Below are 57,671 nucleotides of genomic sequence, written 5' to 3'. Positions count from 1 at the left end.
TTATGGAAATAGATAAGCTTTGGTTTAAGGATTGGTTTAATTCTCCTTACTATCATTTGTTGTACAACAACCGCGATGATCGGGAAGCAGCAGCTTTCATCGATAAATTGCTGGCTTACCTGCAACCGGCTCCAGACGCTGAAATGCTGGATGTAGCCTGTGGCAGGGGACGACATGCCAAATACCTGGCAGATAAAGGATATTATGCTACCGGAATTGATCTTTCCATTGAAAGTATTAATGCTGCCAAAAAACTGGAAAACGATCACCTGAGCTTTTTCCAACACGATATGCGCTTACCGTTTTGGGTAAATTATTTCGATGTAGTATTCAATTTCTTCACCAGCTTTGGTTACTTCGAATCACAACGGGATAACGATAATGCGTTACGTACCCTGGCCAATGCCCTGAAACCCGGTGGCAAACTGGTGCTGGATTATCTCAATAGTAATTATGTAGCCGCTCACCTGGTACAAGATGAAGTGAAAGAAAAGGAGCAGGTGGTATTTGATATCCGCCGGGAACTGAATGATCATAAATTCAGAAAGCAAATCAGTATTCTCGATAAAGAAAAAATGCGTCGCGCTACCTATACAGAAAGCGTAAATGCCTTCACCAGGGAAGATTTTGAGAAGATGTTTGCCAAACAGGGACTTAAAATAATAGAAATATTCGGCGACTATCACTTTAACAGTTATGATGAGCAGCGTTCGCCACGACTGATCCTCATAGCTACAAAATCATAGCCATGCTTGAATCAATACTTAAGGAAGATCTCAGGTTATTTCTTCATATAAACGGCCAATGGCATAATGCGGTTCTTGATGTGGTACTGCCTTTTATGCGGGAACCTTTCGTGTGGGCGCCTTTATACCTGTTTCTTGGCCTGTTTGTTACCATTAACTACGGCTGGAAAGGATTGTTCTGGATCCTTTTTTTCCTGTTATGTTTTGGGGTGGCAGACCAAAGCAGCCTGTTTCTGAAAAGCGCTATCGGAAGGGTACGGCCCTGCCGGGATCCGATCGTATCGCACTACGCCCGTGTGTTGGTGGTATACTGTCCCATGAGTGGTAGCTTTACTTCCAACCATGCCGCCAATCATTTTGCGCTGGCTACTTTTTGTTTCATAACTTTAAAATCAGCATTTCGCCGGTATACCTGGTTATTCTTTGCATGGGCCGCAATTATTGGCTATGCACAGATATACGTAGGGGTACACTATCCGCTGGACGTACTCGGAGGTGCGTTGATCGGTATGTTAATCGGCCTGCTCAGCGGTAGTTTCTTTCAACGCCGCATAAGGCTGGAGCCTGAACTCACAACATGAACTGGAACTATCTGATATTAATACTGGCAGCTACTATTGTTGGTGGGATCATCCCTATGACAGTAAAGCGTATTCATGCCAATTTCTCTATTTATCTGCTGGCCTTTACCGGGGCCTTCCTGTTTGGGGTGATTATTATGCACCTCCTGCCGGAAGTATACCATGAGCTGGGGCATCAGGCAGGTGTGTACATTGTAGCCGGATTTTTTCTGCAGGTATTCCTGCAGCAGCTGTCGCATGGCATGGAACATGGGCATACGCATGTTGCGCAGGAACAACACCATCATCATATTGCGGTAGCACCGCTGCTGCTGGGACTTTCCATCCATGCTTTTATGGAGGGTATTCCTTTGGGCTTCAAATATGACGATCAATCCGCACTGCCTTCGCTGATGGCGGGGGTGGCAGCACATAAAATACCGGAAGCATTAACACTGATGACCGTGATGATGCATGCAAATAAAAAACGGTCGCAACTCTGGCAGATATTGGTGGCTTTTGCACTGGTAACGCCATTGGCCGCTATCCTGGCAGGATGGCTGGGCAGCCGTTTTGAGATTGTACAACATTACCTGTTATATGTGGTGGCGCTGGTAGTAGGGGCATTTTTGCACATTTCCACTACTATTTTTTATGAAAGTGGTACCAAACATCATGAACTCAGCAGGAAAAAGGTGATGGCAATCGCCGTAGGACTGCTTTTGGCATTTCTTACCCTGATATTTGAATAATTTTTTATTTTTAGGCTTTATATATGGAAGTCGTCATTATCCTCATCCTTATTTTATTGAATGGCCTGTTCTCGATGTCCGAGATTGCAATGGTCTCGGCCCGGAAGATCCGTTTGGAAAACCAGGCCAATAAAGGGGATGAAAAAGCAAAAGCCGCTTTAAAGCTGGCTAATAATCCGGACACCTTTCTTTCTACCGTGCAAATCGGTATTACCCTGATCGGTATTTTAACGGGTATCTATTCAGGCGAGAACATCAAAACTGATGTGATGGCCTGGCTCAATACATTTCCCGTTATACAACCCTATAGCAGCATTGTGGCTACTGCCATCATTGTGGTAACCATTACCTACTTCTCTATGGTACTGGGTGAACTGGTGCCTAAACGCATTGGACTGGCCAAACCGGAAGCGATTGCCAAAATCATGGCAAAACCTATGCAGGTGCTTTCCTGGCTTACCTTTCCTTTCATCTGGTTGCTGTCGGCTTCCACAACGGTACTGGTAAAATTATTTAACCTGAAGTCCGGTGAGTCGCACGTTACAGAAGAAGAAATTAAAGCCATTATCAACGAAGGCACCAATTCCGGTGCCATCGAGGAAACAGAGCAGGAGATCATCGAAAGGGTATTCCACCTCGGCGACCGTAATATCACCTCGCTGATGACCTACCGCAATGATATTACCTGGCTGGATATTAATGAAGTAACCGGTGGATATCACCAGAAGATTCACGAGAGCCTGCATTCAGTATATCCTGTTTGCGATGGACAAATAGATAGCATCAAAGGCGTTATTACCATCAAAGACCTGTATTCAGTAGCCGGTAAATCAGTGCCGCTGGCGGATATTATCCGTAAACCACTGTTCGTTCCGGAGAATAATACCGCTTACCAGGTACTTGAGAAGTTTAAGGAAACCCATTTTCATGCGGCTTTCATTGTGGATGAGTATGGTACTTTTCTGGGAATGATTACCCTGAACGACATCCTGGAAGCCATTGTGGGCGATATGCCGGAAACTGCCGAAAGTGATGATTATGAAATGGTGCTGAGAGAAGACGGTACCTGGCTGGTAGATGCACAGATTCCATTTTATGATTTCCTGGAAGAATTTGATAAAGAAGACTGGATGACCGAGTTTGAGCAGGATTTTGATACCCTGGCCGGTTTCATTCTTCATCACCTGGAACATATTCCTCAAACCGGCGAAAAGTTCATCTGGCGAGACTTTACATTTGAAATAGTGGACATGGATGCACATCGTATAGATAAAGTACTGGTTACACCGCCAACATCACAGGAAGAAGAATAAAGCGAAGTCCCCCAAAAGAAAAACCGTAATGACCGCATGCGTAATTACCCGTAATTCGTGCAGGAACGTTGTTATTTATTTGGATAAATCTAGCTTTATGCTAATTTTGAGCACTTTTTTACATATACAAATAATTTAATTTAAGATAAAATGGTTGCAATAGGAAGTAAGGCACTGTCGCTGGATGAAGTGAACAGGGTTCTTTTGGGCGGAGAAGAGCTGACATTGGAAACAGCCGCGCTGCAGCAAGTGGAAGCTAGTTTTCTATTCCTTGAGAAATTTTCAGCAAAAAAACTGATCTACGGCATCAACACCGGTTTTGGTCCGATGGCCCAGTATCGCATCAGTGATGAAGATACCTTCCAGTTACAATTTAACCTGATCCGCAGCCATAGCTCCGGTACCGGTAAATGTATGTCACCCCTGCACACCAAGGCGCTCATGATTGCCCGGTTGAGCAGTTTTATGCAGGCTCATTCCGGTATCCATCCGGAAGTAGTGCATCTCCTGAAAGACCTGATTAATAAAAACGTATATCCCTGTGTGTTTGAACATGGTGGCGTAGGCGCCAGCGGCGACCTCGTACAGCTGGCCCACCTGGCGCTGGTATTGATTGGTGAAGGAGAAGTATGGTATGAAGATAAATTTCAGCCTACGGCAGAAGTATTTGCCAGACTGAATCTGAAGCCGATCGGTATTCATGTGAGAGAAGGACTGGCCATTATCAATGGTACTTCTGCTATGACAGGGGTAGGATTGGTAAACCTGATTGAAGCAAAGAAGCTCCTGGGTTGGTCAGTAGTATTGTCTGCCATGATCAATGAAATAGTAGAAGCTTTTGATGACCATCTCTCTGCAGAACTTAATGCTGTAAAGAAGCATGAAGGTCAGCAGCAAATTGCGGCTAAAATGAGAGAAATCCTGGTAGGCAGCAAAATGGTGCGCCATCGTCCGGACCATCTCTATAAAGAACTGGAAGAAGAGATTTTTAAAGATAAAGTACAGGAATACTATTCCCTGCGCTGTGTGCCACAGATCCTGGGCCCCGTATACGATACATTGGCACAGGCAGAAAAACTGGTGGTGCAGGAATTGAATTCTGTGAGCGATAACCCGGTAGTAGATCACCACCTGGAAAATGTTTTCCACGGCGGTAACTTCCATGGCGATTATGTCTCACTGGAAATGGACAAAATAAAAATTGCCATTACCAAATTATCTATGCTCGCAGAAAGACAATTGAACTACCTGTTAAATGATAAATTGAATCATAAGTTTCCACCGTTTATGAATCTGGGAAAACTTGGCTTCAATTTTGGAATGCAGGGCGTTCAGTTTACGGCTACGTCAACAGTGGCAGAGAATCAGACATTGTCGTTCCCGATGTACGTGCATAGCATTCCGAATAACAATGACAACCAGGATATTGTGAGCATGGGCTGTAATGCTGCTATCATGACCAGCAAGGTGATAGAAAATACTTTCCAGGTATTGGCGATACAGGTAATGACGATGTTACAGGCAGTAGACTACCTGAATTGTCAGGACCGTCTGGCGGGCTTCTCACATAAAGTATACCAGGAAGTAAGGGCAATATTTCCTAAATTTATTGAAGACAGCCCTCGTTATAAAGACCTGCAGAAAATCAAAGAATACCTGCTGAATAACGTGCCAGTAGAGTTTTAATAGCGATAACGCGTAATTCGTAATTTGTAATTCGTAATTCATGAAATGTGCATTAGTAACAGGAGGGTCCAGGGGAATAGGCAGGGCAGTTTGTATAAAAATGGCCGAAGCAGGTTATCATATACTTATCAACTACAAAGGCAATGAAGCGGCTGCATTGGAAACCCTGGAAGCGGTAAAAGCTAAAGGCAGTACCGGTGAACTGTTACCATTTAATGTGGGAGATGCCGCAGAAGTACAACAGGTACTGGGCGGATGGGTAGAAAATAATAAAGATCAGCAGATAGAAGTCCTGGTAAATAATGCAGGTATTCGCGAAGATTCCCTGATGTTCTGGATGAATGAAGCGCAGTGGGGAAATGTATTGAACATCAGTTTGAATGGCTTCTTTAATGTTACCAAGCAGGTATTGAATAGCATGTTATTAAAGCGTTACGGACGTATTATTAACATGGTGTCCCTGTCTGGTATTAAAGGCTTGCCGGGTCAAACCAATTATTCCGCTGCCAAAGCGGGTGTAATTGGTGCTACCAAAGCCCTGGCACAGGAAGTAGCTAAAAGGGGCGTCACCGTTAATGCGATTGCGCCGGGATTTATTAAAACAGATATGACGGCAGAACTCAATGAAAAGGAACTGGCCGCGCAGGTACCCATGAATCGTTTTGGTACACCGGAAGAAGTAGCGGAAGCAGTAGCTTTCCTGGCTTCCCGGTCGGCAGGTTATATTACAGGAGAGGTGCTGAATATCAATGGAGGGTTGCACACGTAATTGCGTCAATATACAGAGCTAACGGCTAAACGCTAAAAGCTACAAGCTTATGAATAGAGTAGTGATCACTGGAATGGGAATCTACTCTTGCATTGGAAAAGATATGCAGGAAGTCAGAGATTCATTGTATCAGGGCAAATCTGGTATTGTGCTGGATCCCGAGAGAAAAACTTTTGGTTACCGGTCAGGATTAACAGGGTATATAGAAAGACCAGAGCTGAAAGGATTAGTTGACCGCCGGGCCAGGCTTATGATGCCTGAGCAGGCGGAATTTGCCTATATGGCTACCCGTGAAGCCCTCGCGCAATCGGGCATTACACAAGAATACATTGACTCCACACCTATAGGCCTTTTATATGGCAACGATAGCTCCGCAAAACCAGTGGTGGAAGCCAATGATATTATGCGGGCGAAGAAAGATACCATGCTGGTAGGTTCTGGTTCGGTTTTCCAGACCATGAACTCCACCGTGAATATGAACCTGGCCACCATTTTCAAGCTCCGGGGTGTTAACTTTTCCGTGAGCGCGGCCTGTGCCAGTGGTTCCCATGCTATTGGTATGGGATATATGTTTATCCGCAACGGGATGCAGGATGCCGTGATTTGCGGTGGCGCCCAGGAGGTAAACGTATATGCCATGGGCAACTTTGACGCCATTGCGGCATTTTCTGTCCGCGAAAGTGATCCTACAAAGGCATCTAGGCCATTTGACCGCGACCGCGACGGGCTGGTGCCCAGCGGCGGCGCCGCTACCGTAATCCTGGAAAGCCTGGAATCGGCCCAGCGCAGGGGGGCTACTATTTTGGGAGAAGTACTGGGTTATGGTTTCTCCTCCAACGGAGCACATATCTCCAACCCAACCGTAGATGGTCCGGTACGTTCCCTGGAAATAGCCCTGAAAGATGCCGGCCTTCAACCCGGCGACATTGAATATATCAATGCACACGCCACCTCCACCCTGGCAGGGGATGCCAGCGAAGCCAAAGCCATTCATGAGGTATTTGGTGCGTCCAGACCCTACGTGAGCTCTACCAAATCTATGACAGGGCATGAGTGCTGGATGGCAGGCGCCAGCGAAATTGTTTATTCCATGCTCATGATGAGGGACGGATTCATTGCCCCCAACATCAACCTGGAAAACCCCGACGACGATGCGGCCAGATTGAATATTGTAACCAGTACAATTAATAAAAATTTTAATATATTTTTGTCAAACTCTTTCGGTTTTGGAGGAACAAACTCCTCTCTTATCGTAAAGGGGTGGAACGGATAGTAAATATTCTTAACTTTGGCACCTGGATCAGGATCGTTAGACCAACTAAGATGTAATAACCAAATTTTAAAACGACCTATATCTGATTTCGCACTTTATGGACATTAAAAAGATAATAACTGTTACGAATACGTTTCTGGTAGAGGAGTTTGAAGCAAACCCCGAATTAATTAAGCCTGAAGCAAATATGAAATCCACACTGGATCTTGACAGTCTGGATTATATTGATATGGTGGTAGTGATAGAAGATAACTTCGGATTTAAAGTGAATCCGGAAGACTTCCAGGCGATCATTACTTTCCAGGATTTCTACGACTATGTAGCCACTCGTGTACAACAAAAAGAATTGGTGTAATGCCTTCCTGGCAAGGAAAGTCAAAAGGAAGCAAGTTTGGATATAGTTGTTTTGTTTTCCTGCTGCAGCATGGAGGAGTAATGCCAGCTTATCTGTTGCTAAGGTTCGTGGCTTTCTATTTCTTTGCATTTTCCTGGAGCTCCTCAAAACCTCTCTACAATTATTTCCGTACAAAAATTGGATACGGCCGGTGGCGCACCTGGTTGAGCCTTTACCGTAATTATCATGTATTCGGTCAAACACTGATCGATAAGGTAGTGGTAATGGCGGGTATACGCAATAAGTTCACCTTTGAATTTGAGGGGGAGCACTACCTGCGTGAAATGATTGCCGGCGGTAAAGGCGGCATCTTACTGAGTGCTCACCTGGGCAACTGGGAAGTAGCCGGACACCTGTTTAAACGCCTCCAAACCCGGATTAATATTGTCATGTTTGACGGTGAACACCAGCGGATTAAAGATTACCTGTCTGGCGTTACCGGCGACCGTAATATGAATATTATTGTCATTAAAGACGACCTGTCACATATCTACGCCATTAATGAAGCGCTGAGTAACCAGGAAATGGTGTGCATGCATGCCGACCGTTTTCTGCCAGGCAATAAAACCCTCACCACTTCCTTTTTGGGGCAGGATGCCCGTTTCCCCCTGGGTCCCTTTTTGCTGGCCGCTACCTTCCGGGTACCGGTTTCCGTAGTATTTGCCTTCAAAGAATCCGCTACCCATTACCATTTCTATGCTACCGAACCCCGCCAGTATCACGGCCGCCGCAATCAGGGCGTGGAAACTTCACTCCGGGATTTTGTGGACCGGGTAGAAGAAAAAGTACAGCGCTACCCGGTACAATGGTTTAATTATTACGATTTTTGGGAATAATGCGTGTTTTTACTGTTAATAATTTCGTATAATTCTTTTTATTTCGTGTTTCATATTTAATAATAACTTGTGCAGATGTTTATTCATACCGATGATATAACCGCATACATACCACAGCGTACACCTATAGTAATGATTAGTGGTATCCTGGAGGTCAATGGCCCGCTAACCCGCACAGGGCTCCATATTGCACCCGATAATATTTTTGTGGAGAATGGAGTACTCACGGCCCCCGGCCTGATGGAAAACATCGCCCAAACTGCCGCCGCCCGCATTGGTTATATCGCCAAACAAGAGAATAGCCCCGTGCCACTGGGATTTATTGGCGCTGTGAAAGACCTGGAAATCCTGGAACTCCCGCCAGCAGGACAAATGATTGAAACTACCACAGAAATAGGCGGAGAAGTATTTAATGCTACCATGGTAACTGGTAAAGTGATGTTTGAGGGACGTGTCATGGCGCAATGCGAAATGAAAATCTTTATCAATCCCATAATATAACATTCATATGAACTGTAGAAAATTTATCGCCCTTCCCCTGATGGTTTTAGGCATGTTCGCAACGGACGCCCATGCTCAGAAATTGAAAAACTTCCTGGAAAATAAAGACTCTTCCTTCACCTACCTGGGAGCAGACTTTACCCAAACCAGACTGATTGGTGACGCCGGTGCTAAAACAAAAGACATCGTGGATCGTGATCTGACTAACCTCAATCAGACCCTCGTAAATGAACAAAAGAAATACGATATCCCCGGCGCGTTTCATCGTGATAAATATAATACCAGTATCACGGTAGTGAATAAACGTAATGAAGCCATCAACCCGGATGCTTTTAAGTCAGATGAATCCGCTGATTTCGAAAGACTGAAACCAGAAGATATTACCAAACTGGTAAAAGGATACGATTTGTCCGGTAAACACGGCGTTGGCTTCTTAATCGTGGTAGAAGCACTGAATAAAACCACCAAAAGCGCTGCCATGTGGGTAACCCTGATCGACATGGATCGTAAAAACGTACTGATGACAGAACGTTATGTAGGTAAAGGCAACAAAATTTCTTTCGGATGGAAGAATTACTGGCTGGCTACCTTTAAAGATGTTCTCGACGACGTAAACGATGATTATAGCAAACTGAAAACTAAATATGCAGATGCTAAAGACGCAGAAGAAGAGAAACCAGTAGAAGCTAAAAAAGAAGCTAAAACCGGCGTGGCTACTAAAGAAACAAAGAAATCAGCTAAGAAGAAAGGATAAATCATGACACTCACTGCATGCACCAACATACTGATCAGATTTAATGAGGCAGATCCGCTGGGAATAGTATGGCACGGGCATTATGTGCGGTATTTCGAAGATGGTAGAGAAGCTTTCGGTGAAAAATACGGACTCCGCTACCTGGATATTTTTGAAAAAGGTTACACCGTGCCGGTCGTAAATGTACAATGTGACTACAAACGCTCTTTGCGATATGGCGATAGAGTAGTAGTAGAAACCAGGTATATAGATGATATGGCCGCCAAAATAAAATTTGAGTATATTCTTACCAATCCGGCAACAGGTGAAATAGTGGCAAAAGGTTCTTCTGTACAGGTATTCCTGGATAAAGAAACTTCTTCACTGCAACTGATCACCCCTTCTTTTTTCACGGAATGGAAAAAAGCACACGGACTGGTATTATGAAGGGTAATATGCAACAGGTATATGTAGTAGCGGATAATATTGTGGGGCCTTTAGGCAGTACTACCCGGGAAAATTTTGACCAGGTGTTACAAGGCAACAGTGGCATAAGACTGCACGACCAGGCAGCTTATGCCGCTGCTCCGTTTTATGGCGCCATGATGGCGCCAGGTCAGCTGGATACCTATACCGCTGCGTATAACATTGCCGGATACACCACTTTTGAAAAACTGTTGGTAGCGTCTGTACAGGATGCCCTGCAACAAACCGGTATCTCTTTAACAGACCATCGTACCGGGCTGCTGGTATCTACTACCAAAGGAAATATTGCCTTGCTGGAACAACAGCCGGCAGGAGCGCCACTGCCATTGGCGGATATGCAGTTATATACAACTGCTGCCAAAGTAGCCGCTCATTTCAATGCCGCTAACCAGCCCATGGTGATCAGCAGTGCCTGTATCTCCGGATTGGTAGCTATTTTAACCGGTAAACGGCTCATTGAATCCGGGCGCTACGATCACGTTGTAGTAACCGGGGCAGATGTACTCACCCGCTTTGTATTGTCCGGGTTTCAGTCGTTCCAGGCAGTAAGTCCCCAACCCTGCAAACCCTTCGATGCCAAGCGCAGCGGGGTGACGTTGGGCGAAGGCGCTGCTACCGTTGTTCTGAGCAGGAACAGCCACAACGCAGCCTTTTCATTGGGCGCCGGCGCCATCAGCAACGACGCCAATCATATTTCAGGACCTTCCCGTACCGGTGAAGAACTGGCTGCCGTGATGCAGCTGGCGGTAAAAGGAAGCGGGCTAACCAACGCCGATATCGGATTTGTATCCGCCCACGGCACCGCCACCCTGTATAACGATGAAATGGAAGCAAAAGCATTACATCATGCCGGTTTACAAGACGTGCCGGTGAATAGCCTCAAGGGATACTACGGCCACACCCTCGGTGCTGCCGGTCTTATTGAAGCCATCATCAGCATGCAGGCCATGAAAGCCGGTGTAGTATTGCCAACAAAAGGATATGAAAACGCCGGCGTAAGTATGCCGGTTAATGTGAATAATACCCTGCTGCATACACCATCAGCGCACTTCCTGAAAACAGTGTCAGGTTTTGGTGGATGTAATGCAGCCATGGTTTTTAATCTTAACAGCTAAACAAGTTATTGTCGTGTTTAATAAAGAAACTAAAACAGCACTGGAAGCAAAAGAAGCCGCATTACGTCTGGCATTTGCTCCTGTTGCTTTCCAGGCTACCAGGGCATTGCGTGATATGGGCATTTTAACCGCAGTGAGCAACAGCCGTTCTGCAGGTATCACCATTGAGGAAATCATGGAGCAAACCAAGATGTCGCGCTATGCAGTAAGAGTATTGCTGGAAGCAGGTTTAGGGATGGAACTGGTGATCGTAAACGACAAACGGTATACCCTCACAAAAACCGGCTACTTTATTTTACACGACCAGCTGACCCGTATTAATATGGACTTTTCCCAGGACATCTGCTATAAAGGCATGAATCACCTGCAGGAAAGCCTGATAGAAGGAAAGCCCGCCGGTTTGCGTGAACTCGGTCCCTGGGACACTATCTATCCCGGACTGTCACTGCTGCCACCTGAAGTAGGTAAAAGCTGGTTCGACTTCGACCACTACTACTCTGATCTGGCTACGCCTGCCGCCCTGGATATTGTTTTCGAAAAACATCCGAAACGCCTGCTCGATATTGGTGGCAACACCGGTAAATGGGCGCTGGCCTGCACGGCCAAAGATCCGGATGTAGAAGTAACGATTTTCGATTTACCCGGTCAGGCTGGCCTGGCACAACAAAAAATGAAAGATGCCGGTGTAGAAAACCGCGTACATTTTCATATTGCCAACATCCTGCATGAGGAATTGCCTTTCCCACAAGGCTTTGACGCCATCTGGATGAGCCAGTTCCTGGATTGCTTCTCTGAAGCGGAAATAGTATCTATCCTGAAACGTTGCCGCGAAGCGCTCAACGAAGATGGCATTGTATACATCCTGGAACCATTCTGGAACCGCCAGCAGTTTAAATCTGCGGCTTTCTGCCTGCAGCAGACATCCCTGTATTTTACAGCGATGGCCAATGGTAACAGCCAGATGTATCATACCGATGATTTCTTCCAATGTATTGAAGACGCCGGGTTACAGATCATCGAAGAAAATGATCAGATGGGGATGAACTATACGTTGCTGAAATGTAAAAAGAAGTAAACCTTTAATCATATAATCTACAACTCCCAAAATCGATCTTTTATGAAAACTGAGCAAGTTGATGTATTGGTAATAGGAGCAGGTCCGGCAGGAACAGTGGCTGCTTCTATTATTCATCAGGCAGGATACAAAGTTAAAGTGGTGGAAAAGCAAAAGTTTCCCCGTTTTGTAATAGGCGAAAGCTTATTACCCCGCAGTATGGAAGCATTGCAGGAAGCAGGTTTCATTGATGCCATCAAAGCAAAAGGTTTTCAGCAGAAGTTCGGCGCCAAGTTCGTGAAAAATGAGGCGGTGTGTGATTTCACTTTTGAGGAGCAATATACTCCCGGTTGGACCTGGACCTGGCAGGTAACCCGCGCTGATTTTGATAAAACACTGGCCGATACTGTAGAAAGCATGGGTGTTCCGGTAGCGTATGAAACAACGGTAACGGACATACGTTTTAATGGATCAGATTCAGTCACAACAGTAGAAGATAAAGACGGTCATCAATCCCAGATTGAAGCCCGGTTTATAGTGGATGGCAGCGGTTATGGCAGGGTGATTCCCAAACTGTTTAACCTGGAGAAAAACTCTAACCTGCAGCCACGTAAAGCGTTGTTTGCCCATACAGTAGACGTACGCCGCTCCATGGCAGATGAACCTAACCGTATCACGGCAGTAGTACATAAAAAAGGAGTGTGGATCTGGATCATTCCTTTTGCTACAGGAGTTACCTCCCTGGGCTTTGTAGGAGATCCGGAATTTTTTGAACAATATCCCGGCACCGATGAAGAAAAATATCGCGCCTTGCTGGAAGCAGAACCCTATACCAGGGAGCGTTTCCGCGATGTGGAACTGGTATTTGAACCAAGGGTATTACAATCCTGGTCTGCTACCACCGATAAGTTTTATGGAGATGGATTTGTGCTGACCGGCAACGTAACAGAATTTCTGGACCCGATTTTCTCTTCTGGCGTAACTTTGGCCTGTGTTTCTGCACAAACAGCGGCCAAACTGGTGATCAGAAAACTGAAAGGGGAAGCGGTAGACTGGGAGAAAGAATACATGGAACCTACCATGCAGGGCGTAAATACATTCCGTTCTTATGTAATGGCCTGGTACGAAGGTACCCTGGATACCATTTTCTTTAAGAAAGATGCAGATCCGTTGATCAAAGGACAGATTTGTTCCGTTTTGGCGGGCTATGTATGGGATATGGATAATCCTTTTGTGAAAAATCATGATACCGCGTTGAAACGCCTGGCCAGAACCATTGAATTAACAGACAAATTAAAAAGTAGCTCAGCCATTGAATAGTGAGTCGGCATACATTACGGGTAGTTGTATCATTCGTCATCACCAGGTATACCTGAACGGCGAATGCATATGGGAGGCAGAACAGGGGCTGGAGTTACCTGATTTTCTGCGGGCAGGATACGATCGTTTTTCCGGTCAGTATCCTAAATTTCATAAAATGGATGCCCTCAGCAAATTAGGTTGGCTGGCAGCAGAAGTATTACTGAAAGATGGCGCGGTACGAAATTTATCACCGGAGCAGGTGGGCATGGTATTGTCTAACCGGAGCAGCAGCCTGGATACAGATCTGCGCTATTATGCCACGGTGAAGGATTTTGCGAGCCCCGCACTTTTCGTATACACCCTGCCTAACATTGTGATGGGTGAAATATCGATACGGCACGGTTTTAAAGGAGAGAATACTTTTTTTGTATCAGACACCTTTGACACGGCGTTGATGAGTACTTACCCGGCGCAACTGTTAGCCGCTACACCTTTACAGGCTTGCATTTGTGGTTGGGTAGAAGTAATGGAACAACAATACGAGGTAGCATTATTCCTCGTGGAAAATACACCGCATGACAAAGCACAGCCCTTAACAGCTGCTGCTTTGCAGGCGTTATACCAACAGAAAAACAGTTAATAACTTTAATCAAATTACAGTGGAAAAGTTGATGGCGGATCTGAAAGCGCAGATCATTGAACAATTGAACTTGCAGGAAGTAACCCCGGAAAGTATCGGCGACGATCAGATGCTGTTTTCTAAAGACGGCCTGGGGCTGGATTCTATTGATGCGCTGGAACTCATTGTATTGCTGCAACAGCATTATAATATCCGCATTGCCAATCCTGAAGAAGGACCAAAAATCTTCCATTCTGTTCGTACCATGGCAGAATACATTACTGCACAGCAAACCGTAAAGGCATGAGTGAAAAGGTGTGGATAGCAGGTGGTGGGGTGATCAGCGGTATAGGCCTGGATCTGAAGGCCTGTTTGCGGTCGTTCCGGGATATGCAACCTGGAATGGCGGCTATGCAATACCTGTCGTCTGCTCATCGTGCTACCTTTCCTGTGGCGGAAGTGAAGGCAGATAATGCCACGCTGGCCGACATGGCGCGTATGCCCGAACATATCAGTCGTACCGCCCTGCTCAGCATGATTGCTGCCCGCGAGGCGTGGCAGTCCAGCGGATTGGGCGATATCTCGCACTATCGGGTGGGATTTGTTTCCGGCAACACCGTTGGCGGTATGGATAAAACGGAAGATTTCTTCCCGGAGTTTCTCGCCAACCCGCGCGGTGGGCGTCTCCACCAGGTAGTACACCACGAATGCGGCAGTATCACAGAACTGGTGGCCGATATGCTGGGTATCCGGCATCACGTGTCTACCATCAGTACCGCCTGCTCTTCCGGCGCAAATGCACTGATGTACGGCTCCCGCCTCATCCGCAACAACATGGTGGATGTGGTGATTGCCGGCGGTACAGATGCACTCACCCGCTTTACACTGAATGGATTTAATACGCTGATGATCCTGGACCAGCAGCCCTGTCGCCCTTTCGATGATACCCGTACCGGGTTGAACCTGGGAGAAGGCGCCGGCTACGTGGTGCTGGTATCTGATAGCCTGGCTGCACAGTTGCAGCCCTGGTGCCGTTTTAGTGGCTTTGCCAACGCCAACGATGCTTACCATCAAACGGCTTCCTCTCCGGATGGCACAGGTAACTACCTGGCCATGAAAGGGGCGCTGGATATGAGTGGGCTGCAGCCACAACAAATTGGTTATATCAATTTGCACGGCACGGGTACACAGAATAATGACGTATCTGAAGGCATTGCCATCAATCGGCTCTTTGCGCCACATTTTCCGGCCATGAGCTCCACCAAATCGTTCACCGGCCATACGCTGGGTGCCAGCGGTGGAATAGAAGCTGTTTTCTCTGCCCTTGCAGTAAAAGAAGGCATCATTTATCCTAATGCACGCTTTGAACACCAAATGAAAGAATTACCATTTGCACCCGCCACCAGTTATTCTACCGGACACGACCTGCAACATGTAATGTCTAACTCCTTTGGTTTCGGAGGCAACTGCTCCAGTTTGATTTTTTCGAGAGCTTAAAGCAGGATTGCCGGAACATAAATACTAACAGCTAACCGCTAAAAGCAAATAGCTACATGAATATCTACATAAATGGCACTGGTTGTATATCTCCGCAGGAAACTGCGCAGGGAGGCCCTTTGCTGGCTACTCCCCGGGAATACGAGCAGGTACGCCTGTCTACCGTAGATCCGGATTACAAACAATGGATTGATGTGAAACAGATTCGCCGCATGAGCCGTGTGGTGAAAATGGGAGTGGGTGCTGCTAACCTGAGCCTGGAAGCTGCCGGCATCACCGCACCGGATGCCATCATTACCGGCACAGCCTATGGCTGCCTGGATGATACCGGCGTGTTTTTAACAAAGATGGTGAACCAGCAGGAAGAAATGCTGACACCTACTGCTTTTATACAAAGTACCCACAATACAGTAGCCGGACAAATAGCCCTGCTGCTGGGTTGCAACGGTTATAACAATACATTCGTGCATCGCGGTTTTTCTTTCGAAAATGCGTTGCAGGATGCCCGCATGATTTTGAAAGAAGGCTCCGCCAAACATATCCTGGCGGGCGGTGTAGATGAAATTACCAACTACAGCCATCAGTTGTTATCGCGCTTTGGCATCTATAAAAAGGCGCCCGTGAAAACGATGGAAGTGCTCAACAGCCCTACTACTGGTACCATTGCCGGTGAAGGTGCTGCCTTTTTTATGCTGGGCATCACTAAAGAACCGGGAACCGTAGCGGAACTCAGCGGTGTCAGCACCCTGTATAAACCGCTCTGGGAAGGAGAAGTGATCGGCCATATCATGAAATTCCTGGAAGAGAATAATTGTACCCCGGCAGATATTGACCTGATTGTTACCGGCAGAAACGGAGATATAGACCAGGACGAAATATATGAAGAAGTAGCTGCTGCGTTGTTCCCGGACCATGCAGAAGCCTGTTTCAAACACCTCTGTGGAGAATACCCTACCGCCGCCGGTTTTGGCGTATGGATGGCCAACGGCATTATTGCAAAACAAACCGTGCCTGAAGCCGCCGTATTTTATGGAAAGGCGCCGGAAAAAATAAAGAAAGTATTAGTGTATAATCATCACCTGGGAACACACCACTCCCTGGTATTGCTCACGGCATGTTAAATAATAAAGTCGTAAATATCGCCGCTTTTTGTAGTCTCCTGGTACTCCTGTTCCTGGACAAGTACCTGGCGTACCAGGTGCCTTTCTGGGTATATGGATTGCCGTTGCTTATTTTCCTGCCACCCACTATTCACGGCGCTATTAACATAGAAGCCGGGTTTTTTATGAAGGTGCTGTGTAAGGCAGATACCACCGAAAAAGTAGTGGCCCTTTCTTTTGACGACGGACCCGATGGAACTTACACACCGCAAATACTGGATATCCTGCAACAGCAGGAAGTACCGGCGGCTTTTTTTTGTATCGGGAAGAATATCCGTGGCAAGGAGGACTTACTGAAACGCATATACGCAGATGGTCATGTAATCGGTAACCATACTTATTCCCATGATTTCTGGTTCGATATGAAGCTATCAGGCAATATGCTCGAGGATATGCAACAGATGGATGCCGTGACGGTACACGCTACCGGCCTTACCCCGCGCCTCTTTCGCCCACCCTATGGGGTGACGAATCCAAACCTGGCAAGGGCGGTAAAAGCAGGTAACTATCTGCCGGTAGGCTGGAACATCCGCTCCCTGGACACTGTGGCCAAAGATGAAACAGCCTTGCTGAACCGTATACTGGAACAGCTGAAACCAGGTGCTGTTATTTTATTACATGATACCTGTAAGATAACAGCCGATATATTACCTCAACTGATCCACGGTATCCGTCAACAGGGATATCAATTGGAAAGAATCGATAAAATGTTAAAAGTGCGCGCATATGTGTAAATGGATAATAGTTTTTATGTGTGCCGTTATAAGCCTGCAAACACAGGCCCAAACCGGTTTTAAGCAAGTGGCAGACCTTTCGCCGCTGAAACAACAGTTTGCAAAAGCCGCGCAAAACACGCAAAGCATCCAATGCGATTTTGTGCAGGAGAAAAACCTGAGTATGCTGTCGGATAAAATAGTATCCAAAGGAAAATTCTGGTTTAAGAAAGAAAATAAAGTAAGAATGGAATACCTCCAGCCTTCCTACTACCTGCTGGTCATCAACGGAAAAGATATCCGTATAAAAGATGCACAGAAAGAAAATAAAGTGTCGGGGAAAAGCAATAAGCTGTTTGAGCAGATCAATAAAATTACGGTCGACTGCGTACGCGGTACGGTGCTGGATAACGCGGACTTTACCACCAAAGCCACCGAAAACGCACAATACTACCGTTTGGAGCTGGAGCCGGTGAATAAAGTGATGAAGGAATATTTTAAGTCGATCGTATTGCTGGTAGATAAACAGGATTATTCTGTATCGAAAATTACGATGGCAGAATCTTCCGGTGATGATACCACCATCAACTTTTTACATAAACAATTGAATACAAACATCCCGGATGCGGTATTTTCTGCTAAGTAGCCTGTTAGGTATCGCCTTGTTCTCCAATGGATGCAGGTCGGTGTATAAAGGACTGAAGCCGGTGGCGGGCGATGTGAATTGTATCCGTCAGTTCAGCCCGCAGTTTAATGCCACCCTTTACAGCACACAGGTGGATATTTTAAAGCATCACCTGAGCGGACTACTGTTTTTTAAGCAAATGCCGGATAGCAGTACCCGCGTAGTGTTTGCCAACGAAATGGGATTTAAGTTCTTTGATTTTGAATTTGATAAACAGGGCAATTTTACCAAACACTACCTGCTGGCCAAAATGGACAAGAAAGCAGTGGTGAAAACCCTGAAACAGGATTTTGCTTTGGTATTGCTGCACCCCGATTTACAGGCGGCGCATGTAGCAGCAGATAGTCGTTACCGTTATGTGGTAGTACCCACTGACAAAGGGAATAACTATTACGTGACGGATACGGCTTGCACCCAACTGGTGCGAATAGAGAAATCCTCTAAACGTAAACCCGCTGTAACCGTATGGATGCAGCATTACAACAATGGCGTGCCGGATACCATTAATATTCGTCACGAACATTTCAAATTCAACATCTCTTTGCAGAAAGTCGAGAAATAACATACAAATCAATATAATCGCAGCACATGTTAGCAGGTAATTTTTATACAGTAACAGCACACAACGAAGAACCCGGACAGGTAACCGTTACCATAGAACTGAATGCGGCTCATCCTATTTTTCAGGGACATTTTCCTGAACAACCGGTAGTACCAGGCGTATGCATGATGCAAACCATTACAGAAGTGCTGGAAGGTGCCGTGAAACAAAAAGTGATGCTGAAGAAAGCCACTCAAATGAAATTTCTTCAGATGATAGACCCAACAAAACAACCACTGGTAGACGTTACCGTTAGTTATAAAGCGGAAGAAACCGGCTGGAAAGTGAACGCTACCTTAAAGCGGGAAGACACAACATTTATGAAGTTCCAGGGTATATTTAATTAAGTGACTACAGCTCCTACACATAACGCACACTTTGAACGTCACCGCGCAGCGGTGTTAATCCCTACGTATAATAATGCCGGCACACTCGGCACGGTATTAAGGGACGCGCTCACTTACACGGATCATGTCATTGTTGTAAATGACGGCGCTACAGATGAAACCCTCGCCGTGCTGGAACAGTTTCCTTCCCTGCAGTTAGTATCGTATAGTCCTAACCGTGGTAAGGGCATTGCCCTCCGCCGCGGATTTGCATACGCCATGCAGCAAGGGTATGACTACGTGATCACGATGGATGCAGATGGACAGCATTTTGCCACCGATTTGCCGAACATGCTGCAACAGATCGAGGAACGCCCCGGCGCACTCGTTATAGGTGCCCGTAACCTGCACCAGGAAAACATGCCGGGGAAAAGTACATCTGCCAATAAAGTCTCTAATTTCTGGTTCCAGGTAACCACTGGTTTAAAAGGACCAGATACACAATCAGGCTACAGACTGTATCCCCTGCGCCGCATGGGCAACATGCACTATTTCTGTACTAAATACGAATTTGAAATAGAAGTGCTGGTGCGCAGCGCCTGGAAAGGTATCACGGTCGACTGGACACCGGTAAAAGTATATTATCCGCCGCCGGAAGAACGGGTATCACATTTCCGCCCGGTGCGGGATGTTACGCGTATTACCATCCTGAATACGTTCCTGGTACTGACCACGTTCCTCTATATCAAGCCCCGCGATTTTGTTCGCTTTCTGTTGAAGAAAGAGAACTGGAAAAAGATGTGGAAAGAAGAAGTGCTGAAATCGGATGAGTCCAATATGCGCAAAGCCGTTGCTATCGGATTTGGGGTGTTTATGGGTATTGTACCCATCTGGGGTTTCCAGCTGCTGGTAGCCATCTTGGTATCTATCAAGCTGAAATTGAATAAGGCGCTGGTATTGCTGTCGGCACATATCAGCACACCACCGCTAACCCCATTTGTGCTCTTTGCCAGTTTCCTGGTGGGCAAAATATGGGTAGGGCAATCCGCCAGCGACCTCCTGTTTAAAGACGGGTTTAATTTCGATACGATTAAAGAAAATATGCTGCAATATGTGTTTGGCGCTATCACCCTGGCGGTGGCAGCCGGACTATTAGTGTGGGCAGTGAGTTTGGGGATGTTGACAATATTTAGAAAAGAGAAAAAAAATGGGTAGCTTTTTTGTAGCGATATATAACTTTTTTGAGAAGCATAAAGGCTGGCTGTGGACTTGTACCATTGCCAGCTTTCTGCTGGTAGGATACTTCGCCGCACAAATAAAGCTGGAAGAAGACATCACAAAAATTTTACCACAGGACAAGAAACTGGACAAACTGCAACAGGTATTCCAGGACTCGCGTTTTGCGGACAAACTGATTGTGACCATCTCCCAAAAAGACACTACAAAAGAAGCACAGCCGGATAGTTTAACCGCCTATGCCGCGGATCTGGCTTCCACCGCCGGTGCGCAACTGGCCCCCTGGATCCGGGGTGTTCAATCCCAGGCGGAAGACTCCATGGTCATGGGATTGATGCAGGTGATACAACAACATTTACCCATCTTCCTGGAAGAAAAAGATTACACGAAAGTAGATAGCCTGCTGGAAACTGCCCAGCTGCAAAAGTCATTACAATACGATTATAATACTCTGATATCGCCTGCCGGACTGGTACTGAAGAAAATGATACAGGCTGATCCTGTTGGTATTTCCTGGATAGGCGTGAAGAAATTGCAGCACCTGCAATATGATGACCAGTTTGAATTGTACGATAACTATGTGATCACCAAAGATCACAAGCATGTGTTGATTTTCATTACCCCTGCCAATCCGCCGGGTGCAACAAAAATCAATGCGCAATTCCTGAAAGGACTGGATAAACTCAAAGACAGTATCGATCAGCATTACCCTGGTGTTACCGCTTCCTACTTCGGCGGTACCGCCGTATCAGTGGGCAATGCCACGCAATTAAGACAAGATACCTTCCTGACACAAGGCATCACCGTTGTATTACTGATAGTATTGATTGCCCTGTTTTTCAGGAAAAAACGTTCTCCTGTATTGGTGATGCTGCCCGTAGTATTCGGTGGTCTTTTTTCACTGGCATGGATATACGTAATAAAAGGACATATTTCTGTGATGGCTATGGGCGCCGGTGCAGTGGTATTGGGTATTGCGGTGAATTATTCGCTGCATGTGTTCAATCACTTCCGCCACTCACAGGACATACGCGAGGTGATTGATGACCTGGCGATGCCAATGACCCTCGGCAGTTTTACTACTGTTGGTGGTTTCCTGTGCCTGCAGTTTGTACATTCTCCCATGCTCAAGGATGTAGGCTTGTTTGCTGCATTGAGCCTGGTGGGCGCCGCTTTGTTTTCCCTGGTGTTTTTACCGCATTGGATCGTGATTGGGCATAAACCGCATAAAACACATACCCATAAGGAAAACTGGCTCGACAAATTATCTGATTACAGACCTGAAAAGAACAAGTACCTGGTAGGAGCCATTTTTATCCTGACCATCGTATTCTTTTATACAGCCGGCAACGTATCCTTTGAAAGCGATATGATGCGGATGAACTATATGACGCCGCAGTTGAAGGCCGCGGAAGCGCAACTCAACGCCGTGAATTCCTATATTGCCCAGTCTGTGTACGTAGTGTCCGATGGGCAAAACCTGGAAGGCGCGCTGGAAAGAGGAGAGCAGCTCCTGCCAGTGATAGAAGACTTGCAGGCGAAAGGTATCGTGAAAAAATATGCCGGCGTACAGGCGTTGCTGTTATCCAACAAAGAACAGCAAATACGGATTGATCGCTGGAATAAATACTGGACAGCAGAAAAAAAACAACAGCTGTTACAATACCTGCGTAAGGAAGGAAGTGGTCTTGGCTTTAGCAATGCCGCCTTTAATCCTTTCGAAGGTATGCTGAATAAGGGCTTTGAACCTTTGTCGCCGGACGCACTGAAAGTGTTGCGTAGCGGTAACCTGGGTGACTTTATCATTCAGAAAAACAATACTACCTCACTGGTCACCCTGTTGAAGGTGGATCCGGCGCATAAACAGGCGGTATACAATGCCCTGGAAAATTTACCCGGTACTACCGTGCTGGATAAGCAATACGCCGCTAACAGGCTGGTAGAAGTAATCAAAGATGAATTCAATAGCATTGCCTGGATGACCTCCCTGCTCGTATTTGCGGCCCTGTTGTTGTCTTACGGCCGTATTGAGCTGGCCCTCATCACCTTTATCCCGATGGCAGTCAGCTGGGTCTGGATACTGGGAATTATGGGGCTGTTTGGCATTAAATTCAATATTGTAAACATCATCCTGTCGACCTTTATTTTTGGTTTGGGAGATGACTACAGCATTTTTATGATGGACGGGCTGTTGCAAGAATACAAAACCGGCAAGAAAACCCTTTCATCTTTTAAGTCGTCTATTTTCCTATCTGCCATTACCACTATGCTGGGATTGGGCGTGCTGATTTTTGCACAGCACCCTTCGCTGAAGTCGATCGCATTGATTTCCATTATCGGCATTGGCACCGTAGTATTGATTTCGCAGGTATTGATTCCATTCCTCTTTAACTGGTTAATCACCAACCGTGTGCGCAAGAGCTACGCGCCATGGACTTTTAAGGGCTGGACACTTTCTGTATTTTCTTTTACCTACTTCACGGTAGGTTGTTTACTGCTGACAGTGATCGGCACCATACTGATCCGCCTCAATCCATTTAATAAAGAAAAAGGAAAGGTATTATATCACCGCATTCTTTCTGCCTATACCCATAGTGTACTCTATATTATGGGCAATGTGAAGAAGCGCATTATTAATCCAACGAACGAGCAACTGGCAAAGCCGGCGGTGATAGTGAGTAATCACCAGTCTTTCCTGGATATCCTCGTTTCTACCATGCTGCATCCCAAAGTAATTTTGCTGACCAACCAATGGGTATGGCGTTCACCGGTATTTGGTGCCGTGGTACGTCTGGCGGACTATTACCCGGTAGCAGATGGGGCAGAAGGAGCGATTGAAAAATTGCGCGAACGTGTAAAACAGGGATATTCCATTGTAGTATATCCTGAAGGCACCCGTTCTCCGGACCCGGCCATCAAGCGTTTCCATAAAGGAGCTTTTTATATTGCAGAGCAACTGGGCCTGGATGTATTGCCGCTCGTTATTCACGGTACCGCCTATACGATGAGTAAAGGCGATTTCCTCTTGAAAGATGGTACTGTAACCGTGAAGTACCTGCCACGTATTACCCAGGCAGATACCAGCTGGGGTGATAACTACAGCGCACGTACGAAATCCATCAGTCGTTATTTCAAACAACAATATGAATTGCTGCGGGCAGAAATAGAAGTACCTAAATATTTCCAGGAGCAGTTGAAATACAACTTCATTTACAAAGGACCGGTACTGGAATGGTACATGCGCATTAAAACCCGCATGGAAGGCAGCTATGAGTTGTTTCATCAGCTATTGCCCAAGGAAGGACGCATACTGGACATTGGCTGTGGATATGGCTTTATGGACTATATGCTCACCTGGACAGCCCCCGGCAGGCAAATCACCGGTATTGACTATGATGAAGATAAAATAGCTACTGCTAACTACTGTTACAATAAGCCGGAGCAATTGCAATTTATGCACGGCGATATTGCCAACACGCCTTTTGAGCGGTACGACGCTTTCATTTTAAGCGATATGCTGCATTATTTGTCGCCTGAAGAACAGGAAACACTGCTGCAGCAGTGTATTGATAAACTGACGCCTGAAGGCGTTATTATTGTGCGCGACGGCGATAGTGATATGTCTAAAAGGCACGACGGGACTAAGTTTACAGAGTTTATGTCTACTAAAGTAATTGGGTTTAATAAAACGAAGAATAAGCAATTGTCGTTTTTCTCAGCTGCACATGTACGTAGCCTGGTTAACAAATATGGTGCAGTAGCGGAAGAAATAGACAATACCCGGTACACATCCAATGTAATATTTGTTATCAAAAAACTTCCCCAGAAAAACTATGCACAACTATGATGTTATCATTATAGGTAGTGGCCTCGGAGGCCTTGTATGTGGCGCTATCCTCAGCCGTAATGGGTATCGTGTAGGTATCTACGAAAAAAACCGGCAGGCAGGCGGTTGCTTACAAACTTATTCCCGGGAGAAAGTCATCTTCGATTCAGGCGTACATTATATTGGCGGTCTGGCTCCCGGAGAAAATTTATACAAAGTATTTAATTACCTCGGCATCTACGATAAGCTCCGGCTGAAACGCATGGATATGAACGGTTTCGATCATATTAGCTTCGCCGGTGATGATAAAGTATACCGGTTAGCACAGGGAGAAGAGAATTTCATCCGCACCCTGCTGGAAGACTTTCCGGAAGAAGAAGCCGCGCTGCGTGCATATTGTAATAAAATCACGGAAGTATGCAGTAAGTTTCCGCTGTATAACTTACGTACCGGCGACTACGAAGAAAAACGTAGTGTCCTGAACATCAATACAGCCGACTACCTGCGCAGCATTACCAACAATGAAAAGCTGCAACAGGTGCTGGCTGGTAATAACCTGTTGTATGCCGGCGTAGCGGAGAAAACACCCTTCTACGTACATGCGTTGGTGTTAAACAGCTATATGAAGAGCTCCTGGAAATGTGTGGACGGCGGCTCACAGATTGGTAAACAGCTATGCCGGCAAATCCGCCACAATGGCGGCGATATTATTCGGAATATGGCCGTCACCGCTATCCAGGGCGCCGGCGATAAAGTGGATCATATTGTATTACAGGATGGTTCCCGCGCACAAGCTACCCATTACATTTCCAACCTGCATCCCGCGCAAACAATGGCAATGACCCATAGCGACGCGCTGCGTAGTGCCTACCGTAACCGGCTGCAAACCCTGGAAAACTCAGTAGGCGCTTTTGTGCTGAATGTAGTGCTGAAGCCAGGTACCTTCAAATATCTAAACCACAATCATTACTACCACGCTACGGAAAATGCGTGGGCAGGTATTGACTATCAACCCGGGGCATGGCCGCAAACATACGCTATGTACGTATCTGCCAGTTCCCGGCACGAAACCTATGCCGATTGCCTGTCTGTAATGACGTATATGCGTTATGAGGAAATGGCCCCCTGGCAACATACCTTCAACACCGTATTAACGCCCGGCAGCCGGGGTACCGATTATGAGGCGTTTAAAGACCTTAAAGCCAACCAGTTGATAGATTGTGTGGAAAAGCAGTTCCCGGGCTTCCGCAACTGTGTGCAGTCTTACTACGTGGCTACACCATTATCTTACAGGGATTACATTGGTACCAGTGACGGCAGTATGTACGGTATTGCAAAGGATAGTGCAGATCCGCTACGGACCATGGTTTCGGCACGGACCAAGCTATCCAATTTGTATCTTACCGGTCAAAACCTGAACTTGCACGGAATTTTAGGGGTAACTATCAGCGGCGTTATCACCTCAGCGGAATTGTTGGGGATGGATTTCCTGGTAGATGAAATTAATCAGTCAATACAATCATAAAGGTGAAAACAAAGAAACGAAGCGGCTGGAGAAGACTAGGACGCGTACTCTTATATATCCTCGGTATATTCTTATTGCTCTTTATAGGGCTGGCAGTATACCTGGTATCGGTGAGCAAAATGAAGCCGCCGGTAATTGCCGATCAGCGTGCGTTGCAATTACAACGTACACAGCTCGACAGTACCGCCTATACGCTGGGCAACAACTGGTTCCGGAAAAGCAATAGCGGGCTGTATGAAATGTACGTGGAAGGTGCGCCCTTTGAGAGAGGGGTTATTAATGGAAAGCTTTCCGGGGAACTGATCCGCCGGCAGGAAGATGTATTTGTGGCACAGTTCAGCAAAATGGTGCCGTCTACTTTTTACCTGCATTTCCTGAAATATTTTATCGGCTGGTTTAACCGGGATTTAGCAGATCACGTACCGGAAGAGTTTAAAGAAGAAATTTATGGAGAATCTTTTTCAGCTTCTCCCAATTACGATTATATAGGAACTAATTATGCCCGCTTAATGAATTACCACGCGGCACACGATATCGGTCATGCCCTGCAAGGCATGATGCTGGTGGGTTGTACGTCGTTTGGTACTTGGAATGACCAGTCGGCCGACAGCAACCTGATCATTGGCCGCAACTTTGATTTTTATATGGGAGATGCGTTTGCCGCCGAGAAAATGGTGGTATTCTATCGCCCGGAGAAAGGCCACAACTTTATGTTTGTCACCTGGGGCGGATTTACCGGCGTGGTATCTGGTATGAACGATAAGGGCCTTACTGTTACCATCAATGCCGCCAAAACTTCGGTGCCATCTGGTGCTGCTACACCTGTGTCGCTGGTAGCCCGTGAAATTCTGCAGTATGCAAAAAATATACAGGAAGCCTGGGATATCGCGAAGAAACGGAAGATGTTTGTATCAGAATCTTTCCTGATAGGCTCTGCAGAAGATAATAAAGCCGTGCTGATTGAAAAAACGCCTGAAGGCATGGACATGTACAGCTCCGGCAAAAACTTTATTACCTGTACCAATCACTTCCAGGGAGATTCATTGGGTAGCCTGGCTTCCAATAAACTGCAAATCAAAGAAAGTGCTTCCGAGTATCGCTACGAACGACTCACCGAATTGATGAAAGAAAACGGACCCAATACGGTACAAAAAACAATCAGCATCCTGCGCGACAGGGGAGGCTTACACAACGCGGATATTGGCATGGGTAATGAAAAGGCCATCAACCAGTTGATCGCACATCACTCCATCGTATTTGAGCCTAAGAAAGGCCTGGTATGGGTATCTACAGCGCCGTGGCAACTAGGGCAGTTTGTAGCCTACGATCTCAATAAGATTTTCAGCATGCACGGTCTTACCTCCGATCATGAAGTATACGACAGCGTGCAGAATATCCCCGCTGATAGCTTCCTGCTGTCAAAAGATTATCTTGCATTTAATACCTACCGTCAACTGAGGGATCAGATCCACGAAGGGAAAACGGTAGATATTAACGCCTTAGTGGCCACTAATCCGCAGTATTATCATACCTATGTGCTGGCGGGCGACTATGAATATAAACGCAAAGCATACGCTGCCGCAAAGAAGTATTATGAAACGGCACTTACAAAGGTAATTGCTACCAAAGGTGAGGAAGACCATATTCGCAGGCAGCTGGCATTATGTAATAATAAACTGAAAAGCTAATGATCATCGGTATCGGAACAGACATCGTGGAAGTGCCTCGCATAGCAGCAAAGCTGGCGAAAGGGGATGGATTCCGTAACCTGGTATTCACCCCTTTTGAGATCGTTTATTGTGAACGGCAGGCCAATCCTGCGGAAAGTTATGCTGCCCGTTTCGCTGCCAAAGAAGCTGTGCTAAAGGCTTTTGGTACCGGCTGGGGAAATGGCGGTATCAATTTCGATGAAATTGAAGTGCGCAGCGATGCAGCCGGAAAGCCGGAAATTTTTTTAATAGGCGATGGCGCCAACAGGTATGCCTCCATGGGCATCAAAAAAATATGGGTGTCTTTATCCCATGAAAAAAGTGCCGCCATTGCCATGGTGATTATAGAAGGATAAATTTTTAGGAGAATGTATATACCAGATATTGAACTACAGTCGAAAGCAGCCATCAGGGCTTACCAGGAAAAAGAAGTGATGCGCCTGCTGGGTTATCTGCGTGAGTTTTCACCCTTCTACAAATCGTGGTTTAAGAAACATGATATTGCAGCAGATAAAGTTCAATCACTGGAAGCATTCTCCCTGATTCCTCCCGTTACCAAAGAAGATTTACAGGAACATAACTGGGAATTTCTTTGTGTAGATAAAAGTAAAATAGCAGAATATACCACTACTTCCGGCACTTTGGGCCGCCCGGTAATTATTGCCCTGACGGAAAAAGACCTGCAACGATTAAGCTATAACGAATACATTTCTTTTTGTTGCGCCGATGGTACCGATAGCGATATTTACCAACTCATGCTCACATTGGACCGGCAATTTATGGCGGGCATGGCCTATTACAACGGCATCCGAAAACTGGGTGCTGGTGTACTGCGTGTAGGTCCAGGTGTACCCAGCATGCAATGGGAAAACATCCAGCGTATTAAACCTACCACTATTGTAGGCGTACCTTCTTTTATTGTAAAACTGATTGCATACGCTAAAGAACACCAGATAGATATTAACCAAACCTCCGTGAAGAAGGCAGTATGCATCGGTGAAAACATCCGTAATACAGACTTTTCGCTGAATGTGCTCGGTAAAAAGATTACAGAGCAATGGAACATTAAACTATATTCTACTTACGCCTCTACGGAAATGCAAACAGCTTTTACGGAGTGTGCAGCCGGTAAGGGCGGGCATCATCATCCGGAACTGCTGTATGTGGAATTACTGGATGAAAACAATCAGCCGGTAGCCCCCGGAGAAGAAGGCGAAGTAACCATTACCACCCTTGGCGTAGAAGGCATGCCCCTGCTACGTTACAAAACCGGCGATATCTGCCAGTATCATTACGATACCTGTAGCTGCGGCAGACACACGCTCCGGTTATCTCCCGTAATTGGTCGTAAAAAACAGATGATCAAATATAAGGGTACCACTCTCTATCCACCAGCCCTCTTCGATTTGCTGAATGATATGGAAGATGTGAAAGAATTTGTGGTAGAAGTGTTCTCCAATGAACTCGGCACGGATGAAATTTTGTTACATCTCTGGCCGAAAGAAGAATCGGAAGAAATGGACCGCAAAATAAAATCATATCTCCAGGCAAAATTGCGGGTAATTCCACAGGTAAGATATACCAATCAGCAAGACATCATGCGGATGCAGTTCCCGGAGAATAGCCGCAAGCCGGTGAAGTTTCTGGATAACAGGAATTAATGACTGGCTGATGATAATAACAAATCACAATTAATCTCTACATCATCAATCAGCGCGCCGCGGCGCTGATAAAATGTAATGGCATCTTTGTTCCAGTTGGATACCTGCCACCTTACCTTTTTACATGCCGATTGCCGGGCAATTTCAATCACGGCGTCCATTAAGCGGGTACCGATGTTATTGCCGCGGTATGCTGTCTGCACATACAAATCATCGAGGTACACCGCTTTGCCAGACCACGAATAGTAGGCAAAAAACCAGCTAGCGAAACCAATTACTTTTTCGCCATCCATTGCAATGAAGCATTGAAAATAATCTTTGTCGCGGATCATCTGTGGCAATGTGATGGCCACCTTTTCCGGTGTTTTAATAAAGATGGCAAATTCTTTAATGAGGGCATAGATTTGCGGAAAATCATGCTCAGTGGCCTTTTTGATGAGGATTTCCATGGAAGCTTTTTTTACTCAAATATTTTTAACGCTGTTAATTTGGCCGGCGTGGAGAGGGAGCCGGTAAAAAGTATCTTCAAATCTTTCTACAGCAAGAGCAAGTTCCTGTAACTCGCGTAGTTCCTTGGTGGTTAGATTTGACTCGCCTTTTTTTATTAGAAAATGTACATGCTCATGACTTCAACAGCTTTTCCCTAAAACCCCAACACCGCCAAATCTTTCGGGTTATCCAGCTTCGCGCTCTTCCTTTCTCCTCCCACCAACACGTGCACCATATTGGTTTGCGTAGGATGCCGCTCGTACAACAAGTTATCCCGCACGGCTACTTTTTGGGGCGTTGGTACATTTTCGGCTTCCAGGAAGCTCCACACGGCATCTTCTTCTATTTTATATCCAATAAAATGCAGGGGGACGTTTTTGCCATCCAGGGTAACGCTTAGGTGCTGCGAAAGGTAGGCGGCAATATAACCTTCTACCTGCTTGCGGTTAGCAGGATGGGTAATGTCGAAAGACGTTTTATACTGTGCCTTGAGTGTATTTTCCAGGTCATCGGCGAAAATGCGGCAGCTAACCTGTAGCTCTTTTTTGTCGGCGTTGTGGGCAATTTCCGTTACACTGGCATAAAAAGGATGCAAGGCCGCCATCCATAAAGTTATCCACCATTTACATAATAATAAACCCACTAGACTAGAATTTTTTTTAAAATTAACTTTTACGCTTTATACTTACCAAAATTATAGAAAAGCAGGGCAATGGACGAGTTGTATTTTCAGTTGGGTTGGCAACATATTATAAATTGGGAAGGATACGACCATATTCTTTTTGTAATAGCGTTGAGTGCCGTCTACTTGCTGCGTGATTGGAGAAAAGTGCTGGTTTTAGTGACCGCATTTACTATTGGACATTCCATTACGCTGGCTTTGAGTGTGTTACATATTATTCGTGTCCCTTCGGCGCTGGTGGAGTTCCTGATACCGGTCACCATCTGTATAACGGCGCTCTCTAACATACTTCGCCGCGATGAGGAACCGCAACAGCTACAGCTCAACTATTTTTACGCCTTATTTTTCGGGTTAATCCATGGATTAGGATTTTCGAATTACCTGAAAAGCTTGCTGGGCAGCCAGGCAAACATCGTAAAGCCGCTCCTGGGATTCAATTTGGGGCTGGAATTTGGGCAGATCATTATCGTAATGTGCATATTGCTAATATCAACCGGAATCGTGAAAATCAGGCATTTAAAACGCCGTGATTGGAACATGTTCCTTTCGTCTGCAACTTTTGGAATTGCTTTTTTAATGGTAATACAAGGCGTGAGAAGCCTGCTTTTTTAACTGTTTATGAGAAAATATCTTTACCTCGCCGGGGTACTGTGCAGCAGTTTGTACGCACAGGCGCAAAATAATCCTGGCTCCAACCATGGCAACCGCTTTGAGCAACTGGGCACCATGCTGCAAACGCCTAACATGTACCGTTCCGCCTCCGGCGCACCCGGTCCAAAGTACTGGCAGCAGCGTGCCGACTACGAAATAGACGCGCAAATCGATGATGCAAAGCAAAAGCTCACCGGCGCCGAAACCATTACTTACTTTAATAATTCTCCCGACCCGCTCACCTACTTATGGCTGCAACTCGATGAGAACGAACACGATCCCAACAGCGATAACCAGCGCTTCAACGAAAGCCGTATGTCAGATAAAATGACACTGGCTACCCTGAACAGCTTGTTACCATCTACCAAAGACCTGGGCGTGAAAATCGTGAAAATCACCGATGCAGAAGGAAAGGCCCTGCCATACACGGTTAACCAAACCATGATGCGCATCGACCTGCCTAAACCATTGATGCCGGGTGAGAAATATCGCTTCAAAGTATCCTGGTGGTATAACATCTCCGATCGTATGACCGTAGGTGGCCGTGGTGGGTATGAATATTTTCCGGAAGATAAAAATTATCTGTATACCATTACCCAGTGGTACCCACGCCTGGCGGTGTACTCCGATTTCCAGGGCTGGCAAAACAAACAGTTTACCGGCCGCGGTGAATTTGCCCTCACCTTTGGCAATTTCCGTGTACGCATGACCGTGCCCGCGGATCATATTGTAGGCGCCACCGGCGAATGCCAGAATTATAAAGAAGTGCTGACTGCTGCACAATACCAGCGGTGGCAGCAGGCCCAAACCAGCAGGGAGCCAGTGGAAGTAGTAACCCTGGACGAGGCAAAGAAAGCCATGCAGGGCAATGCTTCCAATACCAAAACATGGGTGTATGAAGCGCAGAATGTACGCGACTTTGCACTGGTATCTTCCCGTCGCATTGTATGGGATGCCATGGCAGCCAATGTGGAAGGCAACAAGGTAATGGCCATGTCGTACTACGGTCCGGAAGCTTATCCGCTTTACCGCCGCTATTCTACCAAGGTGGTAGCACATACCGTGAAATCTTACTCCAAACATACCATCCCGTATCCTTACCCGGTAGCGATCTCCGTAGAAGCTGCCAACGGTATGGAATACCCGATGATTTGCTTCAACTATGGCCGCGCGGATAAAGACGGCACCTATTCTGAATCCACCAAAAATGGTATGATCGGCGTTATTACCCACGAAGTAGGTCACAACTTCTTCCCGATGATTGTGAACTCAGACGAAAGGCAATGGACCTGGATGGATGAAGGGCTGAACACTTTCTGCCAGTTTATGGCAGAACAGGAATGGGACAGCAACTTCCCTTCCGGCCGTGGCCCTGCGCATAAGATTGTGGATTATATGAAGATGCCAAAGGATCAGCTGGAGCCGATTATGACAAACTCTGAGAACATCGTGCAGTTTGGCCCGAATGCTTACGCAAAACCGGCTACAGCCCTGAATATTCTCCGGGAAACCGTCATGGGCCGCGAACTGTTCGATTTCGCTTTCCGCGAATATGCCCGCCGCTGGGCCTTCAAACACCCTACGCCGGCAGATTTCTTCCGTACCATGGAAGATGCCTCTGCAGTTGACCTCGACTGGTTTTGGCGCGGATGGTTCTTTGGTACCGAGCCGGTAGACATCTCCCTGGATGATGTTAAATGGTATCGCATGAATGGTAATCCGGAGGAATCAGCGAAAGCCGCACAAGCTGCCTACGATAAGAATATGGATCATGTTGCCAGACAAAGAAATAAAGCGGCTGGCGTGAAATACGCAGTAGACCAGGATACCAGCCTGCAGGACTTCTACAGCAAATGGAACCGCTTTGAAGTAAGCCAGGAAGATAAGGCCGCTTACAACAGCTTTTATAATGGCCTCAGCCGGGAAGAAAAAGCCTTGTACGATAGCAAGAAGAACTTCTACCAGCTTACCTTCTCTAACAAAGGTGGCCTGGTAATGCCACTGATCATTGAGTGGACCTTTGCTGATGGTACCAGGGAAACAGATCGTATTTCTGCCTATATCTGGCGGAAAAACGAAAATGAGGTAACGAAAGTATTTGCGAAAGATAAACAAGTGGTAGCCGTAAAACTCGATCCTTTACGTGAAACAGCCGATATCGACGAAAGCAACAACAGCTGGCCCAGAGAAGCTGCTCCGTCCAAATTTGAGCTGTTTAAAGCCGAAGGAGGGGTACGTGGTGCCTCTACGGGTGACAATCCCATGAAGAAAGCAAATTCAAAATAAACAAGCTATTTTATATTTTGTGGCGGCTATCATACCAAATGATAGCCGCCTTTTTTTCAGATGTCTTAAAAATAGCTGAGTTATGAAACTACTTGCCCGCTTTTTATTGCTGATATGTTTGGTGCAAACCGCCAAAGCAGCTAATGTTGATACCGTTGCTATTTTCAGTAATAAGATGCACCGTGCTTATAAATGCGTTGTCATTACACCCGATTCCTATAAAAACGGTACGCAGCGCTACCCCGTGCTATATCTGCTACACGGCGCCTCCGGCGATTATTCAAACTGGGTAAAAAAGGTGCCCGCCGTAAAAGAACTGGCGGATGCCTATCAGCTGATGATTGTATGTCCTGATGGCGCCTACTCCAGCTGGTATTTCGACAGCCCGGTAGATAGCTCCATGCGCTTTGAAACCTATGTGGGAAAAGAAATTCCGGCCTACATAGACCAACATTACCAAACATTGCCGGAACCCGCTCACCGCGCTATTGCCGGGTTAAGTATGGGCGGTCACGGTGCTTTGTTCCTGGCTATTCGTCATTCGGATGTATTTGGTGCTGCAGGCAGTATAAGCGGAGGCGTAGATATTCGCCCGTTTCCTAAAAACTGGGATATGGCGAAACGCCTGGGCCCTCCCGGACCAGACGGGGTTAACTGGACCGACTATACGGTGATAAAACAGGTAGAGAAGCTGAAGCCGGGTACTTTATCCCTGATCATCGATTGTGGGGTGAAAGATTTCTTCATTGATGTAAACCGGGATCTGCATAAAAAATTATTACTGCTGGGTATCGATCACGACTATACGGAGCGTCCCGGCGAGCATAACTGGGATTACTGGAGTAATGCGATAAAGTATCAACTGCTGTTTTTTCATCAGTTTTTTAATAAGTAAAAAAGAAAGCCGGTCCTTAAAAAGACCGGCCATGTACGTTGTCCAATTCCTATGAAAAAATGAAATATTTGTTCTCTCTTAAAAAAGGTCCGTCAGCAGGAATACCAACGGCTATACACTTGAATGTGACCTATGTTGATTGAATGCTAAAAGGAAAATATCTTTAAGAAACGCGGGTTTTATATAATGCCGGTCCTCAACAGGACCGGCCTTTTTTATGCACGCGATTCAAAATAAGAATTTGTCTGCGATCAAGGTTCTACCACATCCCACCACAGCGGTGTTCCGGGAGAGTCTTTCTTATTAGACAGCAGTTGAGTGGCCTTCTGTACTTCTGCCTTGTTAGAAGTATACTCATCAGCAGGGAATGGTAATCTTCTGATCTGTATTTTGGTATCTACTTCACCATTGCTGTAGTTATTCACTACAGGAAACAGTTTAGGATAACCCGTTCTGCGGAATTCTGACCAGGCTTCCTGGCCTTCAGGGAAGCCAGAGATCCATTTCTGGGTGATGATGCGTTCCAGTTTTCTCTGGAAATTGTCTGCCTCATTCCATTTAATGGTCAGGTCAGTAGTGGCTGCTGCGTTGTTGGCTGCATTTAACGGATCTACGTAGTCGATCGGTTTGCTGGTGTTGTCATTCACATAATTAGCAACCGCGATGGGATCTGCTTTCCATTGGCTTAAAGAGGCGGTGATGCCTTTTTCATACAGTTGTTGTGCAGTACCACCTGCGTTGCTCCATCCTCTCAAAGCTGCTTCCGCACGGAGGAAGAAAACTTCTGAACATACCATCAGCTGTATAGGCGTGTAGTTCGTGAACGTTTTGGTTTCTGCTACTGCCGGAACTGAAAAGGCGAGGTAAGCTGGTTTAGGTTTAACTGCGGCGCCAATGCGGATACCTTTGTATTGGCCAGGATAGCCGCTGGCATGGTCAAAGAATTTAGGCAGGCGGGGATCATTATAACCTACCAGGAACGATTCCATCGCAGCGCCCATAGAGCAGTCTGTCCAGGAAGTGATGATAGTGTATAATGGGTGTCTCAAACCAAATCCGGATACCTGTACGTTGTCGCCGTTATTTTCCATTAGGCCGCCAGCAGCAGGGTTCAGGGCTTTTTCGCCTTCTGCTTTTGCGCGAACCTTATCCACTCTCGCTATACGAATGGCCAAGCGTAACCGTAAGGAGTTACAAAACTTAATCCACTCTTTATAGTCGCCACCATATACCATGTCGAATTTAGCAAAGGGTGTTAAGCTGGGATTAGCTGCTACAAACGCTTTCAGCGTAGTGTTGGCGGTATCCAGTTCTTTAAAGAAGCGATCGTAAATATCAGCCTGTGAGTCATAAGAAGAAGTAGTACCACCACTACCATAGCTGCTGTAAGGAATAGGTCCATATACGTCAGTTACCCGGTGCATGGCTTCTACTTTCAGGATGAGCGCAATGGCCCAGAAATCAGGAGCAATGATTTGCCCGCCTCTGCGCTTGATCTCATTAATCGGGCCCATTACGTTGTTGTAGGCCAGGTTGAAGGTAGAATTGTTCCAGCCGCTGATCATCGCGTACGACAGGTTATTTTGGTTACCTACGAAATCGTGCGGAGGCATCAGATAGCCGGAATAGCCATCTGCGTTCAGGTTCTGCTGCAACTGGTAATCACCGGTGGTGTTACCAAAGTTGAAGTAAATGGAAGACTGAATCTGCGGAAAATAACCTCCGATGAAGTTAAAGTCTGCCTTCAAATCATCATCACTTAAACCGGTTTTATCTGTATTGAATTCTTTAAAGTTTTTGGTACAGGCACTCATGCCCATGATGCCAGCCGCTAAAAGCACAGCAGCCAACGGGGAATATAATTTGAATCTGATCTTTTTCATCTGCTTTGATTTAAAGGTGAACATCATTAGAATCCAACATTCAGGCTCAGGCCATAGCTACGGGTAGCAGGCAAACTGAATACGTCAACACCGGAAAGACCGTTACCAGTAGACATCGTGATTTCAGGGTCGTATGGTGCTTTCTTGCTGATATACCAGAGGTTTCTGCCAATCAGGCTCACGCGGATGCTTTTCACAAAACCATGTCCCAGTGTGCTGGATGGAATAGTGTAAGCCAGCGACGCTTCACGCAGTCTGACTACGGTGCCATCATACAGGTATTCACCACTGGCGCCATCACGTCCGGCAACAGTACCATACCAGGTAGCAGCATCGATTTTAGTAACCGCTTCTTTGGTAGTAGGATTGTAGCCGTTGATTACTACGCCACCGTTTTTACGCGCATCGCCAGTTTCGGCAGATACACCGTATTTGTCCAGCATTGCTTGTGTCAGCGACATTACTTTACCACCAAATTTGCCATCTACCAGGAAGTTCAGGGCGAAATTTTTGTAAGTCAGGTTGTTGCTCCAGCCACCCTGCCATTTTGGATTTGGATTACCAATGAATTCGTTGGCAGTTACCTGAGGTTTGCCATCAGCGCCGATCACGATACGTCCCTGGTCATCACGAACCAGTTTTTTACCGAAAATATCACCATAAGAGCCACCCTTTATCAGGTTTGAACCAAAGCTGTTCGTGCCTACCGGGGTAAGTACAAACTGATCAATGTTTGGCGCCAGCTCTATGATTTTATTGGTATTCTGAGAGTAATTAAGGGTGGTATTCCAGCTGAATGTTTTGGTTTTAATTACATTATACCCCAACATGATTTCCACACCTGAGTTCTGAATATTTCCCGCGTTGATGAAACGGAAAGCGTAACCGGTTCCAGGTGGTACGGCAATCCGGAAATATTGGTTGCGGGTATTGGTTTTGTAGTAAGTAAAGTCAAAGCTTAATTTATTCTGCAGGAAACGCCATTCTGTACCTACTTCCAGTGATTTTGTTCTTTCTGGTTTCAGGTCATAGAAAGGAGTCACGTTGTTGAAGGAGAATGTTCCTCCTACAGTACCCAAGCGGGTTACCGGGTGTGTTACATACACTGGTACGGAGTTACCTACGTCAGCATAAGAGAAACGCACTTTACCATAGCTAACAGGTTCTGGTAAGTTCAGTAACTGATGTACCATTACGGAAGCACCTACGGAAGGGTAGAAGTAAGATACATTCGGTGTAAATGCCAGCTTGGAAGACCAGTCATTACGACCGGAGAAGTCCAGGAATACCAGGTCTTTAAAAGACAGGTTGATGTTACCAAATACTGCCTGTAATTGCTCGTGGTTTTCTGGCAATGTATTAATCTGACCACCTGGTTTCATGTTTTGCAGCGTAAAGAAGTTCGCCACATACAGGTCGCCGGCGAAAGAGTCTCCGGAAATACCTTTCGTTTTGATATCATTGATGCTGGTTCCGAGGAGGGCATTCAATTTGAACAGACCGAAAGACTTGTTCAGATTGACGATCAGGTCACCATACATTTGTGTGGTTGTCTGATTGTTCGTGATATAACGGCCATTAGGACCTGCCAATGTACCCTGGGTACCTGCGTAAATGTTGGCGTCATAAGTATCGTTGGTACGATCTATATTACCACGGGCTTGTACATACAACCAATCGTTGATGTCATATTTGCCTGTGATGCTGGCCAGTGTTCTGTTACGGGTAGAGAAAAGTGGGTTTTTGTTAACGATCCACCATGGGTTTTGCTGCAGATCTTCCAGATAAGCCCAGTTCTGCACATCTAACTGACGGGTCTTATCGAACAACGTATAGTTGTTTTTGTAAGGCGTAATATCCACTCCTCTTGGGAACAGGTATAAACCGGTCAGTGGGTTGAAGTACAAACCAGATACCGGGCCATTGTCCAGCTTCTGTGTAACGATATTCACATTTCCGTCCAATGTTAATTTATCGTTCAGGAACTTACCGGTTTCTCTGAAAGTAAAGTTGTGACGTTTCAGATCATTACCGGGCATGATACCTTCAGCCGAAGTGTTGGCATAAGAGATGAAAGTTTGTGCTCTTTCAGTACCACCGGAGAAATTGATGGAATTGATCCAGGTATTACCAGTGCGGAAGAAGTCTTTGGTATTATCATGCGCATTGGTAATGGCCGGGCCCCAGCTTTGCAGCGCACCGTCTGAGGTAGGACCATAGGAATTTTGAAATTTAGGTGTGTAAGCCACTTTATCCAGGGTTAAACCGCTGGAGAAATCTACTTTAGATAAACCGGCTTTACCTTTCTTGGTAGTAATCAGGATCACACCATTGGCAGCCTGGCTACCGTACAAAGCTGCTGCCGAAGCACCTTTTAATACAGACATGCTTTCAATGTCGTCTGGGTTCAGGTTAGAGATACCATCACCGCCATCGCGACCAGGAGCATAGTCAATATCACCATTACCACCCCAGGTGTTGTTAGGTTGTTGGGTACTGTAGTTGGTCATCGGGATACCATCTATTACGTACAGCGGCTGGTTGGAGCTTTGTGCAGATTTGCTACCACGGAGCGTTACTTTTACGGAACCACCTACGCCGGAACTACTTTTGCTGATAGTAATACCAGGTGCTTTACCATTGAGGGAGTTCATTACGTTCGCATCTTTAACGGTGCTGATTTCTTCGTTACCGATACGTTGTGTGGCGTAAGTGAGTGATTTGGCCGCTTTCTTTACACCCAGTGCGGTTACTACCAACTCATTTAATCCTTTTACATTTTCGTTGAGCTTAATGTTCAAAGTAGCATTGCTGCCTACGGCTACTTCTGTTGGCTCAAATCCAATAGAGCTGAATACCAGTACATCGCCGGATTTGGCGGCTATCTGGTAGGCGCCCTGGTTATTTGTTTGGGTTCCTTTCGTGGTTCCTTTTATTTGTACGGAAACACCAGGAAGTAAGGTTCCTTTGGCATCTTTTACAGTACCACTGATTTCCTTTTCCTGATAAGCGCTACGAAATGAAGATGCGGGCGACCACGCATTGCCGGCTGCCTTCACATATGCGCTGTCTGCTAATATGGAAGTGAGCGCCAGACCGGTCATAGCACACACTTTCATAAGGCGTAGGTTTTTTTTCATACTTGCCTTTTTTTTGGTTAATAAATGGGATTTGTATAATTGATTTAAACTGACCATTTTTGATAACGTGCATTGTTTAGAAAATACGGAGCCGTTAGCATGGCGTGCACCATCCTTTGCGTCCTGATTTCGTATATGTGTTACTGTTAGCTACCTGTCTGTAGGAGCGTGCAAAGCCTCATCGCCTGTGGCAACGTGTCATCCGGGTTTAGTCACAGCAGTATTTTTTGTGTTTTTCTTACATGAAATGTTGTTTTTATAACGTCCTGGATTTACAGGCTAGCATAGCTAAATGAGCGCTGAAATGTTGCGCTACAGAAAAGGAGTCGTGTGTACTTATAAAAAGTACTATCGGGTTTTAAATTTTTTTTAACTTTTTTTAAAATATTAGCGAAGGTCCCACCAGAGCGGAGTTCCGCCGGTATCGGGTCCCTTTAAAGTAGTAATGGCTCGTTTTACTGCCTGGAGGTTGGTACTTGTTTCCCGCTGCGGCATCGGCAACCGGCGGATGAATTTTTCGGTTGGAATGGTACCATTACTATTGTTGATCACTACCGGGAATAATTTAGGATAACCCGTACGGCGAAACTCACTCCATGCTTCCATGCCTTCCGGAAATCCTGCAATCCATTTCTGTGTAATAATACGTTCCAGCTTTTTGTCGCGGTCGTCGCTATCATTCCATTTAATAGTGATGGTACTTAAATGCTTGTCGCCAACAGGTACATTGTTTTCTGCATTTTGAGGATCTACATAAGGCGCCGGGGTATTGGTAGAATTATTCGTATATAGGTTAACGTTAGGTATGTTGTATTGTTTGAAAGACGCGGCAATACCCGCCTCGTAATTGGCTTGTGCGCTGCCTGCGCCTTTCCAGCCATTTAACGCTGCTTCGGCTTTGAGGAAATACGCTTCGGCGGTGGTCATAAAGAGAATCCGGTTGTCAAATTTTACCAAGGGTGAAAACCCGCTGTATTCTTCTTTCGCAGTAATCTTAATACCATTGCGGATGCCATGGTATACATTGGTACCATCATCTGTAGGTACAAAGTAATGGGATAACCGCGGATCTTTATAACCGGTAAGAATAGATTCCATCGGAGCGCTCATCCGTATATCTGCCCAGGTATAACACATAATATTTAACGGATGGGTAACCGGGGAAATATCGATGGCGAAATTGTCTTCGGGAGCGGATTGCAATAAACCCAACGGATGACTGAGCGCTGCTTCTCCTTCTTCCCGTGCCTTTTTGGGATCTACGCCGGAGATACGTATCGCCAGCCGCAGACGTAAGGTATTGGCAAACTTTACCCACTGGGTATAGTCGCCTTTATACACCAGGTCAAATGGCTGTATACGCTGTGGCGCCTTCCGGTTGATATACGCAGTCAGGGTATCTATCCCTTCTGCCAAATCTTTAAAAAAGGCATAATAAGCCTTTTGCTGGGAGTCGTATTCTATACCCATTTCTCCATTTATTTCTCCATAATGGGTATAAATAATAGGACCATACAGATCACTGATCCGATGCATCCCCTCTACTTTGATGATTTGTGCCCAGGCATAGAAATCGGGAAAAGTATCTTTGGACTTCATCTGCGCAAAATCACAGGTCTTCATCACAAAATCATAAGCCACTTCCCAGGGATGATTATTCCAGAGATATAACAATCCATAATTGGTGTTATTGATATTGCCTTCAAACGGAGTGGGCGTCATCATGTAACCGGAAAATACGTCTGCGTTCAGGTTCTGCTGCAGCTGTGCATTTGGAGGGTCATTATAAATCAGCAGGTTGAGCTGTGCCTGTGATAAAGGTTCCCCCATCAGCCGGAAGTCGGCCCTGAGTTCATCTTCATTGAAGTCGTAAGGATTGGTATTAATATCGGCAAACTTCTTCGTGCATGCGTTCGCGAATATCAATGTACATATGGCAAATAAAGCAATGATCTTCCAGTTTTTCATTTGAGGGTGTTTTTAAATGCCTAATCTTAAATTAATACCTACGCTCCGCATAGGTGGTAATCCAAATACATCTACGCCCTGCAGGCCGTTACCTGTACCCATCGATACTTCTGGATCGAAGGGGGCATGCAGTTCAAAAAAGAACAGGTTTCTGCCGATGATGCCCGCACGTACATTGCGGATCCATTTCCACTTTAAAGGAATACGGTAACTCAGGCTCAGTTCCCGTAAGCGGATATTGGTAGCGTCATACATATACATTTCGCCCACACCGGCCCGGCTGCCGATAGTGGTATAGTACGTTTGTGCATCAATTTTCCCGGGAAAAGGAGTACCGTTTTTGTAGACCGCTTTAATGTTTACGCCACCATTATCACGGGCCAGGGCACTTACTTCGCTGACGCCATACCAATCCAGCACCGCTTGTGTAACGCTCATCACTTTACCACCAAATCGTCCATCTATCAGGAAGCTCAGGTTAAGATTTTTATAGTCTATACTGTTATTCCATCCCAGGGTGAAGTCGGGGTTGGGATTGCCTACTCTTTTAAATGCATTACGGGTTTGCAGTTTACCTGCACCATCCAGCACATAGTTGCCGTTGCCATCCTTTATCAGTTCTTTGTTGGAGTAAATATCTCCCCAGGAACCACCTTCCTGGATGAAAGATCCAAACATATTCACACCAAAATCAGTCAGCACAAACATGCTGCTGCTGTCGGATCCAATAATCCTGGAGTTGGTGAGCGATACTATTTTGTTTTGATTCGTGGCAAAATTAATGGTGCTGGTCCAGGATAAGGCTTTGTTGCGTATTGGCATTACTGTTATAGTAGCTTCCAGCCCCTGGTTCTGGATATTACCGAGGTTCAGGTAATAGGTGTTATACTTGATGCCCAGTGGTGCCGGGACTTCCATGTATTGTTTGTAGTTATTATTTTTATAGAAGGTAATATCTGCCGTGATCCTGTTTTTTAGCAGGTGTGCTTCCAGTCCTATTTCAAAGGCCCGGTTATCTTCCGGTTCCAGGTTAAGACCCGGGTAAAGGATCCGTTGATTCAACACCACGCGGCTCACACCCGCCACCGTTTGCAGCGAAAACTGCGCCGGACGGGAGGCATAAGCGGCAATGTCATTACCCACCCTGGCATACGAAATCCGCGACCGCAGGAAGTCTATAGGCGCCGGCATTTTAAATACATCACTCCATACCGCCGACAATCCTGCGGAATAATAGAAGTAGCCTTTATTCATAGTAGAGGTAAAGGCGAAAGTGCTGGACCAGTCGTTGCGGCCGGTCAGATCCAGGAACAGGAAGTTTTTGAATCCTGCCTGTACATTGGCAAATAATGCCTGCAGTTGTTTTTGATCCACGCTATGCTGTGCATCCATGGAGTTACTGGTAATATTGGAAACGGCAAATTTATTCGGATAAATCAGCCCTGGATTGGCATTGGGATTGGAGCCATTGAAAGCGCGTTCATGCGCTTTGGTGTCTGTAATACTGGCGCCTAAATTGCCCGCCAGGTGCAGCCATTTATTTATTTTATGGCTGGCATTTACCATCAGGTCGCCGTACAACTGGGTATTGAATTCTTTTTCCAGCGTATAGCGCCCGTTTAAGCCGGACAATACAATCTGTGTACCGGCGTAGGCTTCCAGCTCATACTGATCGAGTGATTTATCGAAGTTGGCGCGTCCTTTTACGGATAGCCAGTCGTTTAACTGCCAGGTGAGCGATAAGGTGGCCAGTCCCCGGTAGCGGGTGTCGAGCCGGATATTGCGGCGTAATGCCCATATCGGGTTTTGTTGATCATCCTGGCCTATCCAGCCTTTGTCAGCCCGTATATTCCACCAGTTTTGCAAATAAAGACTTCTGCCGGCGTCGTAATATTCGAAGTTGTTTTTATAGTAATCGAAATCCTGTCCTCTTGGAAATACATATAGCCCTGAAATAGGGCTGTAGTATAAACCGGAAGAGAGCCTGTTTTCGGTGTTTTGTGCGGTAAATGATACGTTGGCATCCATCAGCAGTTTTTCATTCAGCAATTTTAATGTTTCGCGGAAGTTGACGGTATGCCGGTTAAATTTATTGCTGGGCAGTATGCCTTTGTTGGTGGTATTGGCGTAAGAAAAATAACTCTGGGCTGTTTCGGTGCCGCCACTGAAGGCGATAGTGTTGGTCCAGGTGGAACCGGTGTTATAAAAATGCTTCACATGATCGGGCACCTGGGTGGATTTGCCCCAGCTGCCAAGGGAGCCGGGTTGGGCAACACCTACACGGTCCGGCCCCGGTGGATCTGTCTGCGCATAGCGGTATTGCAGTGAAGGTAGGAGGGAAGGGCTTTCGCGGGTATAATCCGAGGAAACATCTATTTTACTTCTGCCGGCTTTGCCTTTTTTGGTAGTAATGAGAATGACGCCATTTGCTGCCTGGCTGCCATATAAAGCAGCGGCAGAAGCACCTTTCAGGATACTGATGCTTTCAATGTTATCGGGGTTGATATTGGAAATGCCATCGCCGCCATCTCTGCCACCGGCGCCAATGATGTTGTGGGATTGTCCCCATACATCTGCTGGTTGGGAAGGGGTGTAGTTGGCATAGGGTACGCCATCAACAATGTATAATGGTTGATTTTCCCGCGTTGATTTATTACCCCGTAATACCACTCTAACGGAACCGCCTATACCGGAGGCGCTGCGGGTAATGGTAGCACCAGCGGTTTTACCACTCAGGGAATTCATGACGTTGGCATCTTTTACGAGTTGTACGTCATCACCATCCAGTTGTTGGGTGGCGTAGGGGAGTTCTTTGGCTCTTTTTTGCAGGCCCAAGGCGGTTACTACCAGCTCATTCAGCGCTTTCACATTTTCCTGCAGGCGTATGTTAAGGTCATTTTCCGTGCCTACCAATACTTCACGGGTGAGAAAACCGACACTGCTGAATACAAGCATATCGCCGGTGCTGGCTTTTATAGTAAAACCAGCATCGGCGTTTGTTTGGGTTCCTTTATTCGTGTGTTTAATCTGTACCGTTACTCCAGGAAGGGGCGTGCCTTTGTTGTCGCGTACTATTCCTGTTATGTCTCTTTCCAGTGATACATGATTCAGCAGATCTACAGTGGGTGAGGTTTTGTTGTCACTTGCTGCGCCTACAATGATCTTGTTGTTGATTCGGGTAAACTTTAATCCTGATTGGGCCGACATTAACGCGAGCACTTCGTCGATGGGTGTTTTGGTGCAATTTAACGTGATCTTTTTCTTCAGGTTTAGATCGGCCTTGTCGTAATGAAAGTTTAGCCCTGTTTTTGCCGAAATTTCGGTCATTACGTCTTCCAGGTTTTTATTTTTTACCTGGATGGTGACGACAGTCGGGGGCGGGTCGGGTGTTTGCCAAAAAGCACTAGTCGTTGTGTACAAGCCCCCCGCCAACAAAAGCGTCAGCATCAACCCCATGGATACAAACCATTTCATGAGGCATGGCCTTACCCTCATATGGACTAGTTTTTATTTTGCAGATAAACAGTATCGTTTTTAATGGTATAAGAAAGTGATTTAGCCAGGCTGATGATATCCATTACTTCTTTCAGGTTTTCATTTTTGAAAGAGCCGGTATAATTCCATTCTTTTTTATTGCTTTCATTCATAACGGTAACACCATAACGATTTTCTATACCTGTTACTAACTCACTGTAAGGGGCATCTCTGAATACGAGGTAGCCTTGTTTCCAACCGGTGATTTCTTCTGGTTTATTGAAATTGGTTTTAATGATACTGAGCGAAATACGGTCGTAGCTGAGCTGTTCGCTGGGAAGCAGGATCAGGGAGCCACTTTTATTCAATTGATCTACTTTTACTTTTCCACTGACGAGGGCTACGACTACTTTATTTTCGCTGGAATAGGCCCTGATATTGAAAGAAGTGCCCAAAGCGGTGGTGGCCAGTTCTCCGGCATTTACCACGAATCTTTTATGCGGGTCAGTAGCTACATTAAAGAAAGCCTCTCCTTCTTCCAGGACAATGGTACGGCTACTGTCGCTGAAATGTTCCGGGTAGCGCACTTTGCTGCTGCCATTGAGGCTGATGGTACTGCCATCTTCCAGGGTAATATCTTCTTTATGTGCTTTGGTAGTGGTAATTTCTACAAATCCGTTGCGCACCACGCGGTTCGACTGATTCACCGCCAGTGGTGCAGTGGGCGTTGTGGCAGGGCTGCCCGCTTGTTTGGCAGGCTGATTAAACCAGAACAATCCCGCGGCGATTAACACGGCTGCTGCGGCCGCTGCATACCAGTAACGGGCGTTCATCCGGCGCACTTTCGGTGCCGGCGCAATGTGCTGGTTCAGCTGCAGTTTAATCTGATCCAGTTCCCGGTCAAGCTCTTTTTCTTCTATGTAGGTGGACTGATGACGATTGATATTCTCAAACCATTGTTCTACAATAGCCGCTTCCTCCGGTGAGCAAATCCCCTGATTATATCGCTCCAGCAATATTTTTATCTGTTCTGTGTCCACCTTGTTGGCGTTTTATGTGTTCTTAAGTCGTAATAACGTGGAAAAGGTACCATTGTACCTGCCTGTTTTTTTTCGTGGTTAAACGTTTTTGCACCGGATACCGGCGCCCAACCGGTTAAGCCGTAATAAAGTAGATGAAAAGCAAAATGATGATAAGGTCTGTTCTGGCGTAGTTGGCCCTTAATATCTTTAATGCTTTGGTAATCTGGTTTTTAACTGTTTGTTGAGACAGCCCTAAATGGGTGGATATCTGTTCTACGGTCAGATTTTCGAAGCGGCTGAGCATAAAAATTTCTTTCATGCGCTCCGGTAAGTGGTTGATCGCTTCAAACAGTTCCTGGGTGCGGGCTTTATTGTCCACGGTTTCCGTAATAGAATGCGGCTGTGCATCGAAATGCTCGATCAGTTGCTGCAAGTATTTGCGGTACGTGGCGTTTTTGCGGTAAATGTCTATGATTTTGTGACGGGCTACCTGGTACAGGTATGCTTTGAGCGACTCTTTCAGCACTAAGGAATGCCGTTTTTCCCATAAGGAAATAAAGAGCTCCTGCAGTACGTCTTTGCTGATCTCTGCCGCATCCAGTTTGCTGTGTATGAATAAATACAATAGCTTACTATAGCGGTCGTAGATGGCATTGAAGGCAGCGCAATCATCGCTTTTAAGCAGCGATACTAACTGGTTATCTGAATAACTGCTGTACATTGAATTACAGTAGTAATTAAGTGTTTTGGTTGATAATTACTAAGATTGAATGTAAGAAGAAAATTTTGATAATTTCATATTTGGTTACTTACTTTTTAAAATAACTAAATAACCAAATAATAAAATAATTATATTTTTATCATGCTTCCTTCAGTCGTAATTCGTTCTTGTATTCTTTCGGTGTTTTACCTACTATTTCCTTAAAGAAACGGTTGAAGTTAGAAAGATTCTTAAACCCGCAGGAATAAGCGATTTCGGCGATAGACCAGTCTTCTTCTGTTAAACGCTTACAGGCGTGTCCAATGCGTACTTCATTCAAAAACTGTACAAAGGATTTTTTAGTGCGGTTCTTAAAGAAACGGCAAAATGATTGTGGCGATAAATTGGTGATGCTGGCTACATCCTGCAGTGATATTTCTTTGGAGAAGTTATTCATTACATATTTGAAAACTTCGTCAATCTTATGGTTATCCTTTACATTGTAGGCATGTGAATAACCTGTGCTGGCCAGGTAATAGCAATCGCGTGTTTCTGATAACGTTTTTAAGATGTGTAACAGGGAGATAATCCTGTCGAGCCCTTCTTTTCGTGGCAGTGCCAGGATCTCCGGCTTCAGCAGTTCATGCGTGGCGCCGGTGATTTTCATACCCCGCTGGGCACGATGGAATAGCTCGGTGAGCGCCTTCGTTTCCGGCAATCCATAAAATTTCTCACCGAAAATATCTTTAGGGAAATAAATCACTACAGACCTGGCTTTCAGGTTGTCGTCTCCCTTATAATATTCCTCCTCATTATACCACACATGCGGTATATGCGGACCAAGAAACACCATGTCGCCTTCTTCAAAGCTTTCGATGCTGTCACCCACTATTCTCTTCCCGTGGCTTTCCGTAACATATACCAGCTCACACTCCGGGTGGAAGTGAAACGGCGTATTAAAATAAGGATCACTTCTCTCTATTATCGTGATCTGGTTATCGGCAAAAGCCCCCACTTTAATAAGGATGGGTTTCATTCATGTATTAATTTAAGCTACTATATTACTGTGGCAGTCCTATACTTTATTACCATAGCGATTATTTCCCCATCGTGGAACCTGATTTGTGTAGGTGAGCAGTATTGAGAACATCCTATGAATGACGCCAAATTAGTGAAAAGTGGTTAAAAAAACATCATTCTTTCTAAAATAACCAATTTATGTGATACACGACTGACACAACCCCGCTGATAAGTTTTTAGCAGTTCCTTGGAATAATTAGTACAACAACGTAATTTCCAACTTCATTTTGTAATTTAGGCGAGGCTAAATCGATATAGCATTTTATTTTCTATGAAAGGGATCTCTATTAAAGATATTGCAAAGCAAGCCGGAGTATCTCCTACCACGGTATCTTTTGTATTAAATGGAAAAGCAAAGGAGAAGAGAATCAGTGAACAGGTAAGCAAAAAAATACAAAAGATTGCGACCCGGCTTAAATATAAGCCTAACCAGCTGGCGCGCGGCCTGCGCACCGGAAAAACCAAAACCATCGGTTTAATAGTGGAAGATATTGCCAATAACTTCTTCGCTTCACTCGCCAAAGTAGTAGAAGACGAAGCAGATAAATACGGCTATAAAGTACTCTACGGCAGCACAGAAGATAATACCGAAAAAGCAAAAGGATTACTGGAAGTACTCAAGTACAGACAGGTAGATGGTTACATCATCACCCCCACCAAAAACCTGGACAAAGAAATTGAATTGCTCCAAACCGCTGCCAAACCACTGGTGCTTATGGACCGCTACTTCCCACATGTAAGTAGCCATTATGTAGTACTCGACAACTTCAAAGGCGCCTACGATGCTACCGCACACCTGGCTAAACAAGGATATAAAAAAATAGCCATCGTTACCATCGCTTCTGATCAAACACAGATGAAAGACCGCCTCGACGGTTTTACCGCCGCACTCAAAGACCACAAAATTCCCTTCAATAAATCACTCGTAAAGCGACTACCTTTCGACCTCGACCGCGAAAGCTTCAACAATGAAATAAAAAAATTCCTGACTTCTATAAAAGATATAGATGCCGTATTCTTTGCCACCAACTACCTGGGGATCTCCGGCATTGAAAGTATCCGCTCCCTGGGATGGAAAATAGGAAAGGAAATTGGCCTCGTAGGATTCGATGATCATGATCTGTTCCGCCTGCACAGCCCTTCTATCACCTGTGTTTCCCAACCTATCCACGCCATCGGAAAACACATTGTGGACGTGTTGATGAGTGAACTAAATCACCCTTCCGCCCACACGCAGCAAATTGTATTGGCACCTGAACTGATTGTCAGGGAATCTTCCTCCCGCACATAAATCACATTTGTAAATAAAATTTATTGACAACGCCGGCAACACGCTGGCGTTTTTTTATGTACCTGCCAACACTTTTTTAGTTAGGAGTGTTAATAATATTATTACCAAAACAATCTAACAATCCAATAACCCAATAACCCAATAACCATGTAGAAATTTCCATCAACCATCTAAATCCTGTTATCCCTCACTATGAATGAACTCCTATTCTGGGGCTAACTGGCGCCGTAACGGTTACCTGGTACTCACGCCGGTGAATTATAAAAACAATGAAACCAATGGGCAAATTCCACGGCGTTTACATTATCCCCGTGGTGACTATGACGTAAACGCAACGAATATAGAAGTATCCAATGCGATACAGGGACCGGATGTTTTTATGACGCTGGTTTGGTGGGATAAACCATAAAAAATTTAGATCTGTCAGATGCTATGTAAAAAGGTTGCTTTCGAAAGGGAAGCAACCTTTTTTGTGCAGGTTGCCTGTAAATCCTTTGTAGTAAATGGTTTTGAAGGAATGATTCACAAGTTTAATTTGTTGTTAACCAGTGGTGTGGATAAAAAAAATAACGAATAAAGGGTAATGCCTACGTTTATTATCGCCTGATTTCAACAAATATTTTTTGATGCTATTTTCATTAAGTGAGATAGTATTTTCACTTTCTTAACGAGTCGTTAACGGAAAATAAAAAAATTGTTAAATCTTTTTTGCACTTCTCGTAAATATCCCTAAGTTTGAAAATGATATTCTGATTGACATGTAACACTTGGTGTGAATAGAAAAAGTGAAAGCGAGATACCAGTTTTTTTTTAGACTGTTTTGCTAAAACGTTTTACCTGTAGTATGTTGTCAAAATAACAATTAATGCCAATGGAGTAATTCCATTTTGAAATTTAAGGCGGAAACCAAGTATTTATCATCGGGATTCTTGTGCAATGCAGGGACCTGTGGTAGCGGAATCTCCATGCCTTTTTTGCTTATGTGTCTGATTCACTTGTTATAATTCACTAAACCAAAAGGAAGCTATGCGAAGATCACTTCTTCTCACCACGTTGCTTTTCTTATGCTGCTGTATCACTGCATGGGCGCAGGATAACAAAGCTATTACGGGCACCGTAAAAGATGAAAAAGGAACACTTTTACCTGGAGTAACCGTAAAAGAGAAAAACAGTTCCAACGGAGCAACTACAGGCGCCGATGGAAGTTTCAAAATTCAGGTAGCACCCGGTGCCACCATTACTTTTTCCTACATAGGATTTATCAACCAGGATGTAGCTGTTAATGGACAGGCTACCTTGAACATCGTATTAAAAGAAGACAATAAGAATCTGAACGAGGTGGTAGTTACTGCCATGGGTATTAAGAGAGAAGCGAAGGCATTGGGCTATGCGGTAAGTACAGTAAGTTCCAAAGAAATTACGGAAAGCGGTGCCACCAACTTTGCTTCGGCATTGTATGGTAAAGCTGCCGGAGTAAAAGTCGTTACTGCTCCCGGTGGCGCTTCCAGCGGTGTATCTGTTCAGGTAAGGGGTGTATCCTCTGTGGCCCTGAATACACAGCCACTGTACGTTGTAGATGGTGTGCCGTTGAGAAACTTCAACGATCCTACCACTAACAGCTTCGGTACTTCCGGAGGAAGAGTAGATGGTAATGGCGCATTGGATATTAACCCGGAGGACATTGAGTCCCTGACTGTGTTGAAAGGTGCCAGTGCTACTGCTTTGTACGGCTCTGAAGCTAATAATGGCGTAATCGTTATTACTACTAAAAAAGGTACCAAAGGCCGCGGTCTGAATGTAGATGTAAACTATGTTTACAATCAGGAAAGACTGGCAATGGTTCCGGATTATCAGAACGAATACGGACCTGGTTACGATGCTGCTACCAACCTGCAGGTTGGTGCGGATTCCGATGGCTGGATCAAGGACGCTAATGGAGCGATGCACCCTTACTACCGTTCCTATGATCAATTCGGTCCTAAGTTCGATGGTCGTGATGTAAGATACTGGGATGGTACTACCCGTAAATATGTTGCGCAAAAAGATAATTATAAAAACTTCTTCCAGAAGGGATACAACTCTGCTGCAAACGTTGCTGTTTCCAACGCAGGCGATATGGGTAGCTTCCGTTTTTCTTACAATCGCTTAGATTATAAGAGCATCATGCCTGGAAGTAATATGTACAAAAATAACTTCAACTTAAATGGTACATTGAAACTGAGTGACAGGGTGAGCGTAGATATCGTATCTACATACAATAATACCTTTGTACACAATCGTCCCAATGTGATGAGCAACATATTCGGCTCATTCGATGGCTTCTTTAGCCGCTTCGATGATATGAGTACGTTCTTCAACAAATACCAAACCACTAACGGGTATAAATATGTTGACCCAAACAACAATCAGTACGATCAAGACCAAAAGCTGGCATACCGTTTCAGGGCTACTAATCTGATGGATTATCTGTGGAATAACCTGCGTAACAGTTACGACGAAACACAGAACCGCTTTATCAACAGCGCTACGCTGAATGTAGGTATTCTGAATAACCTGCGCTTCAGAGGTAGATTGGGTGGTGATTTCACAAATGTGGCCACTACTGATCAGCAATTTAACACGAAGCCTTCCATCTACGGATTTACCGGTCAATATGCAATCAATAACCGTAACAACAATTCATTCTATGGAGACGCGATGTTGATTTATACACCTAAAGTATCCAAAGACCTGGATGTTACGGTTACTGGTGGTTATATGGGCCGTAAGCAGACTTACAAAAACATGTATACCCAAACCAAAGGCGGTTTGATGGAAGAAAATTGGTTTAGCTTGGCTAACTCCGCTGACCCAATTTATGCGACAGGTGTTCGTGCCAAGCAAATTGATGTTGCTGGTTTTGGTATGTTAAACCTTGCCTATAAAGGCTTCCTGTTCCTGGAAGGAACCGGTCGCTATGAATCAACTTCTACCTTACCAGTAAAGAATAACAAATATTTCTACCCGTCTGTGAACGCAGGTTTCCTGTTGTCAGAAGTGGCTAAGCTGCCTTCTTTCATTGATTATGCGAAGATCCGTGGTTCGTTCGGTCTGGTTGGTAACCACCCGACTATGTATCAGTCTAACGTGGCATATACGCCATATATCGTTACGCTGAGTAAAAACAATATTCCTTATCAGCAAAGCAACCCTAGTTCTTTCGGTAATGAAGAGCTGCAATCTGAAAGAAAACGGGAAGTGGAATTTGGTTTGGAAACCAGGTTGTTCAAGAATAAAATTGGTGTAGACTTTAGTTACTACAACAACAAGATCATGAACCAGATCCTGTACATGACTACCCCAGGATCTGCTGGTGCCACTTCTCAGATCATGAATGCTGGCGACCTGACTAACTATGGTTTTGAAACAGCTATTAATGCCAGCCCGATTACAACTAAAGATTTTCGCTGGACTACCCGCTTCAACTTTGCGATCAACAGAAACAGGTTGGCTGCACTGAGAGATGGTCAGACTACGCTGACAATGAACCCATATGATGGTGGTTACTTGTTGATCAGATCTAATATTGGCGAATCTTTGGGTAATATCTATGTACACCCTGCTAACAAAGATGCCAATGGCAACAAGATCGTAAACCAGGACGGTATTTACACTACCAACACCGGTGCTTATGAATATGCTGGTAACATCATGCCTAAAGTAGTTGGTGGTTTCTCCAACTCCCTTAACTATAAAAACTTTACACTCGACTTTACCCTGGATTATCGTTTAGGTGGTAACCTGGTATCTATTCCTTACTACTATCAAATCGGTGCAGGTATGTTTAAAAGTACCCTGCAGTACAGAGATGCAGCTCATGGTGGTATTTCCTACGATCCGATTGACTATGCTTCCGGCAACCTGGTGGCTAATCCAAATGGCTCTAAGCACGACGGGGTGATCCTGCCGGGTGTAACTGCCGATGGCAAAAAGAATGAAAAAGTGATTACCGCTGCACAATACTACATGAACCAGTATGATTGGCAAACCAATGGATTGTATGAAAATGCGGTATTCAAGAACAGCTATGTCAAATTACGTGAGGTAACACTGGCTTACAATATGCCTAAGCGCATTGTTGAGAAAATGCACTTCCAGTCCCTGCAGGTGTCACTGATCGGTAGAAACCTGTTCTACTTGTGGAAAACCCTGCCTAAAGGTCTGGACCCTGAAGTAGCAGTAGGTTCTTCCTGGTTAAGTCAGGGAGTTGATGGTGGAACTATGGGGCCAACAAGGAGCTTGGGTGCCAGCATCCGTGCCCGTTTCTAGTAGGATACTGATTTGTAAAACGAACTTAACAGATTAAAATGAAACGTCTCTTAATAAATTCTTCACTGCTTATCTTACTGGTGGCAACCTTTAGCTCTTGTAAGAAACAAATAGCGGACGCTTATCCAAATCCGGAATTACAAACTACCGGATCTATGGGCAAACTGTTTAGCGGTATGTTTTTAAATAAACGTATGCGCCCCTCTTACTGGGATTACGCTACGTTTATATTGCCTACCACTGGCGCTTTCTCTCAGATGACTGCCATGTCGGCATCTAACAAAATGTATATTCCTTCCCTGTCTTATACAGAAAACCGTTGGACAGACTTCTATACAGGAGCGAAAAGTGACGATAATGACTTTAACTATGTAGGCCCCGGTATCATGGCCAATTACCGCGAAATGGAAACTACCTATGGTCAGTTAACGGCAGACCAAAAGGCACAACAATTGGTTTTCCTCAATTGTGGTAAAGTAGTACTCTATGACCAGGCGGCACAACTGGTGGATCTTTGGGGAGATATTCCATTCACACAGGCGGGCTCCTTGAATACAGACCGCGTGGTAAAGCCAGCTCCTTTTGATGATGCAGCAGCTATCTATACTCAGGCTATTGACGACCTAGACAAACTGAATACTTATTTTTCAACAGCACAGATATCTGTTGAAACCCTGGCTTCTCTAAAAAGAGCGGATATCCTGCTGGGGGGTGATCTGATGGCCTGGAGAAGATACGCGAACTCCCTTCGTCTGCGCTTACTGATGCATATTTCCTATGTAAAGGAAAGCACTGCTAAAGCAGCCGTTGCAGCTATGTTGAGTAATCCTGCACAATATCCGCTGATCAGCGAGAATTCACAGAATGCTGTGGTTAAAATGAGCCCAACTACGCTAAAAAGTGACATTCAGAGCGCATTAACCGGTAGCCCTTACGCTCCTGCATTTCTGCTGGATACCGTAATGGCGGCCAACAGCGATCCTCGTACAGATGTATATTGGGATGCTGGTAAAAAAGGCATGAAAGGTTTCGCCTCCAACGGTACTTCTACTGATTATGAAAATGGTGGATATGCTACCTATGATACTGCTACCTTCTTCAATAACTACAATGTGCCAGGCGTGATATTCACTGCATCTGAAGTAAGTTTTCTGAAAGCAGAAGCAGGGGAAAGATGGGGTGTTGGTTCACCGCAAGCAGATTATGAAAATGGTATTGCTCAATCTGTTGGTTTCTATTATTCCATCAACCAGTCTGCGATATTCAGCAGTGGTACCTGGCCAATTCTGCCAACACCATCCGCAGCTGCAATCAGCGCGTTTATTGCTAAACCAGCTATCGCTTATAGTGGTACTTCGCAGCAAAAATTAGTGAAGATCTGGACACAGAAATGGGTGAACTTCTTCATCCTCCAGGCGGGTGAAGCATGGACAGAAGTAAGACGTACTGGCTACCCGGTATTGCCTTTCGCCCTGGCGCCTGCTGCCGGTGGCGCTACTACACCTCCACAGCGTTTACTGTATCCTGCGAATGAGCAGATATACAATCCTGATAACTACGCTAAAGTAGCTGGGAAAGACAAAGCTAATATCAAGATTTTCTGGAACGTGCACTAAGTAGGTTATCAATCATCTTATTACAATAAAAAAAGTCCCCCGCCGTCTGGTGGGGGACTTTTTTATGCCTTTATCAGTAACTATCCGATCATATTCTTAATCTCGCTCAGCTTCAGCAGCGCTTCCACCGGCGTTAACCGGTTAATATCCACATGATCCAGTTTCTCCCGGATCTGTTGGAAAGTGTCACTATGTGCGTCAAAAATATTCAGTTGTAACTTCTGCGATGGCGTACTGAGTTGCTTTACATTTTTCTGTAAAGGCGCATCAATATGTTTTTCTTCGAGATTGGCCAGCACTTCGTTTGCACGGTTAATCAGCTCCGGTGGCATCCCTGCCATGCGGGCCACGTGAATACCAAAGCTGTGGCGACTTCCACCCGGTGCCAGTTTACGCAGGAAGATAATTTTATTGCCAGACTCCATATTGGTAATATGGAAGTTTTTCACGCGCCCATGTTTATTTTCCAGTTCATTTAACTCATGGTAGTGTGTGGCAAATAATGTCTTCGGACGATGAGTAGTCATATCATGAAGATATTCCACAATGCTCCACGCAATGGAAATACCATCGTAGGTACTGGTACCACGGCCTATTTCATCGAGTATTACCAGGCTGCGCGGGGTGATGCTGTTGATGATACTGGCTGTTTCGTTCATCTCCACCATGAAGGTAGATTCGCCGCCACTGAGATTATCAGAGGCGCCTACACGGGTGAAGATTTTATCTGTCAACCCAATATCTGCACTGTTGGCAGGTACAAAGCTACCCATGTGTGCCATCAGTGTGATCAGGGCGGTTTGACGCAGCAGCGCCGATTTACCGCTCATGTTGGGACCTGTGAGAATAATGATTTGCTGATGCTCCTTGTCCAGTTGCAGATCATTGGATACATAAGTATCACCGGCGGGTAACCCTCTTTCTATCACCGGGTGCCGTCCTTCTTTGATCACGAGGTCAAAGCCTTCGTTGATATTAGGACGACGATATTTGTATTGCACGGCATTTTGCGCAAAGCAAAGGAGACAGTCGATCCGGGCAAATACCTGCGCATCTTCCTGTACCGGCTTAATAAATTCCTGCAGGGCCAATACCAGTTCTTCAAATAGTTTGGCTTCCAGCACCTGGATTTTATCTTCTGCTCCTACAATCTTTTCTTCGTATTCTTTCAGTTCCGGCGTAATGTAACGTTCTGCGTTGGCGAGCGTTTGTTTACGCATCCAGCGCTCTGGTACCTTGTTTTTATGGGTGTTGGTTACTTCCAGGTAGTAGCCGAAAACGTTGTTGAAGGCTATTTTCAGGGAAGGAATACCAGTCGCTTCTGATTCTTTCTGTTGTATTTGTAAGAGATAGTCTTTGCCTTTGTTGGCGATATTCCGCAGTTCATCCAGTTCTGCATTGACACCTTCTTTGATACAGCCACCTTTGTTCACCAGTACCGGCGGGTTTTCCGCAATTTCATTGAGAATGCGGTCCAGCAGGGGAGTGCAGGGGTCCAGTTTTTCGTTTAGGCGCCTGAGGTAGTCGTTGGTGGTGTTGCCCAGCAATGCCTGTACTTCTTGTACCTGTTGCAGGGAACGGGCCAGTTGCATCACCTCGCGGGGATTGATTTTCCGGAGGGGGATTTTGGAGACGAGTCTTTCCAGGTCGCCCGTTTGCTTCAGGTGATGCACGAGTGATTTGGAGAGATCCGTTTCTTTAATAAAGTATTCAACGGTATCCAGTCGTTCGTTGATTGCCTTGATATCGCGCAGGGGGAATACCATCCAGCGTTTGAGTAGGCGGGCGCCCATGGGCGTTACCGTGTTATCCAGTACTTTCAGCAGGGTATGTCCGTTTTCCACGCTGCTGTTCAGCAGTTCCAGGTTGCGCACGGTGAAGCGGTCCATCCAGAGGAAATCGTCCTGGCTGATACGCTGCATGCGGGTAATATGCTGCAGGTGCGGGTGTTCCGTATCTTTCAGGTAGTGGAGGGTAGCGCCGGCAGCAATGATAGCAGCGGGTAGTCCGTCTACGCCATATCCTTTCAGGGAATGTGTTTCGAAGTGTTTGAGCAGTATTTCTTCCGCATAGGTGGTGGTAAATATCCACTCATCCATGGTGTAAGTGTAGAAGCGGGTGCCAAAGGTGGCTTTGAAATGTTTCTGCTGTTGTTTGGCGAAGAGTACTTCTGCGGGGCGGAAGCTTTGCAGGAGTTTATCCACATATTCTATACTGCCTTCGGCGATAAAGAATTCGCCGGTGGAAATATCGAGGAAAGATACGCCGGTAACATCGGTGCCGAAATGTACGGCGGCCAGGAAGTTGTTGCTGGAGTTTTCCAGCAGCTTATCATTAACCGCCACGCCGGGTGTCACCATTTCGGTAACGCCGCGTTTTACAATACCTTTTACAGTTTTGGGGTCTTCCAGCTGATCGCATACCGCTACACGGTAGCCGGCTTTTACCAGTTTATGCAGATAAGTATCTAACGAATGGTGGGGAAATCCGGCCAGGTCTACATAAGAAGCGGAGCCATTGGCCCGCTTGGTTAATACAATGCCGAGTACCCGGGCTGCTATGACTGCATCCTCACTGAACGTTTCATAAAAATCGCCAACACGGAACAACAGTATGGCATCAGGGTATTTAGCCTTGATGGCCTTATGTTGTTGCATGAGCGGGGTTTCTTCCGATTTACTTTTTGCCATGGCGCAAATATATAAAACTCATCCCATCCTATTATCTTTGCAGGTGATGAGAAAATTAAGCATGGATGAACTGGGCCGTAAAACCGTGGCTGAGTTCAAGGCGGCCGATAAAACGCCTATCGTACTGGTACTCGATAATATACGCAGCATGCACAATGTGGGCTCGGTGTTCCGTACCGCAGATGCTTTTCTGGTACAGGGCATCGTACTTTGTGGGTATACCCCGGTGCCTCCCCACCGCGATATCAACAAAACGGCACTGGGGGCTACCGAAACCGTAGAATGGCAGTATTTCGATACTACCGTGAACGCGGTGCAGGAGCTCAAGGCAGCCGGTTATAAAGTAATGGCGATTGAACAGGCGGTGAACAGCCATATGCTGGATCGTTTCCAGCCACCAGCCGGACAACCACTGGCA

Annotated in this window: 47 protein-coding genes (1 of these 47 only partly in view); 37 read left to right on the top strand and 10 right to left on the bottom strand. The window is 45.7% G+C overall.

The features are described 5' to 3' along the window. Positions 1-2 precede the first annotated feature (2 nt). The 29 genes from AC5ZC7_RS23810 to flxY all read left to right on the top strand — a co-directional run bounded on the left by AC5ZC7_RS23810 (position 3) and on the right by flxY (position 29,078). Complete coding sequence (locus AC5ZC7_RS23810; RefSeq protein WP_496158533.1) at positions 3-746, top strand: methyltransferase domain-containing protein; 744 nt, start codon at positions 3-5, stop codon at positions 744-746. Positions 747-748: 2 nt separating this feature from the next. Beyond that, positions 749-1,327, top strand: coding sequence for a phosphatase PAP2 family protein (locus tag AC5ZC7_RS23805; RefSeq protein WP_496158534.1), 579 nt, complete (start codon positions 749-751; stop codon positions 1,325-1,327). After that, the gene (locus AC5ZC7_RS23800) at positions 1,324-2,058 is read left to right on the top strand and encodes a ZIP family metal transporter (RefSeq protein ID WP_496158535.1); all 735 of its coding nucleotides are present in this window, start codon (positions 1,324-1,326) and stop codon (positions 2,056-2,058) included. Before AC5ZC7_RS23805 ends, AC5ZC7_RS23800 begins: the two co-directional genes overlap by 4 nt. A 23-nt stretch (positions 2,059-2,081) precedes the next feature. Then, on the top strand, positions 2,082-3,371 hold the full coding sequence (locus tag AC5ZC7_RS23795) for a CNNM domain-containing protein (protein WP_496158536.1): 1,290 nt from the start codon (positions 2,082-2,084) through the stop codon (positions 3,369-3,371). 150 nt (positions 3,372-3,521) lie between these two features. After that, complete coding sequence (gene flxA, locus AC5ZC7_RS23790) at positions 3,522-5,057, top strand: flexirubin biosynthesis tyrosine ammonia-lyase FlxA (protein WP_496158537.1); 1,536 nt, start codon at positions 3,522-3,524, stop codon at positions 5,055-5,057. A 40-nt stretch (positions 5,058-5,097) separates the two neighbouring features. After that, positions 5,098-5,826 (top strand): flexirubin biosynthesis SDR family reductase FlxB, encoded by a 729-nt coding sequence (gene flxB, locus AC5ZC7_RS23785; RefSeq protein ID WP_496158538.1) that lies wholly within the window; start codon positions 5,098-5,100, stop codon positions 5,824-5,826. A gap of 49 nt (positions 5,827-5,875) precedes the next feature. Continuing rightward, a complete protein-coding gene (locus AC5ZC7_RS23780) occupies positions 5,876-7,099 on the top strand; it encodes a beta-ketoacyl synthase N-terminal-like domain-containing protein (RefSeq protein ID WP_496158539.1) in 1,224 nt (407 codons plus the stop codon). 187 nt (positions 7,100-7,286) lie between these two features. Then, positions 7,287-7,454 (top strand): acyl carrier protein, encoded by a 168-nt coding sequence (locus AC5ZC7_RS23775; RefSeq protein WP_511911274.1) that lies wholly within the window; start codon positions 7,287-7,289, stop codon positions 7,452-7,454. Next, positions 7,454-8,329, top strand: coding sequence for an LpxL/LpxP family acyltransferase (locus AC5ZC7_RS23770; protein WP_496158541.1), 876 nt, complete (start codon positions 7,454-7,456; stop codon positions 8,327-8,329). Before AC5ZC7_RS23775 ends, AC5ZC7_RS23770 begins: the two co-directional genes overlap by 1 nt. A gap of 75 nt (positions 8,330-8,404) precedes the next feature. After that, on the top strand, positions 8,405-8,830 hold the full coding sequence (locus AC5ZC7_RS23765) for an ApeP family dehydratase (protein WP_496158542.1): 426 nt from the start codon (positions 8,405-8,407) through the stop codon (positions 8,828-8,830). Between the two features lie 7 nt (positions 8,831-8,837). Further along, on the top strand, positions 8,838-9,584 hold the full coding sequence (locus AC5ZC7_RS23760) for a hypothetical protein (protein ID WP_496158543.1): 747 nt from the start codon (positions 8,838-8,840) through the stop codon (positions 9,582-9,584). A 3-nt stretch (positions 9,585-9,587) separates the two neighbouring features. After that, positions 9,588-10,010: a thioesterase family protein gene (locus AC5ZC7_RS23755; protein ID WP_496158544.1), complete on the top strand. Its 423-nt coding sequence runs from the start codon at positions 9,588-9,590 to the stop codon at positions 10,008-10,010. Further along, positions 9,980-11,164 (top strand): beta-ketoacyl synthase N-terminal-like domain-containing protein, encoded by a 1,185-nt coding sequence (locus AC5ZC7_RS23750; RefSeq protein ID WP_496158545.1) that lies wholly within the window; start codon positions 9,980-9,982, stop codon positions 11,162-11,164. The genes AC5ZC7_RS23755 and AC5ZC7_RS23750 overlap by 31 nt, the downstream gene beginning before the upstream one ends. 13 nt (positions 11,165-11,177) lie before the next feature. After that, positions 11,178-12,239 (top strand): methyltransferase, encoded by a 1,062-nt coding sequence (locus AC5ZC7_RS23745; protein WP_496158546.1) that lies wholly within the window; start codon positions 11,178-11,180, stop codon positions 12,237-12,239. A gap of 42 nt (positions 12,240-12,281) precedes the next feature. Continuing rightward, positions 12,282-13,538: an FAD-dependent oxidoreductase gene (locus AC5ZC7_RS23740; RefSeq protein ID WP_496158547.1), complete on the top strand. Its 1,257-nt coding sequence runs from the start codon at positions 12,282-12,284 to the stop codon at positions 13,536-13,538. Further along, positions 13,531-14,160 (top strand): beta-ketoacyl synthase N-terminal-like domain-containing protein, encoded by a 630-nt coding sequence (locus tag AC5ZC7_RS23735; RefSeq protein WP_496158548.1) that lies wholly within the window; start codon positions 13,531-13,533, stop codon positions 14,158-14,160. The genes AC5ZC7_RS23740 and AC5ZC7_RS23735 overlap by 8 nt, the downstream gene beginning before the upstream one ends. 19 nt (positions 14,161-14,179) lie before the next feature. Next, the gene (locus tag AC5ZC7_RS23730) at positions 14,180-14,446 is read left to right on the top strand and encodes a phosphopantetheine-binding protein (RefSeq protein WP_496158549.1); all 267 of its coding nucleotides are present in this window, start codon (positions 14,180-14,182) and stop codon (positions 14,444-14,446) included. After that, positions 14,443-15,636: a beta-ketoacyl synthase N-terminal-like domain-containing protein gene (locus AC5ZC7_RS23725; protein WP_496158550.1), complete on the top strand. Its 1,194-nt coding sequence runs from the start codon at positions 14,443-14,445 to the stop codon at positions 15,634-15,636. Before AC5ZC7_RS23730 ends, AC5ZC7_RS23725 begins: the two co-directional genes overlap by 4 nt. A 56-nt stretch (positions 15,637-15,692) precedes the next feature. Beyond that, complete coding sequence (locus tag AC5ZC7_RS23720) at positions 15,693-16,757, top strand: beta-ketoacyl synthase N-terminal-like domain-containing protein (protein WP_496158551.1); 1,065 nt, start codon at positions 15,693-15,695, stop codon at positions 16,755-16,757. Next, positions 16,751-17,530, top strand: coding sequence for a polysaccharide deacetylase family protein (locus tag AC5ZC7_RS23715; protein ID WP_496158552.1), 780 nt, complete (start codon positions 16,751-16,753; stop codon positions 17,528-17,530). The genes AC5ZC7_RS23720 and AC5ZC7_RS23715 overlap by 7 nt, the downstream gene beginning before the upstream one ends. After that, the gene (gene lolA2 / locus AC5ZC7_RS23710; RefSeq protein WP_496158553.1) at positions 17,523-18,155 is read left to right on the top strand and encodes a flexirubin biosynthesis/transport protein LolA2; all 633 of its coding nucleotides are present in this window, start codon (positions 17,523-17,525) and stop codon (positions 18,153-18,155) included. Before AC5ZC7_RS23715 ends, lolA2 begins: the two co-directional genes overlap by 8 nt. Then, positions 18,133-18,756 carry a flexirubin biosynthesis protein LolB2 gene (lolB2, locus tag AC5ZC7_RS23705; protein WP_496158554.1) on the top strand — a complete coding sequence of 208 codons (624 nt, stop codon included), beginning with the start codon at positions 18,133-18,135 and terminating at the stop codon, positions 18,754-18,756. Before lolA2 ends, lolB2 begins: the two co-directional genes overlap by 23 nt. 26 nt (positions 18,757-18,782) lie before the next feature. Beyond that, the gene (locus AC5ZC7_RS23700; protein ID WP_496158555.1) at positions 18,783-19,142 is read left to right on the top strand and encodes an ApeI family dehydratase; all 360 of its coding nucleotides are present in this window, start codon (positions 18,783-18,785) and stop codon (positions 19,140-19,142) included. Beyond that, entirely contained in the window at positions 19,143-20,336 is a 1,194-nt protein-coding gene (locus AC5ZC7_RS23695) for a DUF2062 domain-containing protein (RefSeq protein ID WP_496158556.1), read from the top strand. Beyond that, complete coding sequence (locus AC5ZC7_RS23690) at positions 20,329-24,204, top strand: 1-acyl-sn-glycerol-3-phosphate acyltransferase (protein ID WP_496158557.1); 3,876 nt, start codon at positions 20,329-20,331, stop codon at positions 24,202-24,204. The genes AC5ZC7_RS23695 and AC5ZC7_RS23690 overlap by 8 nt, the downstream gene beginning before the upstream one ends. Beyond that, the gene (locus tag AC5ZC7_RS23685; protein WP_496158558.1) at positions 24,191-25,708 is read left to right on the top strand and encodes an NAD(P)-binding protein; all 1,518 of its coding nucleotides are present in this window, start codon (positions 24,191-24,193) and stop codon (positions 25,706-25,708) included. The genes AC5ZC7_RS23690 and AC5ZC7_RS23685 overlap by 14 nt, the downstream gene beginning before the upstream one ends. A gap of 2 nt (positions 25,709-25,710) precedes the next feature. Then, entirely contained in the window at positions 25,711-27,396 is a 1,686-nt protein-coding gene (locus AC5ZC7_RS23680) for a C45 family autoproteolytic acyltransferase/hydrolase (RefSeq protein ID WP_496158559.1), read from the top strand. After that, positions 27,396-27,773 (top strand): holo-ACP synthase, encoded by a 378-nt coding sequence (gene acpS, locus AC5ZC7_RS23675; protein WP_496158560.1) that lies wholly within the window; start codon positions 27,396-27,398, stop codon positions 27,771-27,773. The genes AC5ZC7_RS23680 and acpS overlap by 1 nt, the downstream gene beginning before the upstream one ends. Positions 27,774-27,785: 12 nt before the next feature. Then, a complete protein-coding gene (gene flxY / locus AC5ZC7_RS23670; RefSeq protein ID WP_496158561.1) occupies positions 27,786-29,078 on the top strand; it encodes a flexirubin biosynthesis putative acyl-CoA ligase FlxY in 1,293 nt (430 codons plus the stop codon). Here the strand turns inward: flxY and AC5ZC7_RS23665 are convergent. Next, entirely contained in the window at positions 29,075-29,527 is a 453-nt protein-coding gene (locus AC5ZC7_RS23665) for a GNAT family N-acetyltransferase (RefSeq protein WP_496158562.1), read from the bottom strand. The two genes, flxY and AC5ZC7_RS23665, sit on opposite strands and share 4 nt — an antisense overlap. A 194-nt stretch (positions 29,528-29,721) precedes the next feature. Next, complete coding sequence (locus tag AC5ZC7_RS23660; protein ID WP_496158563.1) at positions 29,722-30,210, bottom strand: DUF6702 family protein; 489 nt, start codon at positions 30,208-30,210, stop codon at positions 29,722-29,724. 69 nt (positions 30,211-30,279) lie between these two features. Here AC5ZC7_RS23660 and AC5ZC7_RS23655 point away from each other — a divergent pair, with 69 nt between their 5' ends. From AC5ZC7_RS23655 to AC5ZC7_RS23645, 3 genes are all read left to right on the top strand, one after another. Further along, complete coding sequence (locus tag AC5ZC7_RS23655) at positions 30,280-30,861, top strand: HupE/UreJ family protein (RefSeq protein WP_496158564.1); 582 nt, start codon at positions 30,280-30,282, stop codon at positions 30,859-30,861. Between the two features lie 6 nt (positions 30,862-30,867). Then, complete coding sequence (locus tag AC5ZC7_RS23650; RefSeq protein ID WP_496158565.1) at positions 30,868-33,186, top strand: M1 family aminopeptidase; 2,319 nt, start codon at positions 30,868-30,870, stop codon at positions 33,184-33,186. A gap of 82 nt (positions 33,187-33,268) precedes the next feature. Beyond that, the gene (locus AC5ZC7_RS23645) at positions 33,269-34,081 is read left to right on the top strand and encodes an alpha/beta hydrolase-fold protein (RefSeq protein WP_496158566.1); all 813 of its coding nucleotides are present in this window, start codon (positions 33,269-33,271) and stop codon (positions 34,079-34,081) included. A gap of 251 nt (positions 34,082-34,332) precedes the next feature. Here AC5ZC7_RS23645 and AC5ZC7_RS23640 read toward each other — a convergent pair whose 3' ends face one another. The 7 genes from AC5ZC7_RS23640 to AC5ZC7_RS23610 form a co-directional block, all read right to left on the bottom strand. After that, the gene (locus AC5ZC7_RS23640; RefSeq protein WP_496158567.1) at positions 34,333-35,964 is read right to left on the bottom strand and encodes a SusD/RagB family nutrient-binding outer membrane lipoprotein; all 1,632 of its coding nucleotides are present in this window, start codon (positions 35,962-35,964) and stop codon (positions 34,333-34,335) included. Positions 35,965-35,990: 26 nt separating this feature from the next. After that, positions 35,991-39,104, bottom strand: coding sequence for a SusC/RagA family TonB-linked outer membrane protein (locus AC5ZC7_RS23635; protein WP_496158568.1), 3,114 nt, complete (start codon positions 39,102-39,104; stop codon positions 35,991-35,993). A 387-nt stretch (positions 39,105-39,491) separates the two neighbouring features. Further along, positions 39,492-41,072, bottom strand: a complete 1,581-nt coding sequence (locus AC5ZC7_RS23630) for a SusD/RagB family nutrient-binding outer membrane lipoprotein (RefSeq protein ID WP_496158569.1) — start codon at positions 41,070-41,072, stop codon at positions 39,492-39,494. Positions 41,073-41,084: 12 nt separating this feature from the next. Continuing rightward, on the bottom strand, positions 41,085-44,567 hold the full coding sequence (locus AC5ZC7_RS23625) for a SusC/RagA family TonB-linked outer membrane protein (protein WP_496158570.1): 3,483 nt from the start codon (positions 44,565-44,567) through the stop codon (positions 41,085-41,087). Positions 44,568-44,572: 5 nt separating this feature from the next. Beyond that, on the bottom strand, positions 44,573-45,586 hold the full coding sequence (locus AC5ZC7_RS23620) for a FecR domain-containing protein (protein ID WP_496158571.1): 1,014 nt from the start codon (positions 45,584-45,586) through the stop codon (positions 44,573-44,575). A 115-nt stretch (positions 45,587-45,701) separates the two neighbouring features. After that, positions 45,702-46,289 carry an RNA polymerase sigma factor gene (locus AC5ZC7_RS23615; RefSeq protein ID WP_477075541.1) on the bottom strand — a complete coding sequence of 196 codons (588 nt, stop codon included), beginning with the start codon at positions 46,287-46,289 and terminating at the stop codon, positions 45,702-45,704. Positions 46,290-46,428: 139 nt separating this feature from the next. After that, on the bottom strand, positions 46,429-47,304 hold the full coding sequence (locus tag AC5ZC7_RS23610) for a helix-turn-helix domain-containing protein (RefSeq protein ID WP_496158572.1): 876 nt from the start codon (positions 47,302-47,304) through the stop codon (positions 46,429-46,431). 315 nt (positions 47,305-47,619) lie between these two features. Here AC5ZC7_RS23610 and AC5ZC7_RS23605 point away from each other — a divergent pair, with 315 nt between their 5' ends. The 4 genes from AC5ZC7_RS23605 (at position 47,620) to AC5ZC7_RS23590 (ending at position 54,563) form a co-directional block, all read left to right on the top strand. After that, positions 47,620-48,639 carry a substrate-binding domain-containing protein gene (locus AC5ZC7_RS23605; RefSeq protein WP_496158573.1) on the top strand — a complete coding sequence of 340 codons (1,020 nt, stop codon included), beginning with the start codon at positions 47,620-47,622 and terminating at the stop codon, positions 48,637-48,639. A gap of 196 nt (positions 48,640-48,835) precedes the next feature. Next, the gene (locus tag AC5ZC7_RS23600) at positions 48,836-49,048 is read left to right on the top strand and encodes a SusD/RagB family nutrient-binding outer membrane lipoprotein (protein WP_496158574.1); all 213 of its coding nucleotides are present in this window, start codon (positions 48,836-48,838) and stop codon (positions 49,046-49,048) included. A 617-nt stretch (positions 49,049-49,665) separates the two neighbouring features. Then, a complete protein-coding gene (locus AC5ZC7_RS23595) occupies positions 49,666-52,947 on the top strand; it encodes a SusC/RagA family TonB-linked outer membrane protein (protein ID WP_496158575.1) in 3,282 nt (1,093 codons plus the stop codon). Positions 52,948-52,985: 38 nt separating this feature from the next. Next, positions 52,986-54,563: a SusD/RagB family nutrient-binding outer membrane lipoprotein gene (locus AC5ZC7_RS23590; RefSeq protein WP_496158576.1), complete on the top strand. Its 1,578-nt coding sequence runs from the start codon at positions 52,986-52,988 to the stop codon at positions 54,561-54,563. Between the two features lie 80 nt (positions 54,564-54,643). Here AC5ZC7_RS23590 and mutS read toward each other — a convergent pair whose 3' ends face one another. Continuing rightward, on the bottom strand, positions 54,644-57,253 hold the full coding sequence (mutS, locus tag AC5ZC7_RS23585; protein WP_496158577.1) for a DNA mismatch repair protein MutS: 2,610 nt from the start codon (positions 57,251-57,253) through the stop codon (positions 54,644-54,646). A 46-nt stretch (positions 57,254-57,299) separates the two neighbouring features. Between mutS and AC5ZC7_RS23580 the strand changes: the two genes are divergently transcribed. Further along, positions 57,300-57,671 carry the 5' portion of a TrmH family RNA methyltransferase gene (locus AC5ZC7_RS23580; RefSeq protein WP_496158578.1) on the top strand. The gene runs 168 nt beyond the window's last position, so only the first 372 of its 540 coding nucleotides appear in the window; the start codon lies at positions 57,300-57,302; the stop codon falls past the right edge of the window.

The sequence above is a fragment of the Chitinophaga sp. 9-1-y genome (assembly GCF_059511905.2).
The sequence above is the reverse complement of the archived record's forward strand: the minus strand, read 5'-3'. Positions and strand labels throughout refer to the sequence as shown.

What these genes read in the sequence shown, in the direction of transcription:
- AC5ZC7_RS23775 (WP_511911274.1), top strand. Translation starts at nt 7,287, where the DNA reads ATGAAATCCACACTGGATCTTGACAGTCTGGATTATATTGATATGGTG.
- AC5ZC7_RS23780 (WP_496158539.1), top strand. Translation starts at nt 5,876, where the DNA reads ATGAATAGAGTAGTGATCACTGGAATGGGAATCTACTCTTGCATTGGA.
- AC5ZC7_RS23595 (WP_496158575.1), top strand. Translation starts at nt 49,666, where the DNA reads ATGCGAAGATCACTTCTTCTCACCACGTTGCTTTTCTTATGCTGCTGT.
- lolA2 (WP_496158553.1), top strand. Translation starts at nt 17,523, where the DNA reads ATGTGTAAATGGATAATAGTTTTTATGTGTGCCGTTATAAGCCTGCAA.
- lolB2 (WP_496158554.1), top strand. Translation starts at nt 18,133, where the DNA reads ATGCGGTATTTTCTGCTAAGTAGCCTGTTAGGTATCGCCTTGTTCTCC.
- AC5ZC7_RS23805 (WP_496158534.1), top strand. Translation starts at nt 749, where the DNA reads ATGCTTGAATCAATACTTAAGGAAGATCTCAGGTTATTTCTTCATATA.
- flxA (WP_496158537.1), top strand. Translation starts at nt 3,522, where the DNA reads ATGGTTGCAATAGGAAGTAAGGCACTGTCGCTGGATGAAGTGAACAGG.
- AC5ZC7_RS23635 (WP_496158568.1), bottom strand. Translation starts at nt 39,104, where the DNA reads ATGAAAAAAAACCTACGCCTTATGAAAGTGTGTGCTATGACCGGTCTG.
- AC5ZC7_RS23615 (WP_477075541.1), bottom strand. Translation starts at nt 46,289, where the DNA reads ATGTACAGCAGTTATTCAGATAACCAGTTAGTATCGCTGCTTAAAAGC.
- AC5ZC7_RS23795 (WP_496158536.1), top strand. Translation starts at nt 2,082, where the DNA reads ATGGAAGTCGTCATTATCCTCATCCTTATTTTATTGAATGGCCTGTTC.
- AC5ZC7_RS23770 (WP_496158541.1), top strand. Translation starts at nt 7,454, where the DNA reads ATGCCTTCCTGGCAAGGAAAGTCAAAAGGAAGCAAGTTTGGATATAGT.
- AC5ZC7_RS23725 (WP_496158550.1), top strand. Translation starts at nt 14,443, where the DNA reads ATGAGTGAAAAGGTGTGGATAGCAGGTGGTGGGGTGATCAGCGGTATA.
- AC5ZC7_RS23685 (WP_496158558.1), top strand. Translation starts at nt 24,191, where the DNA reads ATGCACAACTATGATGTTATCATTATAGGTAGTGGCCTCGGAGGCCTT.
- AC5ZC7_RS23655 (WP_496158564.1), top strand. Translation starts at nt 30,280, where the DNA reads ATGGACGAGTTGTATTTTCAGTTGGGTTGGCAACATATTATAAATTGG.
- AC5ZC7_RS23760 (WP_496158543.1), top strand. Translation starts at nt 8,838, where the DNA reads ATGAACTGTAGAAAATTTATCGCCCTTCCCCTGATGGTTTTAGGCATG.
- AC5ZC7_RS23810 (WP_496158533.1), top strand. Translation starts at nt 3, where the DNA reads ATGGAAATAGATAAGCTTTGGTTTAAGGATTGGTTTAATTCTCCTTAC.
- acpS (WP_496158560.1), top strand. Translation starts at nt 27,396, where the DNA reads ATGATCATCGGTATCGGAACAGACATCGTGGAAGTGCCTCGCATAGCA.
- AC5ZC7_RS23590 (WP_496158576.1), top strand. Translation starts at nt 52,986, where the DNA reads ATGAAACGTCTCTTAATAAATTCTTCACTGCTTATCTTACTGGTGGCA.
- flxY (WP_496158561.1), top strand. Translation starts at nt 27,786, where the DNA reads ATGTATATACCAGATATTGAACTACAGTCGAAAGCAGCCATCAGGGCT.
- AC5ZC7_RS23605 (WP_496158573.1), top strand. Translation starts at nt 47,620, where the DNA reads ATGAAAGGGATCTCTATTAAAGATATTGCAAAGCAAGCCGGAGTATCT.
- AC5ZC7_RS23765 (WP_496158542.1), top strand. Translation starts at nt 8,405, where the DNA reads ATGTTTATTCATACCGATGATATAACCGCATACATACCACAGCGTACA.
- AC5ZC7_RS23750 (WP_496158545.1), top strand. Translation starts at nt 9,980, where the DNA reads ATGGAAAAAAGCACACGGACTGGTATTATGAAGGGTAATATGCAACAG.
- AC5ZC7_RS23800 (WP_496158535.1), top strand. Translation starts at nt 1,324, where the DNA reads ATGAACTGGAACTATCTGATATTAATACTGGCAGCTACTATTGTTGGT.
- AC5ZC7_RS23690 (WP_496158557.1), top strand. Translation starts at nt 20,329, where the DNA reads ATGGGTAGCTTTTTTGTAGCGATATATAACTTTTTTGAGAAGCATAAA.
- AC5ZC7_RS23740 (WP_496158547.1), top strand. Translation starts at nt 12,282, where the DNA reads ATGAAAACTGAGCAAGTTGATGTATTGGTAATAGGAGCAGGTCCGGCA.
- AC5ZC7_RS23650 (WP_496158565.1), top strand. Translation starts at nt 30,868, where the DNA reads ATGAGAAAATATCTTTACCTCGCCGGGGTACTGTGCAGCAGTTTGTAC.
- AC5ZC7_RS23755 (WP_496158544.1), top strand. Translation starts at nt 9,588, where the DNA reads ATGACACTCACTGCATGCACCAACATACTGATCAGATTTAATGAGGCA.
- AC5ZC7_RS23715 (WP_496158552.1), top strand. Translation starts at nt 16,751, where the DNA reads ATGTTAAATAATAAAGTCGTAAATATCGCCGCTTTTTGTAGTCTCCTG.
- AC5ZC7_RS23720 (WP_496158551.1), top strand. Translation starts at nt 15,693, where the DNA reads ATGAATATCTACATAAATGGCACTGGTTGTATATCTCCGCAGGAAACT.
- flxB (WP_496158538.1), top strand. Translation starts at nt 5,098, where the DNA reads ATGAAATGTGCATTAGTAACAGGAGGGTCCAGGGGAATAGGCAGGGCA.
- AC5ZC7_RS23700 (WP_496158555.1), top strand. Translation starts at nt 18,783, where the DNA reads ATGTTAGCAGGTAATTTTTATACAGTAACAGCACACAACGAAGAACCC.
- AC5ZC7_RS23665 (WP_496158562.1), bottom strand. Translation starts at nt 29,527, where the DNA reads ATGGAAATCCTCATCAAAAAGGCCACTGAGCATGATTTTCCGCAAATC.
- AC5ZC7_RS23645 (WP_496158566.1), top strand. Translation starts at nt 33,269, where the DNA reads ATGAAACTACTTGCCCGCTTTTTATTGCTGATATGTTTGGTGCAAACC.
- AC5ZC7_RS23625 (WP_496158570.1), bottom strand. Translation starts at nt 44,567, where the DNA reads ATGAGGGTAAGGCCATGCCTCATGAAATGGTTTGTATCCATGGGGTTG.
- AC5ZC7_RS23600 (WP_496158574.1), top strand. Translation starts at nt 48,836, where the DNA reads ATGAACTCCTATTCTGGGGCTAACTGGCGCCGTAACGGTTACCTGGTA.
- AC5ZC7_RS23610 (WP_496158572.1), bottom strand. Translation starts at nt 47,304, where the DNA reads ATGAAACCCATCCTTATTAAAGTGGGGGCTTTTGCCGATAACCAGATC.
- AC5ZC7_RS23640 (WP_496158567.1), bottom strand. Translation starts at nt 35,964, where the DNA reads ATGAAAAAGATCAGATTCAAATTATATTCCCCGTTGGCTGCTGTGCTT.
- mutS (WP_496158577.1), bottom strand. Translation starts at nt 57,253, where the DNA reads ATGGCAAAAAGTAAATCGGAAGAAACCCCGCTCATGCAACAACATAAG.
- AC5ZC7_RS23630 (WP_496158569.1), bottom strand. Translation starts at nt 41,072, where the DNA reads ATGAAAAACTGGAAGATCATTGCTTTATTTGCCATATGTACATTGATA.